Below are 55,913 nucleotides of genomic sequence, written 5' to 3' on the forward strand. Positions count from 1 at the left end.
GATCCGAACGGGCCTGGCGATATTCCGGCGCAGGTGATCGACCAGTTTACGGACCGACCAGCGGGTGAAGGGCTTGCCCAGCGCGGTGGAGGTGAACGACGAAGGGGTACGCGTCGAGGCCCGGTGTACTGCGGTCGGGGCTGCGTGTCCGGACTGTGGCAGTCGTTCGAGCCGAATTCACAGCTCCTACCTGCGTTTTCCTGCCGATGTCTCAAGCGGGGGACAGCGGGTGGTCCTCTGTCTGCGGGTCCGACGGTTCTTCTGTCGGGACGCTTCGTGCGGAAGGCGGACATTCGTCGAGCAGATGCCGGGGCTGACCAGGCGGCGTAGCCGGTGGACCGAGCGACTGCGTTCGACGTTCGCGGCGATCGGTCTGGCCCTCGCCGGCCGGGCCGGTGCCCGGCTGGCACGGGTCTTTGGCGCGTCCGTCAGCCGCAGCACGATCTTGCGTCTGCTCGACACGTTGCCCGACCCGGACGCGCCGGCCCCGCGGGTGGTCGGTGTCGATGATTAGGCGACGCGCAAAGGGCGGGTCTACGGCACGGTGCTGGTCGACTGCGAGACCCGTCGGCCGGTGGACCTGTTGCCTGACCGGGAGGCGTCCAGCCTGGCCGAGTGGCTGGCGAAGCGACCTCGATCTCGCCGTGGCAGAGCGACCGGTTCGCCAACCGCATCCGAGCCAGGCACGCCACCGTCCACGCGCTGCTGGAAGCCGGCCGTAGCCGCCGCTCGATCGGACGACAGCTCCACATGACCCATCGCACCGTCAAAGGCCTTGCCGACGCCGCCAGGCCCGAAGATCTCTTCCGCGGGCAGTGGCAGTACAACCGGACCTCCGCCCTGGACGAGTACAAGCCCTACCTGGACGACCGCTGGAACGACGGCTGCACCAACGCCTGGAAGCTCTGGGAAGAGATCGTCCCGCGCGGCTACCTGGGCAGTTACGGCATTGTCAGCGCCTACATCAGAAGGAAGCGCACCTCGCCTCGCCCGGTGACCGCACAGCCGCCGGCACCCCGGGTGGTGACCAGGTGGATCCTCAACCGCCCGGAATCCCTCACCGAAATCGAACCACTCCGGCTCAGAGCTGTCCTGGCCAACTGTGCCGAACTCGACGCCCTTACCGGCCACGTTCGGTCCTTCGCCCGGATGCTCGCCGAGCGCCAGGGCGAACGGCTCCCACAGTGGCTGCACGCCGTCCGCCAAGACGACTTGCCCAGCCTGCACACCCTGGCCGCAGGCATCGACCGCGACCGGGACGCCGTCATCGCCGGCCTCACACTGCCCTGGAGCTCCGGCGTCGTCGAAGGACACGTCAACCGCATCAAAATGCTCAAGCGGCAGATGTTCGGCCGCGCGGGCTGCTCTCTCCTTCGGAAACGAGTCCTCCTCGCCTGACTGACCCATGCGGATGCCTCTTTGCCTCAGACTGCGGTTCTCAGATCATCCGCAGTCAGCAGTGCCAGCAGTTGGATTCGCTCGGCCGCAAGCGCCTCAGCCCCGCCCTGCTGGCGGTCGATGACGCAGAGTGCCTCGCGGACGTCTGCCCCCAGAGCACGCAAGTCGGTGGTGGACAGCACAACCTGACCACCGCTGGTGACCACGTCTTCCACGACCAGCACTCGCCGCCCGGCGATGTCCGCGCCTTCAGCCAGGCGGCACGTTCCATATGACTTGGCCTGCTTGCGGACAAAGGCGCAGGGAAGGCCGGTATGCCGGCCGAGCGCGGTGACCACCGGGATACCACCCATCTCGAGGCCAGCCAGCACCTCAGTGTCCTTCGGTACGAGCGTGACCATCGCCTGGGCAATGGAATCGAGGAGGACAGGGTCGCTCTCGAAACGGTACTTATCGAAGTACCCAGTGCCCACCACAAGCACGAGATCCTCAAGGCGTTCGCGGACGAGTTCTCCGATCCCACCGGCAACGACGACAAGGACCTGCTGACGCTCAGCAGAACGCTGGAGGTCCAGGTCGGCCAGCCGTCGACTTCTACGACGAGCCCTTGGTCGGCCGCTGGCGCAAGGGTGCCGTAAGGCATGAGCAGCGCGGCTGGCTGGTCCGCGGGCACAGTGTGGACGGGCACGACTTCATTCCGGCCTGGCTCAGCCAGGGCTACTGCTCACTCTCCTGGCGGGAGGTCACGGAGATTGCCTCCGGAGCCACCAGGCAGCAGGTCCGGCAGGCGGTTGCCGAGGCGATGCCCGAGGCCACCGTCCAGCTGCATGGGGCGGCCGCCTATCAGCTTGTGACAGTGAATCCAGTACGAGTGGTACGACTTCCGGGCCGTCCCGCGCGACACCGTGCGGGTGCTGGCCTCCGCCGACGAGTCCTCGTACGAAGGAGGGGGCATGGGCGCGGACCACCCGCTCGTCTGGACCCATGAGCACGGCGGTGCCCGGGTCTTCTACACCGCCCTCGGGCACACCCGCGAGGCGTACCGCGACGCGGCCTTCTGGGCCCATCTCCTCGGCGGACTGAGCCAGGTGATGCCCGGACACGCCGGAGGGCCGCCGACCGGGGCACAGAGCCCGGCCGACAGCCCTCCGGCTGGGGCAGCAAAGGGTCAGACGCCCGGCGGAACCCGGGACGGACGCCCGCGGCCACGGGTCAGGCCGTAGCCGAACACGCCTGCCAGCGCGGCGAGTACGGCGCCGCCCGCCGTCCACAGCCAGCGGTCGGTCCACCAGCCGGAGGCCCAGCCGTCCTCCGGCTCGCTGCCGAGCGAGACCCGGGGCGAGTCCGTGTCGTCGCCCGTGTCGGCGGCCTGTTCGACGGAGGACGCGCCCGGCACGAGAGGTTCGGCGAGTTCGCCGCCCACGTCGTGCGCGCCGCCACTGTCGACGGAGGTGACCTCGGTCTCGGCGTGGACCGGCAGGCCCAGGTCCTCCTCGGCCGCCCGGACGACCGTCAGGCGTACGTAGTAGCTTCCGGGCAGCGGGTCGTCCGCCCACGGCTCGGACCAGGCCCGAACCGTACGCAGCACACACGACAGCTCGACGGATGCCGCGTCCGCCGCGGCCTTCCTGGTCTGGTGGCCGTACATGCAGGCCTGGCGGCGGCGCAGCCCGTCGTACACGTCGACCTGCCAGGTCGACGCACCGTGCCGGGCCGCGCTCTCGGGCAGGGTGATCTTCGCCCGGACAGTGGGTCGTTGACCGGTGTCGGCCGGGAACACCCAGTACAGGTAGTCACCCGTGGAGGCGTCCGCGGTGGCGGTCATGTCCTGCTGGATCGCGGTGGCGGTACGGAACGTGGTGCCCGCCTCGGTCGGCCCGGCCTCGCCGTCCTCGGCGGGGCTCGCGCTCGCCGACGGGTCGTCGGCGAGGGCACCGCCCGCCGAGGTGAACAGGGTGACGCCGGCGAGCAGCGCGACCGCACAGCCGCGCAACACGGTGTTCCTGCGGGTGGTACGCATCAGTTGGTCCTCCATACGGCGACGCGCCAGCGTGAGATCAAGCCGGTCAGCAGGCCCGCGACCAGCCCGGTCAGGACCATGACGCCCAGCAGCCACCAGCCACGGCCGAGTCCGAACGCGGCCGCGTCGGCTGCGCCGTCGGGCGCGGCCACCAGGTCGATGGTCAGTTCGACGGGCATGCCGGGGGTGGTCTTCACGGACGCGGGCGCCGAGAAGGAGTTGCTGAGCTGGAGGCAGACGGTCTCGGCGGCGGGCTTCACGTCGCCGTCCGTGTCGTCCTGTTCGGCCTTCGGATAGCGCAGGCCGGAAGAGATCACGTCCGTACGTCCTGTGCCGGACCCGGCGCCCCGGACGATCTCGCGCCCGTGCGCGGTCACCGCCCGCAGCAGCACGCCGTAGTCGTTGTTGACGGCACGGTCCGCGGCCACGCTCACCGAGGCACGCAGCTCCTCACCGGGCAGCACGTCCACCCGGTACCAGCGGTGCTTCCCGAACTCCTGGCGGTCGGTGTACAGACCGGCCTTCAGCTGGGGTGCCGCGGAGCAGTTGCCCGCGCCCTCGGTCGCCACCGGGGTGACGACGGGCTCGGCGGCCCGGTCCACCAACTGTTTGACGCGCCCGGAGAGTTCGTCGGTGTGCTGAACGGCCGTGTAGGTTCCGCCGGTGGCCTCGGCGATGCAGGTCAGCTGCTGCCTGATCTTGGCATTGGGCACCAGGCCCAGCGTGTCGATGACCAGGTGGATTCCACGGGCCGCGATGTCCCGCGCGACCTCGCACGGGTCGAGCGGGCCGCAGGTGTCCTCGCCGTCGGTGATCAGGACGATGCGCCGGGTGGAGTCACCGCCTTCGAGGTCGTCGGCCGCGCCGAGCAGGGCGGGGCCGATCGGGGTCCAGCCGGTCGGCGCCAGTGTGGCGACCGCGGCCTTGGCCTCGGTGCGGTCCAGGGGCCCGACCGGGTAGAGCTGCTTGGTGTCCTTGCAGCCGGTCTTCCGGTCGTCGCCCGGGTAGTCGGCGCCGAGCGTCCGGATGCCGAGCTGCACCTCCTCGGGAACCGCGTCGAGCACGTCGTTGAACGCCTGCTTGGCGGCGGATATCCGGGACTGGCCGTCGATGTCGCGGGCACGCATGGAACCGCTGACGTCAAGGACCAGTTCGACCTTGGGCGACGCGGGGGAGGAGGGTTCGTCGGCGGCGGCAGGGAGCGCGGTGCCGAGCCCGGCGGCCAGGGTGGCGAGCAGCACGCACACCCCGGCCTTCAGCCGTTTTCTTGTGATCATCGCCGGATCCTATTGAAGATCCGCAGTCATCCCCAAAAGCAGTCCCCGGGACGCCGTTTCACGTCCCGGGCTCAGCCCCCGAGCAGCGGCTCCGACGCTCGATCCAGCACCGAGCCGACCCGCTCCCACGTCTCCGTATCGCGTTCCACGGCCGGGAGTTGCGTGTCCTCGGCCTTCTCGTTCCAGCGGGTCGCCACCGCGACCGGGTCGCCGCCGCCGGCCGCCGACGCGGCGAGGGCCGCGGCGCCGAGTGCGACCAGTTCGCCACTGCCGGGCACGATCAGAGGCCGCCCGGAGAGGCGGCGTACCGTCTCCACCCAGGTGCGGCCCTGGGCGCCGCCGCCGATGAGCCGCAGCGGCCGGCCGGCGACATCGGGGTCGGCCGGGTCCAGACCGCACGACCGCAGCAGTTCGTCGAGCGCGCGCAGCACGGTGAACGCCGCGCCCTCGTAGGCGGCGCCCAGCAGTTGCTGCGGGGTGGTGTCGTGCCGGAGCCCCGTCAGGAGACCGGACGCGGTGGGCAGATCCGGGGTGCGTTCGCCGTCCAGGTAGGGAAGGAGCACGGCCGCGCCGCCCGGCGTCGCGTCATCGCGGTGCAGACCGAGCAGGGTGGCGACCTTGTCGACGGCGAGGGTGCAGTTGAGGGTGCAGGCCAGCGGGAGGTACGTGCCGTCCGCCGCGGCGAACCCGGAGAGGGCCGTGGACGCGGGCCGGGCACGGGACGCGGCGAAGACCGTGCCGGAGGTGCCGAGACTGAGGACGGGGTGGTCCAGGAGGCCGGCGCCGCCGAGGCCGAGACCGACTGCGGCGGCCATGTTGTCACCCGTACCGGCTGCGACGGCGATCCCGGCCGGAAGGCCCAGGGACTCCGCCGCGGCAGCGGTCAGCGAGCCGATCCGGGTCGCGCCGGTGGCGGCGACCGGGGGCAGCAGCGAGGCGTCCAGGCCGAGCAGGTCGAGCAGCTCGGCGTCGTACGCGCCGGTGGCGGTCGAGTACCAGAGGGTGCCGGAGGCGTCGCCCGGGTCCGTCGCCGCCGTGCCCGCGAGCCGCTCGGTCAGGAAGTCGTGCGGCAGCCGTACGGCCGTGGCCGCGGCCGCGTTCGCCGGATCGTTCTCGCGCAGCCACTGCCACTTGGACGCGGTCATCGCCGCAACCGGCACGGAGCCGGTGCGGGCGGTCCAGGCCTCGGGTCCGCCGAGGGCGGTGGTGAGGGCGGCGGCCTGCGGGGCGGAGCGGGTGTCGTTCCACAGCAGGGCCGGGCGGAGCGGGCGGCCGGTCTCGTCGAGCACGACCAGGCCGTGCTGTTGTCCGGCCACGGCGATACCGGTGACGGCGGACGCGGAGAGCCCGGACTCCTTGAGCCCGGCGGCGACGGCGTCGCAGAGTGCCCGCCACCAGACCTCGGGGTCGCTCTCGCGCGCCCCGCCCTCTCCGGTGACCACGTGCGGGGCACGGCCGACGGCGAGCAGCTCGCCCGTCTCGGCGTCGGTGACGGCCGCCTTGGTGGACTGGGTGGAGCTGTCCACGCCGATGACGACGGTACGCGGCGGCATGGGCTACCTCTTCTCGTGCAGGGGTTCCGGTCGTACGCAGGAGGTCGCGCAGATTTTGGTTGTGCGACAAACAAATTACGTGATCGAAGGCGCCGGGAACAGAGGCGGCCCCCGTTTCGCGTTCGAGGGGTTACGCCGACGGGGTGCCCCGTGCATGATTAGTCATGCGACTGAACAAATTGTTCCGGCCGGGAAGGCCGGTGCCGGACCCGACGCGTGCGAAGGCGGACAGACGATGACGGAACGCTTCACGCCCACCCCTGCGGACAAGTTCAGCTTCGGCCTGTGGACCGTGGGCTGGCAGGGCCGCGACCCGTTCGGTGATGCCACCCGGGCCGCGCTCGACCCGGTCGAATCCGTCCAGCGCCTGGCGGAGCTCGGCGCCTACGGCGTGACGTTCCACGACGACGACCTCATCCCGTTCGGCTCCACGGACACGGAGCGCGAGGGCCACGTCAAGAGGTTCCGCCAGGCTCTGGACGCCACCGGACTCATCGTGCCGATGGCCACCACCGACCTCTTCAAGCACCCCGTGTTCAAGGACGGCGCGTTCACCGCGAACGACCGCGACGTGCGGCGGTACGCGCTGCGCAAGGTCATCCGCAACATCGACCTGGCCGTCGAGCTGGGCGCCGAGACGTATGTCGCCTGGGGCGGCCGCGAGGGCGCCGAGTCCGGTGCCGCCAAGGACGTCCGCGTGGCGCTGGACCGCATGAAGGAGGCCTTCGACCTGCTGGGCGACTACGTCACCGAGCAGGGCTACAACCTCCGCTTCGCGATCGAGCCGAAGCCGAACGAGCCCCGCGGCGACATCCTCCTGCCGACCATCGGGCACGCCTTGGCCTTCATCGAGCGCCTGGAGCGCCCCGAGCTGGTCGGCGTCAACCCGGAGACCGGCCACGAGCAGATGGCGGGCCTGAACTTCCCGCACGGCATCGCCCAGGCGATGTGGGCGGGCAAGCTCTTCCACATCGACCTCAACGGCCAGTCCGGCATCAAGTACGACCAGGACCTGCGCTTCGGCGCAGGCGACCTGCGCCAGGCGTTCTGGCTCGTCGACCTGCTGGAGAGCGGCTACGAAGGTCCGCGCCACTTCGACTTCAAGCCGCCGCGCACCGAGGACTACGACGGTGTCTGGGCCTCCGCCGCGGGCTGCATGCGCAACTACCTGATCCTCAAGGAGCGCGCCGCGGCCTTCCGCGCCGACCCGGCCGTGCAGGAGGCCCTGACCGCCTCCCGCCTGGACGAGCTGGCCCAGCCCACTGCGGCCGACGGTGTCGCGGGGCTGCTCGCGGACCGCTCGGCGTACGAGGCCTTCGACGTCACCGCCGCGGCCGAGCGCGGCATGGCGTTCGAGGCCCTCGACCAGCTCGCGATGGACCACCTGCTGGGCGTGCGCTGACGGCGACCGGACACGGGGGCGGCCCCCGCCGGTACGGGGGCGGGATGGCCCGCCCCCGTACCGGCGGTCAGGCTTCCAGCGGGGCGGGCCGTGCGTACGCCACCGGATCCGCCAGCACGTCCTGCACCACCAGCGCCGCCGCGCCCCGCGCCGCGTCACCCGCCACGGACGACGCGCGCAGTCGGCCGCTGCCCCGCGACCAGAGGCCCGACACCACCCGGCCGGTGAGCTCCTCGTCGGCCGGCGGCGAGAGCCACGGCATCAGACCCCGGTAGATCCCGCCGAGCACCACCGCGTCGGGGTCGAACAGATTCACCGCGCCGGACAGGACGCGCCCCAGCATCCGGCCCGCCTCGGCGACGGCGGCGAGCGCCCGGGCCTCGCCGGCCTGCGCATGGCGCTCCAGCTCCATCACCCCGGCGGCCCCACCGACGGCCTCCTCGATCCCTGCCGAGCGAAGCAGCGCGGTCTGGCCGGCGTACTGCTCGAGGCAGCCTCGCGAGCCGCACCGGCACTCCGGACCGGCCGGGTCCAGGACCACGTGCCCGATCTCTCCGGCGAACCCGTGCGCACCGCGCAGGAGTTCGCCGTCGAGCACGAGGGCGCCACCGACACCGATCTCACCCGTCAGGTACAGGAAGGTGCGAAGCGGACCGAGCCCGCCGAACCACAGCTCCGCCAGCGCCGCGAGGTTCGCCTCGTTCTCCGAGCGCACCGGCAGCTCGGGCGCACCCGGGCGCAGCCCGCTCAGGGCCTCGGCGAACAGGTCCTCCGCCGCGACCTGGTTCCAGCCCAGGTTGGGTGCCTGGCGGACCGAACCGCCCGAGACGAGTCCCGGCAGCGCGAGCGTCGCCCCGACCGGGTAGAGGTCCTGCTCCCGCGCCGAGTCCAGGGTGCGCGCGGCGATCGCGGCGGCCCTCGCCAGCACCTCGCCGGGCGGGGCGCCGCGGTTGTCCAGGTGTTCGGTCTGCCGGACCCGTCCGGTCCCCGCGAGGTCCACGACGCACACCGACACGTAGTCGATGTTGATCTCCACACCGAGGCCCGCGGGGCCGGTACGGGCCACCTTCAGCGCGGTGCCGGGGCGTCCCGCCTGCCCGCTGAACGTCTTGCCGGACTCGGTGACGAAGCCGCTGTCCAGCAGCTGCTCGACGAGGGAGGACACCGCGGCCCTGGTGAGCCCCACCCGGGCCGACACCCCGGCCCTGGTCGCCTCGCCGGCTTCGCCGTCGTCCCGTACCGCGCGCAGCACGAGGCTCAGGTTGTGGCGTCGCACCGTGTCCTTGTCCGCCTTGGACCCCAGCGGTGTGAGGTAGCTCTTCATATCGCTGACGAGCCTATGCGATGGCGTACGTGTGTACGGACCTCTGGAGGGCTCGTCCGGTCTGCGGGTGGAGGGCCGCGGTCAGCGTGTGCGCGCGGCCCGCCGTCAGCGCGTGCGCGCGGCCCGCAACCGCCCGGGCCGTCAGCGTGTGCGCGCGGCACCCTGCGGTACGACCCTGAGGTCCGCCTCGATCCGGGCGGCGGTGGCCAGGAGCGGCGGCAGCAGGTCCCGCCGGATCGAATCGACGGAGTTCCGGCTCGCGTGCACGGGGATGTTCACCGCCGCGACGACCGTCCCCTCCCGGTCCCTGACGGGAGCCGCCACCGAACGGAGCCCCTCCTCCAGCTCCTGGTCGACGATGGCGTGGCCCTGCCTGCGGACCCGGCGCAGCTCGTCGAGCAGCAGCTCGGGCCCGAGAACCGTCCGCTCCGTGAACGGTTCGGTCCGGGCCCGCCGCACCCGGGGCCCGATCTCGCTCTCCGGCAGGTGTGCGACGAGCACCCGGCCGACCGACGTCACCAGGGCGGGGAACCGGGTGCCGACCGTGATGGACGCCGTCATGATCCTGGTCGTCGGCACCCTTACCAGGTACACGATGTCGTCCCCGTCCAGCACGCAGAGCGACGACGACTCGCGGACCTCCGAGACGAGCCTCTCCAGATGGGGCTCGGCCACATGGGGCAGGGAGTAGCTGGAGATGTAGGCGTAGCCCAGTTCGAGGACGCGCGGGGTGAGCCGGAAGAGCCGCCCGTCGGTGTGCATGTAGCCGAGGTCGACGAGTGTCAGCAGGAACCGGCGTGCAGTGGCCCGCGTGATGTCGCAGACCCGTGCCACCTCGCTCAGGGTGAGCTCAGGACGGTCCGCGTCGAAGGCGCGGATGACGGCGAGACCGCGCTCGAAGGACTGCACGAAGTACGGCTCACGCGCTTGTCCGTCCACCGGTCGCCCCTCTGTCGCGAGAGTGCGCACAACTGTGCGCCAGGTGCACGGTAGGGGCCGGTCATCGGTGCGTCAATGAACCTGACGCTCCCTCAAGAAGCACTGGAAACAAGGCAGAAGGGTCCGTGCACGGTGGTTGACCCCTCTCGCCGGGCAGCCCTATGTTCCCACCGGGAACCACTGTTCGTTCCCCGCACGCCATGTCGAGCGCCACCACCATTCCGGGGGCACCATGCGTCGTCTGCTTGTCGGGTTCACCGCCGCGCTCCTCGTCTCCACGACCGCGGCCTGTGGATCCTCGGACCCGTCCACTCCGTCGAAGGACGGAAAGGTCGCCGTCAAGGTCGGAGTCATCTCCATCGTCGATGTCGCACCCATCTACCTGGGCGAGGAGAAGGGCTTCTACAGCGAGCGGGGCATCGATCTGACGCTCGTGGGCGCCCAGGGAGGCGCGGCGATCGTGCCCGGCGTGGTCAGCGGCCAGTTCCAGTTCGGCTTCTCCAACGTCACGTCGCTGATGATCGCCGCCGACAAGAACGTCCCCGTCAAGGCCGTCGCCAACGGTGTCGCCTCCACCGGCGAGGACGGCGGGGACTTCGCGGGCATCGTGGTCAGGGGGAACAGCCCGTTGAAGAGCGCGAAGGACCTCGAGGGGAAGAAAGTCGCCGTCAACACCCTCAAGAACATCGGTGACACCTCCGTGCGCGCGTCGGTCAGCAAGGCGGGCGGAGACCCCTCGAAGGTCGAATTCGTGGAGCTTCCCTTCGACCAGATGGCGGCCGCGCTCGACGGCGGACAGGTCGACGCCGCCTGGGTCGTCGAACCCGCGCTCGCCACCGTCAAGGGCAAGGGCGCCCGTGTCATCGCGTCCAACTTCGTCGACCTGGCGCCGGACCTGACGGTCGCCCTCTACTTCACCTCGCAGCAGTACGCCCAGAAGAACCCGGAGCTGGTGGAGAAGTTCCAGGAAGCGACCCGGGAGTCCCTGGCCTACGCCGACAGTCACCCCGACGAGGTCCGCAAGATCCTCACCACGTACACCAAGATCCCCGAGTCGACGCTCCAGACGATGACCCTGCCCAAGTGGCCGGCCGAACCGAACCGGGCATCCCTCGAAACCCTCGGCCGGCTCGGTGAGCGCGACGGCCTCCTCTCCGGCACCCCGGACCTGGACGCGCTCCTGCCATGACGACCGCCACACCATCGAAGACCCCCGCGGCACGCGGCCGCAGCGTCCGGCAGGGGCCGGTCGACGCCGCGCTCGGCCTCGCCGGAGCGGCCGGCTTCCTCGCCCTTGTCGAAGTCGTCCCGCGCAGTGGTCTGGTCTCGCCCGACTACCTGCCGCCCACCAGCCGCATCGCCGGTGCGCTCGCGGACGAACTGGCCGACGCCGCGTTCTGGACGGCGCTCGGCGACACCCTGACCGGCTGGTCCGTCGGCCTGCTGATCGCCACGGTGCTGGGCGTCGCCGCCGGAACCGCCATCAGCAGCGTTCCCCACCTGCGCCGTGCCACCGCGTCCACGGTCGAATTCCTGCGCCCCATACTCTCGGTGGCCCTGATCCCTCTCGCCGTCCTGCTCTACGGCACCGACCTGCGCTCCACCCTGCTCCTGGTCGTCTACGCGGCCTTCTGGCAGATCCTCGTCCAGGTGCTGTACGGGGCACAGGACGTCGACCCGGTCGCCGACGAGACGGCCCGCAGCTACGGCCTCTCCGCCCGGGCCCGCATCCGCCATGTCGTGTGGCCCACCGCCCTGCCGTACGTCATGACCGGCGTCCGGCTCGCCGCCTCCGTCGCGCTCATCCTCGCGGTCACCGCCGAACTCGTCATCGGATCCCCGGGGCTGGGCGCACGGATCGCCGTCGCACAGACCTCGCAGGCAGTCCCCGAGATGTACGCCCTGGTGGTCGTCACCGGTCTGCTCGGCCTGATCGTCAACCTCGGCGCACGCGCCGTGGAGCGCCGGGCGCTCGCCTGGCACCAGTCGGTCCGCGGCGAGGCGGCCCTGTGAGGCGCGCCCTCGCCCAGGTGCTGTTCGCCCTCGGGCTGCCGGCCGCCCTGTTCGCCGTCTGGTGGGTGGCCTCCGACGCGAGCACCCAGGTCTACTCGCCGCCGCTGCGCACCATCGTCACGGCCTTCGGCGACGTCTGGACCGGGGAAAGGATCACCGGCGACGTCCTGCCGAGCATCGTGCGCCTGCTCGCCGGGTTCTCCGTCGCGGCCGTCCTGGGAGTGGCCACCGGGATCGTCATCGGCTCGTACAGGCGGGTGCGGGCCGCGACCGAGCCCGTGCTCGAATTCCTCCGGGCCGTACCCCCGCCGGTCCTCGTCCCGGTCATCATGCTGTTCGCCGGGATCGGGGACACGATGAAGATCCTCGTCATTGCGAGCGGCTGCGTCTGGCCCGTCCTGCTCAACACGGTCGAGGGCGTACGGGCCGTCGACCCCGTCCTGAGGGAGACCGCCCGCGCCTACGGCTTGCGAGGCGGCGTCCGCCTCCGCCACCTGCTGCTGCGCTCCGCAAGTCCCCAGATATTCGCGGGACTTCGCCAGGCGCTCTCGATCGGGATCATCCTGATGGTGATCAGCGAGATGTTCGCCGCCAGCAACGGACTCGGCTTCGCCATCGTGCAGTTCCAGCGCAGCTTCGCCATCCCCGAGATGTGGAGCGGCATCCTCCTGCTCGGTCTTCTGGGCTTCCTGCTCTCCGTGCTCTTCCAACTCGTCGAACGCCGCGCCCTCGCCTGGTACCACGGTCTGCGCGCGTCCCGGAGGCAGCCGTGAACGAACCGGTGACCGACGCCGTGAAGGACCCCGTCGTGGAAGGACCGCAGCACATGCTCGATGTACGGGGCCTGCACAAGGTCTACGACGGTCAGGGCCGCCGCGTGGAAGCCGTACGCGATCTGACGTTCAGCCTCGCACCGGGCGAACTGGCCTGCCTGGTCGGCCCGTCCGGCTGCGGCAAGACGACCCTGCTGAAGTGTGTCGGCGGGCTGCTCACGCCCACGTCCGGTGAGATCCACCTGAACGGCACCCGCGTCACCGGCCCGCCGCCCGGAATGGCCGTGGTCTTCCAGGAGTACGGGCGAAGCCTGTTCCCGTGGATGCGGGTACGGGACAACGTCGGCCTTCCGCTGCGGCAGAAGAGGTCGATGGACCGGGCGCGGCGCCACGAACTCGTCGAGCGCTCCCTCGCCGCCGTCGGTCTCGCGGACGCGGGCGGCGCCTATCCCTGGCAGCTCTCCGGCGGGATGCAGCAGCGCGTGGCGATCGCGCGGGCCATCGCCTACGAGCCGGAAGTCCTCCTGATGGACGAGCCGTTCGCCGCCGTGGACGCCCAGACCCGCGCCGATCTCGAGGACCTGGTGCGTGGGCTCTGGCAGGAGCTCGCGATAACCGTCCTCTTCGTCACGCACGACATCGACGAGGCGGTGTACCTGGGTCAGCGGGTGCTGGTCCTCTCCGGGGCGCCGACGGTGATACGTGAGCAGGTGAAGATCGATCTCCCCGACGAGCGGGACCAGTTGACCACCCGTGTACTGCCCCGTTTCGCGGAGTTGCGCACCCATGTGTACGAGCAGGTCCAGGCGGCGAAGCGAGGGGAGACGTGAGACCGCTCCCGGCGGGCCGGGCGGCGACGTGGGACGCGACGACTTCCGGCGGCGCGTCCCACCCGTGATGCCCGGCGGTCCTACAGGTCCGCCGCGTCGGTCACCGCACCGAGGTCGACGAACTTGAATCCGGTGCTCTCCCGGCCTTCCTCACGGCCCGGCCCGGAAGTCTCGTGCCCGTCCTGGACCACCAGCAGACCGCGCGGGTAGCGGGCGCCCAGCGGCTCGTTCAGCACGGCGGCACCGTCGCACTCCTCACTGCCGTCGAGGTCGGCCGACACGGAGGTGATGCGGAACCCGCCCTCGTACTCGTTGTGCTCGGAGATCTCGCGGTCGTACAGGGCGAAGGTGTTGTCGCCCTGGCTGGACGCCATGAGGTGGCCGTCGCCGTCCGCCTCCCGGAAGAGGGTCAGCCCCTCCACGTCCGCGGCCAGCCGCTTGCCGCCGAAACCGGGGTCGGTGCCGGGCGCGCACTCCTCGGTCGCGGGGTCGTACGTCCCGGGGACGCCGTACTCCCGGACCTTGTCGACCAGGACCGGGCGCCCGTCGAGACCGGCCGGGACGCGCCAGATGCCGACGTCCTCCTGGCCGGCGTAGAGCACACCGTTCGCCGGGTCGACGACCATGCCCTCCACCTGCGGCAGCTCGCCCGGCTCACCGCAGGGGGTCCACGACGTGCCGTCGGGGAGCCGGAAGGACGAGGGAAGGGTGAGGGTGCGCACCGTGCGGTAGCCGACCGTGCCCGCAGCCGTCGGCCGCAGCTCCAGCAGCGCGAGTTCGGTGGCGTTGCGCCGACTGACGACGGCGTAGGAACGGCCGGTGCCGCGGTCCTGCCAGGCGGCCAGACCGTACGTGGTGCGCTGGTCGTTGATCTCGGCCTGGTCCGCCGAGAAGACCGGGGCGGCGGCCGGATCCGTGATGTCGGTCAGCGGCTTTCCGGGGCGCGAGAGGTCGATGCGGTAGATGCGGAGGCGGTCGTTGCCCCGGTCGCTCACCACGGCCACGTCGGCGCGGCCGGCCGGGGTGCGCAGCCCCGTGACGAGGTCGACGTTGTTGAACCGGCCCGGTGTGTCGTCCTCGGTCGCGGGCGACGGTGCCGGAATCGACTGGACCAGGGCGGCGTCGAGCCCGTAGACCCGGAGCCCGCCCTCCTTGGCGGTGGCGACGACCAGGCTGCGCCCCGGGTCGGCCGGGTTGCGCCAGATCGCGGGGTCGTCGGCGTTGGCGTTGCCGCCCGCCTCGTCGTCGTACAGCGCCGTCGTCTCCGACGTCGCCCCGACGGCCGGCAGCGACCGTGCCTGCGCGGGGGACAGCGGGGCGAGGGTGATCAGTGCCGTACCCAGGAGGGCGGTGACGGTCAGACGCGAGGAGCGGTGCACGCGCACGGATGCTTCCTGTCGTGAGAGGGACATGTCCATGACTCGTCAGGAAGTGTCGGGCGACGGGGCGGTGCTCCGGTGACGGATTGATGAGCGGGGCATGGGCGGCAGGTGAATTCGGTCCCGGCCGTACGACGGCCGGGACCCGGTGGTGGTGCGCCACCGTGCCCCGGCCGTCGCCGCCCGCCGGCTCAGGGCTGTGCGCCCCGTGCCTTCAGCATGTCCGCCATGAGTGCGATCTCCGACTCCTGGGCGCGGGCCATGCCGGCCGCCAGGTTCCTGATCTCCTCCGTGCCCGCCGCGTCCGCCGCGGCCTGAGCCATCTCGGCGCCCGCACGGTGGTGGACGGTCATCAGCCGGAGGAACAGCACTTCGGCGTCCCTGTCCCCGGCCGCGCGCAGCCGGTCGAGCTCGGTGTCGGTGGCCATGCCGGGCATCAGGGCGCCGTCGGCCGCAGGTGCGGCGGTGTGCCCCATCCACGACATCGGCGGCCGGTCCGAGCTCTTGGGCCGCCCCCAGGTCTCCAGCCAGCCGAGCATCATGCCGCGCTGGTTGGCCTGCGTGTTGATGATGTCGTACGCGAGCCGCCGTACGTCCTCGTCGTCCGTGCGGTCCCGGACGATGAACGCCATCTCCACCGCCTGCTGATGGTGGATCGACATGTCGCGGGCGAATCCCACATCGGCCGAGCTCTCCGAGGGGGCGGACGCCCCGGAACCCGAGGGGGACTGTCCGGACGGGGACGCCGAGGACGGCCGTACGACCATCAGCAGGACCAGCCCCACGGCCACCAGGAACACCACGGCGCCCGCCGCCACCAGCGACCGGGGCGCGCGCAGGGGTGCGGTCACTTGGCGATCCCGCCGCTGCAGGCGGCACCCGGCTCCGGGGTCTGCGCACCCTGGACGTACTTGGTGAAGAACTGCCCGACGCGTGCGTCGGTGGCGCTCTTCACCGTGACCTGCTTGCCCCAGGCGCTGAGAACCAGCGGATCCTTCTGGTCGGCCACCGGGCTCATCAGGGAGTACGGGGTCTTGGACACGCGCTCGGCGAGCGCCTCGACGTCGGCGCCCTTCGCCTTCTCGTTGTACGTGACCCAGACGGCGCCGTGCTCCAGGGAGTGGACCGCGTTCTCCTTCGGTATCGCCTCGGTGTAGACGTCGGCGTCGCAGTTCATCCAGACCGGGTTGTGGTCACCGCCGACCGGCGGGTTCATCGGGTAGTCGACGGGCTTCTCGACGTGGTTCTGCTTCAGCTTGTCCCAGGACCGCTCACCCGTGACGGGGGAGGTCCTGGCCTGCTCCTCCGCCTTGTCCTGCTCGTCGGCGGCCGACATCAGGTACCCGCCACCCGCCACGAGTGCGGCGACCACGGCCACTGCGGCGCTGATGGTGATGATGCGGCTGCGGCGCTCGCGGGCCCGCTCCTTGCGGCGGGCCTCCTCGAGCTTGGCGCGGCGGGCGGAGGCAGGGCTGTTCTGGTTCTTGGCGGAAGCCATCTCGGGTCCTCGGGTTCATCGGGTTCACGGGGAACGCAGCGCGGGCGCGGGACGCGCGCGATGCGGGGGAGCAAGGCATGGGCGGACCCCTGGGCGCCGTACGCGGGCGACCGGGAGGAGCCCGGGCTCCTAGATCCGCTGAACCTGCAGACGGAGATGATCGACGGCGCCCGCACCGTCGTTGGAGGGCCCCCGGATGACGGCGGCACCGGTGAGAGGGCTGACCGGGGGCAGTGCCGAGGTACAGGGGAGGGCGGCGGGAGCGCCTGGGCCGGGGAGTACGACGGCCGTCGAGTGGTCCGTCACGCCGTGGCAGGAGCTGCCGAGCCCGCGCTCGCCCGGGGCGTCGGCCGTGACGACCGACAGGGACACGGCAGGCACCGGGGTGAAGGCCCGGACGGCGGATCCGGCAGGTACGTCGGCGCGGGGCGCGGCCGTGACGGACGGCGAGCAGCAGAAGAACACGGCCATGAGGACGAGCACCCAGCCCAGCGCGACGGACGGGGTGGCCCCGCCCCGCCGCCGGTCCGTCCGCTCAGTCCGCCTGGTCATCGCCGCCATCGTACGGTGCGTGAAACTTCAATGAGTGTGGCCCACAGCTAGGCAGGATAGTGTGCCCCGGTGACGACGCAATCGAACATACCTGCGGGTTGGCATCCGGACCCCCATGGCGCGCCCCAACTGCTGCGCTACTGGGACGGCTCGCAGTGGACCGAGCACACGCATCCGGCCCAGGCTCCCGCCGCCGGCCAGGCCCCTGCCGCCGTTCAGGCCGCCGCCCAGGCCCCCGTGCAGCCGCAGGCCGCGGCCCCGCAGCAGCAGGTCCCCCAGCAGCAGATGGCCCCGCAGCAGCAGGTCCCCCAGCAGCAGGCGGCCCCCCAGCAGGCGGCCCCCCAGCAGGCGGCACCCCAGCAGGGTGCTCCCGGCGCCGGGTCGCTGTTCAACCAGCAGGTCCTGGTCGTGAACCAGAAGGCCAAGCTGATCGAGGTCACGAACGAGTACCGCGTCTTCGACCAGCAGGGCAACACCGTCGGTTCCGTCGTGCAGGTCGGGCAGAGCGCCTTCCGCAAGGTGCTCAGGTTCGTCTCCAGCATCGACCAGTACCTGACGCACCGACTGGAGATCCGCGACGCCTACGGTCAGCCGCAGCTGCTCCTGACCCGGCCGGCGAAGTTCATCAAGTCCCGGGTCGTCGTGCAGCGTCCGGACGGACAGCCCGTCGGCGAGATCGTCCAGCAGAACGCCATCGGCAAGATCAACTTCGCCATGATGGTCAACGGCCAGAAGGTCGGCGCCATCAAGGCGGAGAACTGGCGCGCCTGGAACTTCGCCATCGTCGACCACAACGACGCCGAGATCGCCCGGATCACCAAGACCTGGGAAGGCCTCGCCAAGACGATGTTCACCACGGCGGACAACTACGTGCTGCAGATCCATTACCAGCTGCCCGAACCGCTGCTGAGCCTCGTCGTGGCGACCGCCCTGACGGTGGACACCGCACTCAAGCAGGACGCCCGCGGCTTCGGCTGAGCAGGCCCGCAACGCCCCGCCCTCGCACACGTCCGGTGCGGGGGCGGGGCGTTCCCGTGCCGCGTCAGGCCCGGACGTCGTCCGGCCCCTCCATGTCCTTCAGCACCCGCTCGGCAACGGCGAACGCCGAATTCGCCGCGGGAACCCCGCAGTAGACCGCGGTCTGCAGGAGGGCCGCACCGATCTCCTCCGGGCCGAGCCCGTTGCGTACCGCCGCGCGGACGTGCATCGCCAGCTCGGCGTGGTGCCCGTGCGCGACGAGGGCGGTGAGGGTGATCAGGCTGCGCTCGCGCCGGGACAGCGTCGGATCGGTCCAGACCTCGCCCCAGGCGTAGCGGGTGATGAAGTCCTGGAACCGGGCGGTGAACGGCGTCGTGGCGGCCTGCGCCCGGTCGACGTGCGCATCGCCGAGCACCTCGCGCCGCACCTTGGTGCCGCTCCCGCGTTCCGTGGGCGCGAAGTGGGCACGCATGGCCTCCCGAACGGCCTGGGGACGCTCGACCGGCGCCAGGTGCGAGGCGTGCGGCAGTTCGAGGAGCGTCGCGCCCGCAACCGCGTCGGCGATCTCCCTGGCATGCGCGGGTGGCGTCGCGGGGTCCTCGCGGCCCGCGATCACCAGCGTCGACGCCCGCACCTGTGAGAGCCGGGAGCGCAGATCGTACGAGGCGAGCGCGTCGCAGCACGCGGCGTACGCCGAGGGGTCGGCGCCCAGCAGGTCGTCGAGCAGGCCCGGCTCGCTGAACCCAGGGGTGAACCAGCGGGCCGCGGCGCCCTCCGCGACCGGGCCGATGCCCTCGGCACGCACGCGAGCAGCCCGCTCACGCCAGGCGCGGGGGTCGCCGAAGCGGGCGGAGGAGCAGACCACGGCGAGCCGGTCGATCCGCTCAGGACGGTGCACGGCGAGCCAGAGCCCCACGGCACCGCCGAGCGAGACCCCGGCGTACGAGAAGCGGTCCAGGGACAGCGAGTCGGCGAGGGCGAGGACCAGTCCGGCCAGATCCGCGACCCCGGCGCCGGGGCCGATGAGCCCGGCGGGCGACCCGCCGTGTCCGGGGAGGTCCCACCGCACGACGTGGTGGCCCGCGGAGAGTTCCGGCGCGACCCCGTCCCAGAGAGCGGTGGACGTGCCGAGGGACGGGCCGAGCAGGAGCGGGGGAGCCGAGGCGGGCCCCTCGATGCGGTGGTGCGGAAGCCGGGCGGGAGTCGTCATCGGCGCTCCAGGGCGCGGTCGGTGAGCGGGCCGGCGGCGCCCGTGTACCGGGCGGGGTCGGTGAGTGCGGTGAGGTCCAGGCCGGCGAACGCGGGCTCGCCGGCCAGCGCGTCCGCGAGGGACCTGCCCTCGTCCCGCGCGCGCCCGGCCGCCCCCGCCAGGATCTCCCCGGCGCGGGCCCGGCCCACCCGGCCTGCGGCGACCGCGGCCAGCCGCTCCGAGACGATCAGCCCGCCGGTCACCCGCAGATGGTCCCGCATCACGGCGGGGAGAACCCTGAGCCCTTCGGCGAGTGCCGCGGCATCCCGTGCGGCCCCGCCGACCAGCCGCAGCAGGTCCCGCAACGGCTCCCACTCGGCGTGCCAGGCGCCGGCCGGCCGTTCGTCCTCCGCGGCGAGCGAACCGTAGAGGGTGGCGGCCATGCCGGGGGCGCGCCGGGCGGCGGCGGCGATCAGGGTGGCGCGGACCGGGTTGGCCTTGTGCGGCATGGCGGACGAGCCCCCTCCCCGCCCTTCCGCGACTTCACCGATCTCGGTACGGGACAGGACGAGGACATCGGCTGCAGCCTTGCCGAGAGCGCCCGCGGTGAAGGCGAGCGCGCCTGCGAGATCGGCGATCGGGGTGCGGAGCGTGTGCCAGGGCAACAGCGGTTCGCCCAGGCCCACTTCCCGTGCGTACGCGGCGACGAGCGGCAGCCCTGCCTCGCTGTCGTCCTCCGGAAGGAAGGCCCCGAAGGCGGCCAGGGTGCCTGCCGCGCCGCCGAGTTGGGCGGGCAGTGAGTCGCGTACCGCCGTCAGCCGGTCCCGCGCGTCGAGCACCAGCGACCGCCACCCCGCCGCCTTGAGGCCGAACGTCGTGGGCACGGCGTGCTGGGTCAGGGTGCGGCCGGGCATGGGCGTGTCGCGGTGTGCGGCGGACAGCTCCTCCAGCGTGGCGGCCGTCCGCCGCAGGTCGTCGATGACGAGCGCCAGCGTCCGGGCCGCGACCAGCATGGCGGCTGTGTCCAGGATGTCCTGACTGGTCGCGCCCCGGTGCACGTACGGCTGGACGTCCTTCTCGACCGCCGCGGTGAGATCGGCGACCAGGGGGATGACCGGATTGCCGCCGGACCGGGCCCGCAGCGCCAGATCCCGTACGTCGAAGCGGCCCGCGTCGGCGGCCGCGGTCACCGCCCGGCCGGCCCCGGCAGGAGCGAGGCCGCAGTCCGACTGGGCCCGGGCGAGCGCCGCCTCGGCATCCAGCATCGCCTGCAGGAAGGCACGGTCACCGGTGGCGGTCTCGGCGGGGGAACCGGCCCGGCCGGGGGCGAGAAGCCCGGCATCGCTCTCGTACATCAGCTGAACTCCAGGAAGACCGTCTCGCCGTCGCCCTGGAGACGGATGTCGAAGCGGTAGGTGCGCGGGTCCGTGTGTGTCGCGATCAGTGTGGCGCGGCGCTCGGGCTCCAGCGACTCCAGCAGCGGGTCAGCGATCCCCGTGCCCCGCTCGAGCAGGTCAGGGAGGTAGACGCGGGTGTGGAGGTGGTGCAGCAGACCACGGGCGAAGAGCGCGACACAGAGGTAGGGGACGCCGCCGGGCGGCAGGGTCCGCACGGCCCAGTGCCCGTCCGCGTCGGTCGGCACACGGCCGAAACCGGTGAAGTCCACGCCGTTGCGCCCGATGACCCGGCCTGTGGCCGCATCACGGCGGAGCGACCCGGGGCGCCCGGTACGCGATCCGTCCGGAGCCGGCTGCCACGTCTCCACGACCGCGTCGGGAACGGGGGCGCCGGTGCCGTCGCGCACGACCCCGTGCACGGTGACCGTGTCCGGGTGGCCGGCCGGGGCGATGTCGCCGCCCCCGGTGAAGGGCAGCGCGTATCCGTAGAAGGGGCCCACGGTCTGGGACGGTGTCGGGGGGCGGTACGTCATGAGGCGCTGCCTTCCTCGGTCCAGGTGGCGCCCGGACCGTCGAGGACGATGTCCCAGCGGTAGCCGAGCGACCACTCGGGGACGGACAGATCGTGGTCGTACGACGCGACGAGCCGGTCACGGGCAGCGGAGTCCGTGACCGAGCGGAGTACCGGGTCGTACGGGAAGAGCGGATCGCCCGGGAAGTACATCTGCGTGATCAGCCGCTGGCTGAACGCCGTGCCGAACAGCGAGAAGTGGATGTGCGCGGGGCGCCAGGCGTTGACGTGATTGCGCCAGGGGTAGGCGCCCGGCTTGATCGTCGTGAACGCGTAACCGCCCTCGGCATCGGTCAGACAGCGTCCGAAGCCGGTGAAGTTGGGGTCGAGCGGCGCAGGGTGCCGGTCGAGCTGGTGCGCGTACCTTCCGGAGGCGTTGGCCTGCCACAGTTCGACGAGCTGCCCGCGCACGGGGCGCCCCGCGCGGTCCAGGACCCGGCCCTGGACGGTGATGCGCTCGCCGAGCGGTTCGCCCAGGTGCTGCGCGGTCAGGTCGCGGTCCACAGCGGTCACGTCGGTGACGCCGAAAGCGGGTCCGGACAGCTCGACCGCCTCGGGGTCGCGGACGGGGACCGGCGGGCGGTGCGGATGGCGGTAGTGGCTGCTGCGGTACGGGGGGTAGTCGCGCGGCGGATGGTGCGCACCCGCCGGGGCGGCTGCCTGGATCCCGGCCACCTCGGCGTCGATCTGTTGCTGGCTCAGCCCGTCGGGCAGCGGGCGGGCGGTGTCACGTGCGGTCATGTCACGGCTCCGTGAGAGTTGAGGCTCGACCGAAGATGCTCAGTGCACTGATTAATGTGCGACAGGAGTGAAGCTACTCATGGCGTGTTGCTGAGGTCAAGAGGCTCAGTACACTGCTTGTCTCAGCAACGAACAGAAGCGCAGAAGAGGACGGTGCCGTGTCCGCGGTCGACCTGAGCAGCCATCCCGGGCACCTGGCCCGGCGACTTCAGCAGGCGCACCACCTGCTGTGGAACACCATGGTCTCGGAGGAGATCACCTCTCCCCAGTTCGCCGTGCTCAACGCCCTGACCGCCGAGCCGGGGCTGGACCAGCGGACGGTGGGGGAGCGCGTCGGGCTCGACCGGTCCACCGTCGCCGAGGTGATCACCCGTCTGCTGCGCCGGGAGCTGCTGGACAAGGTGCGCGACCCGCACGACGGGCGGCGCTTCCTTCTGCGGCTCACCGACGACGGCGTCCGTACGCACCGGAGGCTCGCGGTGCGCACGGCGCGGATGAACCAGGTCTTCCTCGGCCCGCTCTCCGCCGATGAGCAGCAGGTGCTCTTCGACCTGATGCGGAGGGTGTCGGACGCGGCGGAGAGCCTGCGGGCGCCGGAGGCCGTTCGGGCCGCAGGCCGCTGAGGACACCTGCCGGCCGGTGGGAACGCCTGTCGAACGGGTGAGGACACCTGCCGTCCGGCGGGGCGCGCCCCCGTCCGTCACGGCGTGTGGACGCCGAACGCCGCCGCCTGCGGATCGCGGAGCACGGCGATCCACCGCCCGCCCGGCAGGCGCCTCGGCGGCATGAGCTGATCGCCTTGCGCGCTCAGGGCGGTGGCGGCCGTCGTCTCCGCGTCCGGGACCGCGAAGTAGGGCAACCAGTGCGCGGGAGTCCCCTGCCCCTCTTCACTGCCCATCGCCATCATGCCGCCGAAGTCGGCACCGTCCACACCCCAGTGCGTGTACTGCTCGGTCGCGTTGACCGTCCAGCCGAACACGGCCGGGTAGAAGGCGAGCGCGCCGGCCGGATCGGGAGTGCGCAGCTCGGTCCAGCTCAGCGTGCCCGGTTCGCCGAAGCGCGACGTGCCGGCGAAGGCGCGGGCCTGCCAGAGGGAGAACACCGCACCCGAGGGATCGGCGACCACCGCGAATCGGCCCTGGTCGAACACGTCCATCGGCCCCACCAGCAGCGTGCCGCCGGCCGAGCGCACGGCGTCGGCCGTGGCGTCCGCGTCCTCGGTCGCGAAGGACACGGTCCAGGCGGGCGTCTGGTCCGGCCGGTAGGAGGGGGTGAGCGCGGCGACGGCGTCCTCGCCGAGGCGCGCCATCGTGTACCCGCCCGCTTCGGGACGCGGGTCGGTCTCGGAACGCCAGCCGAACAGCGCGGCGTAGAACGTCTGGGCGGCAGTAACGTCCGACGTGCTCAGCTCGACCCAGCAGGGGCGACCGGGGACCGGTTCGACGAGCGTCATGCGATTCCTCCAGGGGGCGAGCGGCAGAGCGCGTTCACGGCTGCTGTGCAGAACGCTATGGCCGCACGGTGGGCGGGGCTACCGGAGGATTATCGTTCACGAGTGTAATACCTGTTAACGTATTCAGGTGAGTGATACAGCAGTGCGCCCCCGCAAGCCGTCCGTCCGCAGGCTGCCGGTGGCCGGCACCCTGCGGCTGAACAGCCCGGCGGAGATCTGGTTCAAGCCCGCGCTGAGCGTGGTCGTCGCCTCGGCGGCGCCGAATCTGCTGCTGTACGCGATGGACCGCCTCGACCTCGTGATGTACACGATGGCCGGTTCGCTCTGCGCGCTGTACGGGCACCACCTGCCCTACGCGCGCAGGGCCCACACCGTCGTTCGCGTGGTCCTCGGCATGGTCGCCGGCCTCGCCGTCGCCCTGATCGCCGCCTCGGCCACCGACTCGACCGTCGTGCTGATCACCGTCGGCGCGCTGCTCGCGGCCGTACAGAAGACCTTCTGCGACGCCTCGCGCATCGGCCCGCCCGGCAACCTGATCTTCACCTTCGTCACCTCGGCGGCGCTCTTCGCTCCGCAGCAACCCGGACAGATCCCCGGGCACCTCGCCGTGGCGCTGGCGGCCGGAGCCTTCTCCTGGCTGGTCACCGTCGGGCCCGCCCTGTGGCGCAGGGAAGGCCCGGAGCGGCGCGCCACCGCCCGCGCACTCGACGCAGCCGCGGCCTACGCGGCCGAGCCCGGCCCGCGCACCCATCATGCAGCGGTCGCCGCCGTCCACGCCGCCTGGCAGTCGCTGCTCGCCGCCGGGGGCTCCACCCCCGCACGACAGGAACTCGAACGCCTCGTGGTCCACGCGGAGCGAACCCTCGGCGGCGGTGGCGACCCCGGCCCCTTCCCCGGGTCCGGCCCCGCATCCGGCCCCGTCCCCGGGGAGCTGAGCGCATGGGCGACGATGACGCGGGCACGGGGACCGGTGCCGAACCCTCCGCCCGCCCCCGGCACCGTCGTGCAGCTCTTCGGGATCGACGCCGAACGGGCGGGGCGGCGGACCGGGCGGGAGAGGCGCGAGGCCCGTCGCGCGCTCCTGCGCGCACTCGCCCCCGGTTCCCCTGTCCTGCCGATCGCTCTCCGTACGCTGATCGGCTGCGCCCTCGCCGGATACGCGTCCTCAGCCCTCGGCGTGGGCCACCCGTACTGGGCCATCGTCACGGCGGCCTCCGTGTACCAGTCCAACGTGACGCTCTCCTGGAGCCGGGCCGTGCAGCGCACCGTGGGTAACCTCGTCGGCGTCCTCGTCTTCGCCGCCGTCATCCCGGTCGCCCGGATCGGCCCGCTCGCCCTCATCCTGTGCGTCCTGGCGTTCAACTTCGCCGCCGAGGCCCTCATCACCCGTAACTACTGGCTCGGTTCCATCGCCGTCACTCCGATGGCCCTGCTCGTCATGGAATTCGCGGACACCCACCCGGCCGGAGGGCTCATCGCCGACCGCGCCCTGGACACGCTCGTGGGAGCGGCGGTCGGACTGCTCGTCGCGATCGCCGTCCCCAACCGCCGTGCCGCGGGCCGCGTCGAACGGGCCCTCACCGCAACCGCGGAGGCGCGCGGCCGCGCCGAGGACCTGATCTCCGACCCGGCCCCCGACGCCCGCGCGCTCGACCTGGCACGCAGGCGGCTGACGTCCTCCCTCATCGAACTGCGCGACGCCGGTGACATCGCGGCGGGGGAGTGGTGGCAGCGCGCCCTGCCCGAGGAGGAGATGCTGGCGGCGGAGCACGCGGGACACCGTACGCTCGCGGCGACAGCCCAACGGCGGGGACCCGGCACCCCGCCCCCGGAGAACGGAGCGGTGTGACCGACGACATCGTGGCCTCGGTGGTACGGCAGTGGCACGCCGTCAATCCGGAGCTCGACACCGGACCGATGGAACTCATCGGCCGAATCAACCGATGTGCCGCCCTCCTCCAGCAGGCGGAGGACGCGCCGTTGCGCGCCGCGGGACTGACCCGCGCCGAATTCGATCTGCTGGGCGCGCTGCGCCGCACCGACCGTGAGCTCACCCCCGGCGACCTGGCCCGCGAGACCTTCTCCTCCGGCGCCGCGGTGACCAAGCGGCTCCGCGCCCTGCAGGAGGGCGGCCTGGTCGACCGCCGCGGCGACGACCGGGACCGCCGGGTCGCACACGTCCGGCTGACCGGCGAGGGCCGCGAGCTGGTCGACCGGCTGCTGCCCGAACAGCTCGCCTACGAGCGCACCGTCCTCTCCGGCCTCGACGAGCGGACCCGTACACGGCTCAGCGGGCAGCTCAGCGAGCTGCTGGTGCAGTTGGAGGGCCGCATCGGCGGATCCCGCCGCTGATCCGGGCGCGGTAACCGCACCGGTGGCCGCCGCCGGACACGCGAGGGCCGGTCAGTTCGCCTCCACGGGCAGTGCGACCGACTGCCGCAGCTGCGCCGCCCGTTCGGCGAGTGCCGCGTCGCCACCGCGGTCGGCGGGCGCGGACGCGCTGAGAGCGAGCCGGTCGCGCCGCCCCGGTACGGCCAGGGGCACCGCGACGGCGTTCAGGCCCAGGACCGACTCGCCCCGGCTGAAGGCCCTGCCGAGCTCACGGACCTCCGCCAGTTCGGCCAGCAGCCCGCTCCGGGAGACGAGGGTGTGCGCGGTGAGCGCGGGCAGCCGCTCCTGCGGGTAGAGGGCGCAGACCTGCTCGACGGTCATCCGGGCCAGCAGAACCTTCCCGGCGGCGGTGGCATGGGCGGGGTGGGCCCGACCCGTCTCCAGCATCACGCGCACCGGGTGCGGGGACTCGCGGCCGTCGGTGACGATCACCTGATCCCCGATCAGGGCGGCGCTCTGCACGGTCTCCCCGGTGCGCCGCACGGCGTCGTCGAGTACGGCTCGGAGCTGTGCGCGCACCTCCGGGCCGAAGCCGGCCGGCCGGCCCGGACGGAGCAGTTCCGGCCCTGCTTCGTACCCCCGGCCCGAGGGGTCGCGGACCGCGAAGCCGCGGCCCTCCAGCGTGCTGAGCACGCGGTGCGCGGTGGACCTGCCGATGCCCAGGCGACGGGCGGCTTCGGAGACGGTGAGGCTGTCCTGCGTGAGGAACAGCTGCATCAGCCGGAGGCCGGTGTCGAGCGATTCGATGGTGTAGCCCCGCGCCGCCGGAACCACCGGGGAGACCTCCCCGTACATCCGTCCGTCGATCACGAATCTGCTCCTTTCGATCCGATTCGATCGCATGTGCCCTTGTCCCGCCCTGCGGTGTTCAAGGATTCGTGTACATCTCGAATATTCGCCCACATGTGCGTTTCGAGTACGTCACTTCGGCCTTCCGTGGTCACTCCACCGTCGGCCGACCTGCAGGGTTGTCCCGCACAGGAGGACGCAAGGGTCTACTTTCGGCTGATTCCTGTATTCCATTACTCCCTGCGCACGCGCGACGGCGTTGAGTGCAAAACCTGGTGAGTGTATTACCGCCGGAGTGCTCGTGCAGGGGGTTGGGCGAATATGCCGAAGCGCTGTTCTGATCTGGCTAGGCTCACGCTCAGTGAAGTCGAGTTGATATGAATTCGAGCACTTGTTCATAACTGTCCGTACAAGTGCGTATACCTGCCGAATCAACCGCCAGAGGGTTTAGATGGTTCGTGTCGAATCACCGCCGACAAACAGAGACATTCCCGTTGTCCGCGCCGCGCTGTTGCCCGTACTGCTGATGGCCTGCGCCACCGCCGCCGGTGCGGTGCCGCTGACCGGGGACGCGCGGACGGCAGTCGTCTGGTGCGGTGCGGTCGCCACGGTCGTGGTCGCCGTGCTCGCCGTCGCACTGAACCGCCGCCGCCGCGCGATGCGCGTCCAGCGCGCGGAGTACGAACAGCGCATCGCCTTCCTGGAACACCGCCTCGCGGCGCACGACCAGGAGACCGTACGGCTGACCAAGGAGCTCCTGCCCGCCGCGATCCGCCGGCTGCGCGCGAGCAACTCGCCGCAGGAGGTGATGCGCGACGTCGTCGACGCGGACGAGACCTACCGCAACCTCCCCAAGGCGCAACGTGCCCTGGTCCTCCAGGTCCTCGACATCATCGACAACGAAGAGGCGATGCGTGACTCCGCGCAGCGCGCCTTCGTCAGTGTCGCCCGCCGCGTCCAGGCGATCGTCCACCGACAGGCCAGCGAGCTGCGGGAGATGGAGGACCACCACGGGCGCAACCCCGAGGTCTTCGACGACCTGCTCCGCATCGACCACGGCACCGCGCTGATCGGGCGCCTCGCCGACTCCATCGCCGTGCTCGGCGGTGCCCGGCCCAGCCGCCAGTGGCCCAAGCCCGTACCGCTGTTCAGCGTGCTGCGCGGCGCGATGTCCCGGATCCTCGAGTACCAGCGCGTCGACCTGCACTCGATCGCCAAGGTCGCCATCGTCGGCACGTCCGTCGAACCGCTCATCCACGCCTGTGCCGAACTCCTCGACAACGCGACCCGCTACTCACCGCCCCAGACCCGGGTGCACGTCACCGCCGTCGAGGTGCAGACCGGCATCGCCATCGAGATCGAGGACGGCGGCGTCAGCCTCAGCGAGGAAGCCCGAGCCAGGGCCGAGAACATGCTCGCCCAGGCCCAGGCCGGCATCAACATGAACGACCTGGGGGAGTCCCCCCGACTGGGCATGGCCGTCGTCGGCCGACTCTCCAGGATGTACCAACTCCAGGTCTCCCTGCGGCAGTCCGCGTACGGCGGTGTCCGCGCCGTTCTCATCGTTCCGCGCGACATGATCACCACCGGGCCCGCTCCCGGAATCGCGCACGGCATCGGCGCCACCTCACGGCCCCAGAGCTCGCTCGACATGTCGCAGCTCCAGCACGTCGTCCCGCCGCCCGGCAAGCGCAGGGCACGCTCCACGGCCACCGGCCCCGTACCGTCGGTCGGCGCACCCCTGGCCGGCTCCTCGTCCGCGCCGGTATCCGCACCGGGAACCTCCTCCGCGTCCTCCTCGCGTCCCGCCGCCGCTGCGTCCGCGATGGGTGACGACGAGATCGTGGTCACCGAGTGGACCGAGGGCGGGCTTCCCCAGCGCCGCAGCCGCGGTCGCGCCCCGCTCGGCTCGCACAACCTCCCGCAGCAGCATGCGGCCCCGGCCGCCGATCCCGCCGCCGGAGCGCACAACGGATCGGGCGGCCACGGCGGCGGACGGCCGGGCGGCCAGGAACCGCCGCCCGGTCTCTGGCTGGAGGCCTTCACCCAGGCCGTCAACGGCGTGCCTCAGGAACCGAAGACCGGCGAAGACTCTGACGATGCGTGGGACAAGGGAGACCTGAAGTGATCCAGCAGCGGGCAAACATGGACTGGATGCTCAAGGAACTGGCCGACGACGTACCGAGCATCCATCAGATCGTGGTGCTCTCCTCGGACGGCCTGCGCATCGCCCGGCACGGCGGTGACCCCGATGTCGCCGACCGCCTCGCGGCGGCCTGCGCCGGACTGCAGAGTCTGGCCGCCGCGGTCGCCACCGAGATCCCCTACAGCGACGGTCTGATGAAGCTGGTCGTCATCGAGGTCACCGGTGGGTTCTTCTACCTGATGGCCGCGGGCACCGGCGCGTACCTCGCGGTGCTGGCAGGCGAGACCGTCGATGCCGGACTGGTCGGAGCCCGCATGCGGGACATGGTCGTCCGGATCGGAGCCCATCTGACGAGCCCGCCCCGACATGACGGGCAGGCCGGATGAGTGCTCCCCGACGAGAACGCCGAAAGGCCGATCCGGCACTGAACGACCCGGAACGGCTGTATGTGATCACCGGTGACACCGACGGTGAAAGGGCGGCGCTCGACCTGGTCACGATGGTCGTCGCGCAGGCCGAACCGTCGCCCATGGTCCAGCCCGAGCAGGCCGCGATCCTGCGGCTCTGCAGGGCGCCGTTGTCCGTCGCCGAGATCTCGGCCTATCTGAGCCTGCCCTTCAGCGTGGTCACCTCGCTCCTGACGGAACTCCTGGCGACCGAACTGATCGAATCGCGCGCGCCCATCGTCCGCGCCGCACTTCCGGACCGGTCCCTCCTCGAAGCGGTGATGCATGGACTTCAGAAGCTCTGACACGATCACGGGCCCCCGCAGCGAGGACGTCCTTCCCACCACGGCCACGGCCGCGGTGAAGGTCGTCATCGTCGGCGGCTTCGGGGTCGGCAAGACGACCATGGTCGGCTCGGTGAGCGAGATCCGGCCCCTGACGACCGAAGAGACCATGACCCAGGCCGGCGTCGGCGTGGACGACAACGTCGGGGTGGAGAGCAAGACCGCGACGACGGTCGCCATGGACTTCGGACGGATCAGCCTCAGCGAGGAACTGATCCTCTACCTGTTCGGCACCCCCGGCCAGGAACGCTTCTGGTTCCTGTGGAACGGACTGTTCGAAGGAGCACTCGGAGCCGTCGTCCTGATCGACACCCGCAGGCTCCAGGTCAGCTTCGACGTGATCGGCCGGCTGGAGGAGCGCGGTGTGCCCTTCGTCGTCGCCGTCAACACCTTCCCCGACGCGCCCCACCACCCGGTCGAGGCGCTGCGCAACGCCCTCGACCTGCCGGACGAGGTGCCGATGATCGACTGCGACGCCCGCCTGCGTGCCTCCAGCCGCGATGTGCTGATGACCCTGATGCGCTATCTGCACAGCCTGGCCGTTCCGCTCGCCTGACGGCGGGACGCGGCTGCCCCAGGCCCCCGACCTGCGCGCACCCCGCCCCGCACCCCCCGCGCCCGACCTTGGAAGCCCGATCCCTGGAGCGACTGTGACAACCCCCTTCCACCACGAACCCGGAGCGGCCACGGGGCCGGTGCCGCCGCCGGAGTGCCCGGCCCACGGGATGGGCCGAGGCCCGGGCGGACTGCGCCGGTTCTACGGGCCCGAGGCGGAGAACGACCCCGCGGGCCTCTACGACAAGCTGCGTGCCGAACACGGCACGGTGGCACCGGTGCTGCTGCACGGAGACGTACCCGCCTGGCTCGTGCTCGGCCACAGCGAGAACCTCCACATGACCAGGACGCCCTCGCAGTTCTCCCGGGACTCGCGGCGCTGGAGGGCACTGCAGGACGGCAGTGTCGCCCCGGACCACCCGCTCGCCCCGATCTTCACCTGGCAGCCGATCTGCGCCTTCGCCGACGGCGAGGCCCACGAACGACTGCGCGGCGCGGTCACGGACAGCATGGCGCGTATCGACACCCGCGGCGTCCGCCGGCACGTCAACCGCTTCAGTAACCGCCTCGTCAACGACTTCTGCCAGAAGGGCTCCGCCGAACTGGTCGGCCAGTTCGCCGACCATCTGCCGATGATGGTGATGTGCGCGATCTTCGGCATGCCCGAGGAGTACAACGACCGGCTGGTGCAGGCCGCCCGTGACATGACCCGGGGCACGGCCACAGCCGTGGAGAGCAACGCCTATGTGCTCTCCGCTCTGACGAGGCTCGTCGAGCGACGGCGCGTGGCACCCGCCCATGACTTCACCGGCTGGCTCGTCGAGCATCCCGCGGGGCTCAGCGACGTGGAGGTCGCGGAACACCTGCGGCTCATCCTCATCGCCGCGTACGAATCGACGGCGAACCTGATCGCCAACGTCGTCCGCATGGTGCTGACCGACCCGCGCTTCCGCGCCCGGCTCAGCGGTGGGCACATGACCGTGCCGGAAGCGGTGGAGCAGACCCTGTGGGACGAGCCGCCGTTCACCGCCGTCTTCGGACGCTGGGCCGTGGGCGACACGGAGCTCGGAGGCCAACAGATCAAGGCGGGTGACGCCCTCCTCGTCGGGATCGCACCGGCCAACACCGATCCGTCGGTACGGCCCGACCTCACCGCCAACATGGAGGGCAACCGCGCCCACCTCTCCTTCAGCGGTGGGCCGCACGAATGCCCCGGCCAGGACATCGGGCGTGCCATCGCGGATGTCGGGGTCGACGCCCTGCTGATGCGGCTGCCGGACCTCGAGCTCGCCGTCGAGGAGAGTGAGCTGGACTGGATCGGCAACATCATGGGCCGCCATCTGGTGGACCTGCCGGTGAAATTCGCGCCGAGCCCGCAGCAGGAGGTCGACGCGGACCCGCAGACATCGATGTCGGCCAGGCCGCGGCCCCGCACCGACTGGGAGGTGTCGTCGGGTGCCGTACCGGGGCCCGCGACGGCCGGCGGGCCGGGACCGCGACCCGGTTACGCCCCCGGCGCCGGTCCGGTCGCCGAGCCGGCCGCCGTGCACCGGGACGGTCCGTCGGCCGCACCGGTCGCCGCCCCCGCGATTCCCGCACAGCGCAGCGGGCCCGCGAGGATCTGGCATGCCGTGACCCGCTGGTGGAACGGCTACTGACGCATCGCACGCCCCGGGCCTCCCGGCCCGGGGCGTCGCGCCCCGGGCCGCAGCCGCCCCCGTACCATCGAGCAGCGTGAAGCTGACAATTCTTGGCGGTGGCGGATTCCGGGTGCCCCTCGTGTACGGGGCGCTGCTCGGCGATCATGCCGAGGGCCGCGTATCCCGGGTGACCCTGTACGACACGGACACCGGCCGGCTCACCGCCGTCGCCAGGGTCCTCGCCGAACAGGCCCGCGGCATCCATGACGCGCCCGCGGTCGTCGCCACCGACGACCTCGACGAGGCCCTGCGCGGTGCGGACTTCGTCTTCTCGGCCATCCGTGTCGGTGGCCTCGCAGGCCGAGCCGCCGACGAACGCGTCGCGCTCGACGAAGGCGTCCTGGGACAGGAGACGGTCGGAGCCGGCGGCATCGCGTACGGGCTGCGGACGGTTCCCGTCGCCGTCGAGCTCGCCGGGCGCATCGCCCGGCTCGCACCGCACGCGTGGGTCATCAACTTCACCAATCCGGCAGGCCTGGTCACCGAGGCCATGTCCCGGCACCTCGGCGACCGGGTCATCGGGATCTGCGACTCGCCGGTGGGACTCGGCCGCCGGATCGCCCGGGTCCTCGGCGCCGACCCGGACAGGGCGTGGATCGACTACGTCGGGCTCAACCACCTCGGTTGGGTCCGCGGGCTGCACATCGAGGGCCGCGACGAGCTGCCGCGGCTCCTCGCCGATCCGGCTCTGCTCGGTTCCTTCGAGGAGGGCAGGCTCTTCGGCACGGACTGGCTGCGCTCCCTCGGTGCCGTTCCCAACGAGTACCTGCACTACTACTACTTCAACCGGGAGGCGGTCCGCGCCTACCAGGAGGCCGAGCAGACCCGCGGCGCGTTCCTCCGCGACCAGCAGGAGGGCTTCTACGCGCGGATGAAGGACCCTGCCGCACCGGCGCTGACCACCTGGGACCGCACGCGCGCCGAACGCGAGGCGACGTACATGGCGGAGAACCGGGACGTGGCCGGGGCCGGCGAACGCGAGGAGAGCGATCTGGAGTCCGGCGGCTACGAACAGGTCGCGCTCGCCCTCATGCGGGCCGTCGCCCGTAACGAACGGACCTCACTGATCCTCAACGTCCGCAACCGGGGGACCCTTTCGGTGCTCGACGCGGACGCCGTCATCGAGGTGCCCTGCCTGGTCGACGCCAACGGCGCGCACCCCGTGGCCGTCGACCCGCTCCCGTACCATGCCGTCGGACTGGTCACGGCGGTCAAGGCCGTGGAACGCGCGGTCCTCGAAGCTGCGGAGACCGGTTCACGCGCCGCGGCCGTGCGGGCCTTCGCACTGCATCCGCTGGTCGACTCCGTATCGGTGGCCCGCCGCCTCGTCGACGGATACACCCAGGTGCACCCGGGGCTCGCGTACCTGGACCGCCCCTGACCGTTCGGCGCGCCCTTTCCGAGGACTCCCGGGTTCAGGGAGCGGGTACGGCCCTCGGCCGGCCGGCCGCTGCCCAGGACGGCGCGACCCCGGTGACCTGGCACACCATGAGGAAAAGCGGAATGGGTGGCGTATAGGGCGTGCGGCTGTCCGGAGCGTGGATCAGCCGGGGGCGGCCGGCCGGAACGTAGGCGCCGGTGGCGTACGAGACCTGCTCCGGCCAGTCCAGATCGAGGTCCGAACCCGACGGCACGATCCACCACCACTGGTCCGCGTCGGCGAACACGCACCCGGCGCGGGGCAGATGTGACATCAACCGGAATCCGTACCGCGCGGGCACGCCCACGGCGTCGCAGCCGAGGCTCGCCGAGAGTGCGGGCGGCAGCGGCAGCCTGATACGGCCGTCGGCGTCCTCGTCGAGCCGGGACCTACGAACTCCGAGGAGCTGGGACAGGGCGTTCTTCAGCATGGCTGCTCCGAGCTGTGCGGCAGTTCCGCCCAGACGATGCGGCCCGACGCGTTCCCCGTGTCGTACGAACCCCAGGCGGCACTCATGGAATCGACCAGGAGCAGTCCTCGCCCGTGCTCGTCGTCGGCCTGGAGGGACAGCCGTGGTCCGCCCGGCTGGTGTCCCTGGTCCTGCACGGATATACGCAACTGACCGTCGGAACAGCGGAGCTCGCACACGACGCGCGCGCTGGCGGTGTGCACCACGGCGTTGGTGACGAGCTCGGAGACGATCAGGACCGCCGCGTCGTAGGCGTCACCGTTCAGCCGCCACTCGGACAGCCGGGCCCGCGTCAGCTGCCGCGCACCCACCACCGATTCGGGGTGCGCCGACAGCGCGAAGCAGTAACGGAGCGCTTCCGTCCCGGGGCAGAGGTCCATGAGCCGGGGGATGAGCGCACTGCCAGGTGCCACGACCAATTCCTCACAGTGGGGGCTGCGTCACGCTTCGCACCGTGGTGAAACGAGGTCGGGCGCTACGACGTGAACTGGTTCACCCCCCAACTCTCCCTCTGACATGAACACTTGGCAAGAGGCACTCTGAAAAATTCAGAGTGCCTGTGTCCATGGAGCCATGCGCATGGCACACTGCTCGCAAACAGCGCATCGGGAGGTCTGAAGTGAGCGAACCGCGGTCCGCCCCGACCGTGGGCCAGGTCGTTCTCGGCAAGCGTCTTCAGGATCTGCGGGAGCGCGTCGGACTGAGCCGCGACCAGGCTGCCAAGGTGCTCCGTGTCGCTCCCGGGACGATACGCAGGATGGAGACGGCCGAGGTCGGGCTGAAGATCCCCTATGTCCAGGTCCTCCTCAAGGCTTACGGGATCTCGGACGAGGAGGCCGACGCCTTCGTCGAACTCACGGAAGAGGCCAACAAGCCGGGCTGGTGGCAGCGCTTCCACGATGTACTGCCCGACTGGTTCAGCATGTACGTCAGCCTGGAGGGCGCCGCGAGCCTCCTGCGCACCTACGAGCCGCACTTCGTTCCCGGTCTGCTCCAGACCGAGGACTACGCGCGCTCCGTGATGCGTACCGGGGCGGTCGGCCAGACCAGGCCCGAGGACATCGAGCGCCATGTGGCGCTGCGGATGGAGCGGCAGTCGCTGCTCACCAGGGAGGACGCGCCGAAACTCTGGGTGGTCATGGACGAGACCGTCCTGCGCCGTCCCGTCGGCAGTCCCGACGTCATGCGGGGTCAGGCCGACCGGCTGCTCGAGGCGACGGCCCTGCCCAACGTGACACTGCAGATCGCGGAGTTCGCCACCGGCCACCACCCGGGCACCTACGGGCCGTTCGTCCTCTTCCGCTTCGCCGTCCCCGAACTGCCCGACATGGTGTACAGCGAGTACCTGACCGGCGCCGTCTACTTCGACGCGCGCCCCGAGGTGGCTTCCTACCTCGAGGTCATGGACCGCATGGCGGCTCAGGCCGCAACTGCACAACGCACGAAGGAAATCCTCAGGGACTTCCGCAAGGAGCTGTGATGAACCACATATACAACGGCATGCCGGCCGCCGATCTCGGCTCCGAGGGCTGGTACAAGCCGTGGAGCGGTGGTAACGGGGGCAACTGCATCGAGGCCATGAAGCTGGCCGACGGCAGAGTGGCGGTCCGCCAGTCCGCGGATCCCGACGGCCCCGCCCTCATCTACTCCAACGGCGAGATCGCCGCCTTCATCCAAGGGGCCAAGGCGGGTCAGGCCGACTTCCTCCTCACCTGACATACCGCCACATATATTGTCGATCGAAACGCTGTTCGCCGTTACCGCCGACCAACGGAGCGCGCCATGACCGGGATCGACCCCTCAGCCGTCGAGATCGACACCAGCAAGCCGCATCCCGCGCGAATGTACGACTGGTTCCTCGGCGGCAAGGACAACTACCCGGTCGACGAACAGATGGCCGAGCAACTACTCGCGCTGGACTCCCGCGGCCGCGACATGGCCCGGGTCAACCGGGCCTTCATGCACCGCGCCACCCGCTGGCTCACCGAGAACGGCGTCCACCAGTTCCTCGACATCGGTTCGGGCATACCCACCGAGCCGAACCTCCACCAGATCGCCCAGCAGGCCGTCCCGGCCGCGCGCGTCGTCTACTGCGACAACGACCCGATCGTGCTCGCGCACGCGGCGGCCCTGTTGCGCTCCACTCCCGAGGGCGCCACCGAATACATCCAGGCCGACGCCCGCCGGCCCGAGTCCATCCTGGAAGCGGCCGGCAAGGTCCTCGACTTCACCGAGCCGATCGCCCTGTCCCTGCTCGCGCTGCTCCACTTCCTGGACGACGAGGACGGTGCCGCCGAGCTCGTCGACCGGCTGGTGGAACAGCTCCCCTCCGGCAGCTACCTGGTGCTGTCGCAGACCACCGGCGACTTCAACCCGGAAGGCGCCGCCCAGGCCCGTGCCATGTACAGGGCCCGCGGCATGACCCTGCGGCCCCGCTCGCGCGCCGAACTCACCGAGTTCTTCCACGGGCTCGAGCTCGTCGAGCCGGGCGTCTCGCTCTCCTCCGACTGGCATCCGGAACTCGGCGAGGTCATCGACGTCCCGGGCGACGAGCCGATCCCCGGCTACGCGGGCGTGGCACGCAAGCCCTGACCTCGGGCCCCGCTGCCCGGTCCGGGAACCCGCACCGGGCAGCGGGTCACAATGGGGGTATGTCACGACGCCCCTCACGCCCGCGGCGAACGGTCGCCCCCGGAACGAGTGCCCCGGAGATCACCCCCGCGTCCCCATGCCCGTGCGGCCTGCAGGCCACCTACGGGGACTGCTGCGGCCGCCTGCACGCAGGCACGACCAAGGCGAGGTCCTGCGAGGAGCTGATGCGCAGCCGGTACGCGGCGTTCGTCGTCCGGGACGCCGCATACCTCCTGCGCACCTGGCACCCCGACACCCGACCGCCCGCCATCGACTTCGACCCGGCGATGCGCTGGGTGGGCCTGGACATCCTGGACACGACCGAAGGCAGCGCCTTCCACTCCACGGGCACGGTCACCTTCCGCGCCCACTACACGTACGACGGCAGTCCCGACTCGCTCCACGAGCAGAGCCGTTTCGTCCGACAAGAAGGGCTGTGGGTCTACTCGGCGGCGGTCTTCGTCGACTGAGAAACCCGATGTACGCGGCCGCGCCGCCGACCGTACGATCCGCGCATGAGCGAGAACGGGACGGACCCGGCCGACGAACGAGCACGCTGCTGGCGTGGCCGGGGTCTCGCTTTCACCCCGCTGGAGATCGAGGACGCCGAGCTGATCCAGCACTGGCGCTCCGACCCGCCGGCCGCGCACGAGACGGGTGCCTGGCCCACTTCGCTGTACGGGCTCCGCGAACGCATCGAACGCAACCTCGACGACGACTCGCGTGACGACTTCCTGCTTCTCCTCCCGGACGGCACCCCGATCGGCCTCATAGCCCTGCACGACCAGCAGCCGGCCGACAGCACCGCCGAGGCCTACCTGATGGTGGCCCCCGAGCACCGGGCCGAAGGCCACGGGGTGGCCGCCCTCGACGCGCTCACCGACCTGGCCTTCGGTGAACTGCCGATGCACCGGGTCGAAGCGTTCACCCACAGCGACAACACCCGGGCCCTGTCCGTGCTCACCGCAGCGGGCTTCGTCCACGAGGGCGTACGCCGCTCGGCCTGCCTGCACCGCGGCCGCCGCCACGACCTGGCGGCCCTCGCTCTGCTCCGTCCCGAGTGGGAGGCCCGCGACCGCCTCCGGTCCTGGGAGCTCTGACCACGTCCTCGCTCGGATCAGACCCCGTCCTTGGATCAGACCGTGGCCACCGCGCGCTGACCCGGTGCCAGCTCCTGCGCCAGATCCTCCGCCAGCAGCCGCTTGGCGATCACATCGACCGCCGCACGCAACTGCCCGTCGTCGGGCCGGGCGCCGTCCTCGGCCAGGCGGTCGTTGAGCCAGCGACCCCAGGCGTCGGAGAGAGTGGCGGCCTCCCGACGGCCTGCCGCCGTGTGGGTGAAGAGGTGGCCGTTCCCGGTCAGGTAGCCCTCCTCGATCATCCGGTCGAAGACAGGCACCAGCACCTCGGGCGGGATCCGGTGCCGGGTCGCGATCAGACGCAGGCCGGCGTGGCCCACCATCCGGGTGAAGAGGTCGACCTGCATCACCGCCCACGCCCCCGCCATGTCGAGTCGTGTGTCGGAGCCGGCGACGATCCGCCGGGCCGTGTCCGGACCTGCCTCGTGCAGGATCCTGGCCACGGCGAACTCGAGCACCTTCGCCGAGTCCCCGGTGCTCGGCTGGGCGAAGCCGTCACCCATGTCGGTCGAGTTCGCCCGCGCACTGTCGCGCAGCTTCACCTGCTTGAGGAAGAGCGATACGACGAATCCGATCAGGGCGACCGGGACCGTCCACAGGAAGACCGTGTGCAGCGTGTCCGCGTACGCCTGTGCCAGCGGGGCCGCCTGTTCGGCGGGCAGTGCGTGCAGGGCCTGAGGGCTCTCGGCGGCCCGCGCCAGTACCGCGGGGTCACCGCCGGCCTGCGCGGCCTCCGCGACCCCCTCCTTCAGGTTCGGCGTGAGCGCGTTGGCGTAGATCGTGCCGAACACCGCCGTACCGAATGAGCTGCCGAGGGTACGGAAGAAGGTGACGCCGGAGGTCGCCGTGCCCAGATCCGCGTAGTCGACGGTGTTCTGCACGGCGATCGTCAGCACCTGCATCGACAGACCGATTCCCGCGCCCAGCACCAGCATGTACAGCGACTCCAGCCACACCCCGCTGTCCGGGCCCATCCGGGAGATCAGGAAGAGACCGACCGCCATGACGAGCGAACCCACGATGGGGAAGATCCGGTAGTGGCCGGTCTTGCTGACCACGTTGCCGCTGAAGATCGAGGCCACCAGCAGCCCGATCACCATGGGCAGGGTCCGCACCCCGGACAGCGTGGCCGAGTCCCCGTCCACGTACTGCAGGTACGTCGGCAGGAAGATCATCGCGCCGAGCATCGCGAAGCCCACGATGAAGCTCAGGATGGAGCAGACCGTGAACACCGGGTTCCGGAACAGCCGCATCGGCAGCATCGGCTCCTTCGCCCGCACCTCCACCAGGCAGAACAGGGTCAGCGCGACGAGACCGCAGAGGAACAGACCGATGATGGCCGGGGAACCCCAGGCGTACTCGTTGCCGCCCCAGCTCGTCGCCAGGATCAGCGCGCTGGCGCCGACCGCGACCAGCGCGATGCCCAGGTAGTCGATGACCGGCCGTCCGGCCGCCCTGACCGCCGGGATGTTGCGGGCGGCGGCGATGACGACCACGATCGCGATCGGCACGTTGACGTAGAACGCCCAGCGCCAGGTCAGGTGGTCGGTGAACAGACCTCCCAGCAAAGGTCCCACCACCGTGGCCACACCGAAGACCGCTCCGATCGCCCCCTGGTACTTGCCCCGGTCGCGCAGCGGGATGACATCGGCGATCAGCGCCATCGACGTGACCATGAGACCGCCCGCGCCGATCCCCTGCAGACCGCGCCAGATGATCAGCAGCAGCATGTTCGACGCCAGGCCGCAGAGGAACGAGCCGGTGATGAAGATGATCGCCGAGATCTGGAAGATCAGTTTCCGGCCGAACATGTCACCGAACTTGCCGACCAGGACCGTCGCCACGGTCTCCGCCAGCAGATAGGCGGTGACGACCCACGACATGTGTGCCGCGCCGCCGAGGTCCGAGACGATGGTGGGCAGCGCCGTCCCCACGATCGTCTGGTCCAGGGCCGCCAGCAGGATCCCGAGCACGATCGTCGCGAAGACGATGTTCCTGCGGCGCGGATCGAGCACGGGCGGAGCGGCGGCACTCTGCACGGCGGGGGCGGTCTCGCTGGCAGTGGTCACGCTTGCACCCTCACACCGGTGCCTGCCCCACGCATGCGGGCGAAGGCCGGACGGGTCAGGCGAGCAGCTCCCGTACGGAGGTCTTCATCCGGGCCACGAACGCCTCCCGGACCGGCTCCGTGACACGGTCGAGCGAGAGGTACGGATTGAGGTCCTCCAGCTCGACGAGCAGCAGCTCGCCCTCCGCCGTCCGGCAGGCGTCGACCCGCTGGATGCCGTGCGTGAGGCTGTTCCACTCCACGAAGCGACGCGCGAAGTCCAGATCCGCCGGGCTCGGGGCGTACGGCTCCAGTACCCAGCGACGATCCGGGTGCGGCGCGTTCAGCGCGTACTGGAAGTCCCGGTCGACGAAGTAGAAGGACACCTCGTAGCGGAAGTCGATCCTCGGCTGGACGAGCAGTGTGCCGTCGGTCCCCGCAGGCAGCTCCGGGTCCCGGGTGAACCGCAGGCCCACCGAGTCCGCACCCAGCTTCGGCTTGACCACGTACTCGGAGGCCTCGGGCAGCAGCCCGAGATCCGCCGCACGGTCCACGGTGGGGATCACGGGAAATCCGGCCCGGCTCAGATCGACGAGGTACTGCTTGCCTCCCATGTCCCCGCGGCCGTCGAGCGTGTTGTAGACCCGGGCTCCCCGCTCCCGCGCCCGCGCACAGAACGCGTCGTACGCCTCCTGGTAGTGCAGCACCGGGCCGCTGTTGCGCACGACCACCCCGTCGAACCCGCCCAGCAGCGCTTCCGCGTCCCGGGGGTGACAGAGCGCGACATCGAACTCCTCGCGCAGCCTGGACGTCAGGAAGATGTCCTCGTCGCAGTAGCGGCGGCCGCGGGCCTCGTAGGCGAGATCGGTGACGAACAGCACGGACGCGCGTGGCCGGCCGGATGAGGTGTGCATGACGTTCCCCCGGGGGGTGTGGATCGGACAGCCGGTCAATAGCCTTGTAGGGCAAGCTCGTTCACAACCCCGGAACGTACTGATGTCTGCCCCACAGGAGTCACACGTGTCCCAAGCGTTGCCACTGCCCGATATTCTCTCTCCCGCCTTCGCCGCCGACCCCTACGGGGCCTACCGCACGATGCGCGAGAGTGCCCCGCTGCTCCGGCACGAGGCCACCGACAGTTACCTCGTCTCCCGGTACGAGGACGTCGAGCGGGTCTTCAAGGACAAGGCCCAGGAGTTCACCACCGAGAACTACGACTGGCAGCTCGAGCCCGTCCACGGCCGGACGATCCTCCAGCTCAGCGGCCGCGAACACGCCGTGCGCAGGGCCCTGGTCGCCCCCGCCTTCCGCGGCGCCGACCTCCAGGAGAAGTTCCTGCCCGTCATCGAGCGCAACGCCCGCGAACTGATCGACGCGTTCCGGGACAGCGGCGAGACCGACCTCGTGGAGTCCTTCGCCACCCGCTTCCCGGTCCTCGTGATCGCCGACATGCTCGGCCTGGACAGGACGGACCACGCACGCTTCCACGGCTGGTACACCACCGTCATCGCGTTCCTCGGCAACCTCGCGGCCGACCCCGATGTCGCGGCGGCCGGCGAGCGGACCCGGCATGAGTTCGCCGCCTACATGATCCCGGTCATCCAGGAACGCAGGAAGGCGCCCGGCGACGATCTGCTCTCCGCACTCTGCGCCGCCGAGGTCGACGGCGTCCGGATGAGCGACGAGGACATCAAGGCCTTCTGCAGCCTGCTCCTCGCGGCGGGCGGGGAGACCACCGACAAAGCCATCGCCTCGATCTTCGCCAATCTGCTGGCCCACCCCGAGCAACTCGCCGCAGTCCGCGCGGACCGGTCACTGGTCGACCGGGCCTTCGCCGAGACCCTGCGCTACACCCCGCCGGTCCACATGATCATGCGGCAGACGGCGCACGAGGTGAAGCTGACCGGCGGCACCGTTCCCGCGGGAGCCACCGTCACCTGCCTGATCGGCTCGGCCAACCGCGACGCCGACCGCTACCGCGAACCGGACCGCTTCGACATCTTCCGTACGGACCTGACCAGTACCACCGCGTTCTCCGCCGCGGCCGACCACCTGGCGTTCGCACTCGGCCGGCACTTCTGCGTGGGCGCGCTGCTGGCCAGGGCGGAGGTGGAGACCGGGGTGAACCAGCTGCTCGACGCGATGCCGGACCTCCGGCTCGCCGACGGCTTCGTACCGGCCGAGCAGGGAGTCTTCACCAGGGGCCCGGGGTCGCTCCCGGTGCGGTTCACCCCCGTCGGTGACTGAGCCGCAGGAGCTCGGTCGATGTGCGTACGGATGTCGTCCGTGCACCCGGTTCAGGGGTGCACGGACGGCAGAGGGTGCGCGACCGGGACCACGGGACGGCCCTCAGCGGATGTGGCGCCCGGAGATGGCCCGTGCGATGACCAGACGCTGGATCTCGCTGGTCCCCTCGAAGATCGTGTAGATCTTGGCGTCGCGGTACATCCGCTCCACGGGGTGCTCCCTGCTGTACCCGGCGCCGCCGAGGATCTGGACGGCCTTCTCCGTTGCGGAAACGGCGAGTTCACCCGCGCGCAGCTTGGACATGGAGCCCTGGCCGGCATCGAAGGTCCGGTCGTTGCGGGCCATCCAGGCCGCCTGCCAGATCAGCAGACGTACGGACTCGATCTCGGTACGGATGTCGGCGAGAGCGAAGGCGATCGACTGGTTCTCGATGATCGGCCGGCCGAACGCCTCCCGCTGTCCCGCGTACTCCAGCGCGTACTCGTACGCGGCCCGCGCGATGCCCAGCGCCTGGGCGCCCACGGTGGGGCGGCTGACCTCGAAGGTCGCCATCGCCGCCTGCCCCTTGGCGTTGCCGCCCTCGCGGGCGCGGGCGAGCCGGGCGTCGAGCTTCTCCTTGCCGCCCAGCAGACAGTGGCCCGGCACGCGCACGTCGTCGAGGAAGACATCCGCGGTGTGCGAGGCGCGCAGGCCGAGCTTCTTGATGGTGCGGCTCGCCTCCAGGCCCGCGGTGCCGGGCGGCACGATGAACGCCGCCTGCCCGCGGGCGCCGAGCGAGGGCTCGACCGTGGCGACGACCACATGGATCTCGGCGATCCCGCCGTTGGTGATCCACGCCTTCTGGCCGGAGAGCACCCACTCGTCCTTGGCCTCGTCGTAACGGGCCTTCGTGGCCATGGCGGAGACGTCCGATCCGGCCTGTGGCTCGGACACGCAGAAGGCCGCGACCTTCGGGTCGTCCTCGTCGCCGAAACACTGCGGGACCCACTCGGCGAGCTGGTCGGGAGTGCCGGAGGCGAAGATCCCGGCCACCGCGAGAGAGGTACCGAAGAGAGCCATGCCGATACCGGCGTCGCCCCAGAACAGCTCCTCGTTGGCGATCTGGAGGGAGAGGCCGCTGGGGTCCCCGTACATGTCCGCCAGCGATTCGAATCCGTACAGACCGATCCGGGCCGCTTCCTGGATGACGGGCCACGGGGTCTCCTCCCGGGCGTCCCATTCGGCCGCCGCCGGGCGCACCACCTGGGCGGCGAAGCCGTGTACCCAGTCGCGCAGATCCTGCTGTTCCTCGGTGAGGGCGAGGGAGAAGTAGCTCATGGGCTCAGGCCTTCGGAATGTCGAAGTAGCGGGTGAGTCCCGAAGCCAGGCCGACATCACCGGCGATCTTCAGTCTGCGCGTCATGAACATCGTCACGGGGTTGGCGTTGCCGGAGACGAGCTTGAGGAACTCCGCATCGCCCAGCACCAGCGTCGTACGGGGCTCGCCGTCGGAACGGCCCTCGCTCACGGTGCACCGGCCGTCGGCTATCGAGGTCTCGTAGACCTCGTCGGTCTCGCCGGTGATCTTCCAGCGGATCAGGGCCTTGAGCTGACCGGCCGCCTCGGGCCGGAACTGCTGCCGCATCCGGCCGAAGACCTCGCGCAGTACCCGGGTGCGCAGTTCTCCGCGCATGACCTCGCCGAGCTGCTTGGCGGACAGGTTCTTGATGATCCGCGCGAACTCCTCGGGGGAGACGGCCGCGAAGTCGAGCCCGGCCAGGTCGTCGGTGAGGTTGCCGCTGGTGTCGTCGGGCACGCCAGTTCCTTACTCCGGAGTAAACTTACTTTGGAGTAAGGTAAGGGTGCCGTCGCCTTCTTCGCAAGCACTACCAGGCGCCGCCCGGCAGGACCGCGAGCCGGGGGTGATGAGCTGCGAGCACCTTGTTGGCCTGCGCCAGTTCGGACAGTGCCTGCTCACGGTCCGCCTGGTCCTCGATCCCCAGGCGCGGTCCACGGAACCTGCGGACCTCGCGGGCCGCGCAGTCGGCGTCGAACTCCGCCTGCAGGATGTGCGGCGGGATGCAGGACCCGATCAGCGCGGCGACCCGGTCCGGGATCGGCACGGGGACGAGCAGGTGCGAGGCGGTCATGGAGTTTCCCTCTCGGATGGTTGGCCAGGAGGCGTGCGCTGCGGCTGCCGGGTGGGCTGCCGACTCCTCCATATGTACGGGACGCAGTTCCGGGTTTCTCGTTGAGAACGTCTCCGTGTCGCAACCGTTTGGGACTGACCGTCTATTTCGCTTTACCTGTAGGTAAGTTGACTCACGGGGAAGGCTGTGATCAGTGTTCCACGCTCCGTCAGGTGATCGTCTCCTTGCCGCGCGAGCGCAACTGCAGTGCGCGCAGTACGGCTTCGGTGGAGAACCTGCTCCGGGGGTCGATCAGCTGCTCGCCGAAGATGGACTCCAGATTGCGCATGCGGTAGCGGACCGTCTGGGGGTGGACGTCCAGGAGCTCGCCCATCTGCGCCGCGGTGCCCCGGGTGTCGAGCCAGATCCGCAGGGTCTCGACCAGCCGCTCGCGCCGCGTGGAGCTGATGGCGGAGACCGGCGCCAGTTCGCGCTGGGCGAGTTGGTCGAGGAGAGCCGGATCGGACAGCAGCCACAGGGTGATGAGGTGGTCCTCGCACGGGACGACCGGGGTGTCGTCGATGATGCCCGAGTCGATGAGCTCCACCACGCGCCGGGCCCACCGGATCGAGTCGGACGCGAAAGCCGTCGGCACGGTCAGCCCGATGACGGCGCGGGCACCGATCAGTGCACGCTCGAGCATCTGCCGTCGCGCGTCGTCCATCGGCCCCGGCACCAGTAAGTGCGGTTGCGGGTCGCCGAGATCGGCCAGTACGTCGCGGGCGAGGTCGGCCGGATCCACGCCGGCGGGCGTGCGTACGGCGATCAGCGTCACCTGTTCGGGCAGTGACCAGCCGGTCTGCTCGCACAGCTCCGAGATGGCGGTCCGCGGCACCGGGCGGCCGGCCAGGATCAGGTGCAGGAGACGACGGCGCATGGCTTCGCTCTGCTGGTCGGACTGGGCCTGCACTTCCAGATAGCCCTCGCGGGACAACGACTCCAGTTCATCGACATAGGCGAACAGCGCATCGGCGAAGCTGAGCATCAGCGTCGGTGAGAAGTTGTAGCTCCGGCCGACCTTCTTCGCCCGCCGCAGAGCGATCCGCGCGCCCAGCCGGTAGGCGCCCTGGAGGGTTTCCATGCTGCGGCCCTCGTACGCCTCGAACCGTCCGAATCTTCGGCACATGTTGTCGCGGAGCGTTGTCGAGGACGTGGGCTCCGCGACCAGGTCGACGAACGAGGACAGGCTCTGTTCCACTCCGACCCGGATGGTCTGCCCGTTGGGTCCGCTCAGCAGCTGTGCGTATTCGGGATAGGCGCGCGTGACTTCCATGCCGATCTCTTTGATCAGGCTCGGTAGTTCGGGTCGCATGATCGCGGCGAATTCCTGTGGGAGCGGCCCCAGAGGATCGCCGGTGTCCAATGGCTGAATGAGTCTTGGCATGACTGTCCCCTTGCTCTCCGGTGCCCGGTGTGGGTGGGGCAATGGGGGAAGCGCTCCCACGGGCCGACAGGTGTATACCAACTTCGGCGACGAAGGTATGCCAAGTCGGTGGGCGTGCCCACCACTTGAACAGGATCGAAGTGCAAGGGGCACACAGTTGCGCCTCATTGTGGGGCTTCCGTGCAGGTGAGGGCCGCATTGCTCACTTCCGGACAATGTTTTCGGACGCTTGCTCTCCCGGGGACAAAAAAGTAACCCTGGGTAACTGGCAGATGCGGCCAGCGGTCGGCAGGTGTTGACATCGCGGGTGGCGCCCGACGGTGGATTGTGTCGCCCCGCACGGTCCGCCGGGTTCGGCGGCCGACGTGAAGATCGTGTCGGCGACCGGATCCCCGGCAACGAATATTGCGCACCAAGTGACAAGTGTTCCGCACCGATTAGTGACCTGCGGACGAGGAAAAAGAATGCCCGGGGGCAATTTCGACGCCGGGATTGTGCTCCAAGTTTCCCGCAAGTAACGTCACGCCCTGTCACAGAACGTGTGTGGCTGAAAGAGCAGCACGGCCCCCACGCAACACGATTCATCGCGGCACTCCCTGCAACTTTGCAGGAATTGGGGTGCCTTCCCCGCAACAGTGCACCCGCACTGCCGAATCGGAGGAACTCACTGTGCGCAACACCCTCAGAAGGATCGCACTCACGGCCGGTGCAGCCGCGGCTGCCATCACCCTCGGAGCCACCACCGCCACCGCCGGCGTCTCCGCTCCGACCTGGACCGTCACCCCCGCCCCCTCACCGGTGGCGGTCACGGCCACCAACTCCGGCACCGTCTCGCTCAGCCTCAACGGCATCCCGATGACGTGTACGGCATCGGCGGCCAGCGCCGTGCTGGCGACCGCGTCCGGTACGTCGAACGTGACGGTCGGCACCATCGCTCCACTGACCTGGAGCGGCTGCACGAGCCCGTTCGGCCCGGTGACGCCGGCCGCCACCACCTCCCCGGCGTGGCAGCTGAAGGCGAACAGCTACAGCGCCGGAACCACCACCGGGTACATCTCCGGGGTCCAGGCTTCGGTGACGGTCCTCACCTGCACCTTCACGGTGACGGGTAATGTCACGGCGTCCTACAACAACACCAGCGGTCAGCTCACCATCGGCAACAACGCCACCTACCAGCTGACGGTCGCCACGGTCACCCCGGGATGCACCGGCATCGCGGCTGTGGGCCAGCACCCGATCTACACCGCCAAGTACAACGCGGTCAAGACGGGTACGACCACCAAACCGGGCATCGTGTACACCCCCTGATCCGGTCGCGGACCCGGCGTCGGGTCATGAGGGATCGCACAGCGGGCCCGCCCGTTGTGCGATCCCTGCGCCGCGCAGCCTGCGTCCGGAAGTCGGCTGTCAGCGACAACACCACCTACGAGCGGATCGGTTGCTCGGGCATCGCGGCTCCGGGTGACAACTGGACGTACGGCACGAGCTGCACGGTTGTCACCGCGGTCCGGGGCGCGGCCGTACCGGCCATCCTGTACTCCCCTTGACCCGGCCGCACGCCGGGACAGGGTGGGCAGGGAGTGTGCTGGGGGCGTCCGGCGCACGAGGCGCGGCCGGTCGTCCGGGAAGGGGACATCGCCAGTGAAAGGAAGTCGTATGGCGGGAACGCGCAGGCGCACCGCGCGCGGTGCGGCAGTGGCCGTCACTGTGCTGCTCGGGGGAATGATCCCCGGCGCACAGGCCGCTTCCGGTGTGCAGGAGATCGACGCGGAGCTTGCCTATACGTGTGACTTCCCGGAGGGCGGGCAGCCGGCGAAGGTTCGGCTGACCGCGCAGGTCCCCGAATCGGCTCAGGCCGGACAGATGATCCAGCCCGAGGAGATGGCGCTGGTCCTCACCCTGCCCGAGGCGGCGTCGGCCGCCCTCGCCGAGTCGGGAGCGGCGGCCGTGAGCGCGGAGGCACGGCTCTCCGTCGACGTCGTCCAGGGGGGCCGGCAGGCCCGGGCGGAGTGGGTCGGGACGGCCGCAGATGCGGCACCGGTTCCGGAGGCGGGGGAGCTGACGCTGAGCACGGCGGGGAGTGTTCCCTATGTCCGGCCCGGGGCGCCGGGCGACCTGTCGTTCAAGGCCTCCGCCCTCTCGGTGGAACTGGCCGTGAAGAAGGCTGACGGTGCTCCGGCGGAGCCGCCGACCCTCTCCGTGCAGTGCGTGGTGGACGCGGATCAGGAGACGACCCTGGCGACGGTCGGCGTGGATGGTGGTGCCGATACGCCCGCACCGGGACCATCGGCGTCCGATGAGTGGCCCGATGACGCGGAGCAGGGACAACCCGTCGCGCCCGAGGTCGGGAAGCGGGCGAAGGAGTCCGCGTCCGCGGCAGTGCCACCGTGCGTCGGGGACCCGTTGAACGCAGAGGGCCGCGACATGGTCGCTTACGTGGCCGGCTACGCGAACGTGACCAAACTCGACGGCGCCACCAAATTCCCTCCGGCCTGCGCCCGGATCCACACGTACGACGGCGAGAACTGGTTCGAGTTCCCCTACGTGCACGCGGTCCTGAATGCGGCGATCGTGCTGGACTACAAGGGTAAGCCTCAGCTGCCGCCCACCACCGGGACGTTCCTGACGTTCGGCTTCATGCCGACGACGGCCACCCTCGAGATGACACAGATCCCTCCCGAGCCCGACTCGCCGCAGGACCGCAACGTGGTGTCCCACGGCATCACGGATCTCCTCAACGGGGGTTTCACCAAGACCACCACCAGCGTCGACATGGACTTCGTCCTCCGCCTGTACGACGTGAAGGTCAACGGCGTCCCGCTGGACGTGGGGAAGAGCTGTCGGACGGAGCGCCCGTTCCGGCTCGCCCTTGCCGGCCTGGGGACCTGGGACCCGGAGAAGGGCAACGAGGGCTACACGGTGATCACCGGAGGGGAACTGACCGGGTCGGTCACCATCCCACCCTTCGAGGGGTGCGGAGTGGGCGAGGATCTGGACAGCCTCTTCACCGCCTCCCTGTCCGGGTCTCCCGGATTCGTCAAGCAGGTACAGGGGGCGCCGTGTGTTCCCTCGACCGGTGGCGCCTGCACGCCCGAGTACCAGCCCCAGGACATTCCCAAGGCGACGCGCTGACCGAGCGGTCGCACTCGATCGTCATGTCGAGCACAGCAACTCCCAGAATCCTTAAACGAATTGAGGTAACGATGAGTCCTGCCCCGAAGACCTGGATCAAGGCCGCCGGTGCCGTCGCGGCGTCCGCCGCGCTGGTCATGCCGCTGACCGCGTCACCGGCCGGTGCCGCCACGGCCGCCGCCCAGCTGGGCGGCGCGTGGGCCCCGTTCGACCGGTGTCCGGTGGACGCCCCCGCCATGCTCGCGACGGACGGCGACACCGAAGTCCCGCTCTGCGTGACGTCCACCTCGCCCAACGGCACCATCAAGCTGGGCAACACCACGGCGACGACCGGGTCCACGAACCTGCAGTTCGGCGTCATCCAGCATCCCGCCGAAGGGACCTACACGGTCGTCCCGCCGCCGGCGGGCTCCATCGTCAGCGGAAAGACCACGATCCCCGGCGGGCTGCTGGGCATCATGTGCCCCAGCAACGTCCCTGTCATATCCGCCGTCTGCGGGCAGATCACCAACGCCACACTGAACAAGGTGACCGCCACGGTGGAGTCGGCCGGTACACCGACCGAGTTCAGCCTGGTCGCGGGGATCTCCACCGGGCCGATCGTCAAGCTGCCCGTCAAGATCCGCCTGGAGAACCCTCTGCTCGGCTCCAACTGCTACATCGGAAGCAGCAGCAACCCCGTGCTCCTGCGCCCCGGAAACCTCAGCGCTCCGACCCTGGCCGCATCAAGGTACAACGGCGACGGAACGTCGAACCCGGACGAGGGCTCGCTCATCAACCTCGACCTGTCGGGGGCGGCGCAGGGGGACAGCCAGTTCTCCGTGCCGAAGGCCAACGGCTGCGGTCTGGCCGGCATCCTCAGCTGGGCCATCGACCTCAAGGTGGGCCTGCCCGCCGGGGCCGGGTCGAACAACCTCGTCCTCAACAACGCCAAGACCTCGACGATCGGCCTCACCGCACCCGGGCTGTCCGTGCCCAACGCGGGCAAGGAGCTCTCCCAGAACTGGCACTCCGCCGTGAAGTGACCCCCGGGCCCGACGCGTCGCGCACCTTTGTCACTTGGTGCGTCCCGTCGTGCCGCCCGCCCGAGCCCGCCGCGACCGCATGCCACCCTGGTCGGGGCGGGCTTCGGCGTGTCCCGAGCGGCATTCCCGAGCCGGCTGCTTCGACTCGAAGTCCCTCACTTTTCGACAGGTTTCGCGCGCGGATTGCTCATCGGCACATAAGAAAACGGCGCCGCGCAATTACCTCGGAGAAAGTTTGTGAAGTGCTATTGCGGACTTAGGTTACTGGCCCGTAGCGTCCCGCTTGAGCAGCTCGGAAACGCATCCGTACCTGCTTGTTCGACGCACATGGAGTCCTGGTCGAGCCCCCTCGACCCGGGATTCCTCCGGGAGTTCCTCCGGCCCCGAACCCTTCCACCGGGGCGGGGTCTCCCACTCCCGGGGTCCCGTGGCTCCGGCCCCCCTGGGCCGCGGGACCCCGGAGAGCTTGCGCAGATTCCGACAAAGCCGCCGGGCGGATTTGTCAATCGGTGACAAGTGATCCACACCGAGATCGACATCCGGCGATTTCCGCTGTTCAACGGCTTGTCCTGGCGGTTTCGACGGACATAGCGTGCGCCTCCTGGTGCATGTGTGACAAGCCGTCGTTGCACGTACGGGAGCCGGAGCGCTGACAGATGACGTCGTTCACCACCACTTCGAGGGAGGGCCGATGGGAATCGAAGTAGTCGTCGAAGGCCTGACGAAATCCTTCGGCAAGCAGAACATCTGGCAGGACGTCAGCCTCACGTTGCCGGCCGGTGAGGTGAGCGTCATGCTCGGCCCTTCAGGCACCGGAAAGACTGTGTTCCTGAAATCCATCATCGGATTGCTCAAGCCGGAAAAGGGCCGGGTCCTCATCAACGGTGTCGACATGGTGAACAGCCCCGAGCGGGAAATCATGGAGACCCGGAAGCTGTTCGGCCTCATGTTCCAGGACGGCGCTCTCTTCGGTTCGATGTCGCTCTTCGACAACATCGCCTTCCCCTTGCGTGAACACACCCGCAAGAATGAGTCCGAGATCCGGCGGATCGTCATGGAGCGGATCGACATCGTCGGCCTGCTCGGCGCGGAGGAGAAGCTGCCGGGCGAAATATCCGGAGGCATGCGCAAGCGTGCCGGCCTCGCCCGGGCCCTCGTCCTGGACCCGCAGATCATCCTCTGCGACGAACCGGACTCCGGACTCGACCCGGTCCGCACCGCGTACCTCTCCCAGCTGCTCATCGACCTCAACGCGCAGATCGACGCCACGATGCTGATCGTCACCCACAACCTCGACATCGCGGCCACAGTCCCGGACAACATGGGCATGCTGTTCTGCCGCAACCTCGTCACCTTCGGGCCGCGCGAGGTGCTGCTCACCAGCGACACGCCCGTTGTCTCCCAGTTCCTCGCCGGACGCAGGGAAGGCCCCATCGGGATGTCGGAGGAGAAGGACGCGGCCACCCTCGCCGCCGAGCAGACGAACGGCCACGTATACGCCGCAGGGCCCCGCACCGTGGTTCCCCAGCTGGAACCCTCACCCGGGATGCCCGTACGGCAGGCGGCCCTGCGCCGCCGGGAGCGGGTCATCTCCATGATGGGCCAGCTGCCGGAGGCCGCCCGCACGGCCATCATGAACAGCTACACGCCGACCTTGGACGGTGGGCGCCGATGACGGCACCGCTGCCCGTACGCCCCCCGGCGGAGCCCGCCCCCGAGAAGGCCCCTCAGGAGGTACCGGGGCAGAGGCAGCCCTCGCGGCTCCTCGCCCCGCTGCGCCAGACCGGCCAGCTGTTCGCGCTCGCTCTGGCGGTCTCCCGGGCCATCTTCCGCAGGCCCTTCCAGGTACGGGAGTTCATCGAACAGTTCTGGTTCGTCGCCAGCGTCACGATTCTGCCCGCCGCCCTGGTCTCCATCCCGTTCGGCGCCGTCATCGCCCTCCAGGTCGGCTCGCTCACCGAGCAGCTCGGCGCACAGTCCTTCACCGGCGGCGCCAGCGTCCTCGCCGTCATCCAGCAGGCCAGCCCGCTCATCGTGGCGCTGCTGATCTCGGGAGCGGCCGGCTCGGCCATCTGCGCCGACCTCGGATCGCGGAAGATCCGCGAGGAGCTCGACGCGATGGAGGTCATGGGCGTCTCGCCCATCCAGCGGCTCGTCGTCCCGCGGGTCCTCGCCACCATGCTCGTCGCCGTCCTGCTCAACGGACTGGTGTCCGTGGTCGGCACGCTCGGCGGCTACTTCTTCAACGTGATCATGCAGGACGGCACACCGGGCGCCTACCTCGCCAGCTTCTCCGCCCTCGCGCAGCTGCCCGACCTGTACATCGGCGAACTCAAGGCGCTGATCTTCGGCTTCATCGCCGGCATCGTCGCCGCCTACCGCGGGCTGAACCCGCGCGGCGGTCCCAAGGGCGTGGGCGACGCGGTCAACCAGTCGGTCGTCATCACCTTCATGCTCCTGTTCTTCGTGAACATGGTCCTCACGGCGATCTACCTCCAGATCGTCCCCCCGAAGGGGGGCTGACCGGTGTCGATACTCAGCCGGCTCGACCGGTCGGGTGACCAGCTCACCTTCTACGTACGGGCCCTCATCTGGATCCCCAGGACCCTGCGCCGCTACCTCAAGGAGGTCCAGCGGCTCCTCGCCGAGGTCGCCTTCGGCAGCGGCGGCCTGGGCGTCATCGGCGGAACCATCGGCGTGATGATCGCGATGACCCTCGCCACCGGTTCGGTCGTCGGCCTCCAGGGCTACGCGGCCCTCGACCAGATCGGCACCTCCGCGTTCACCGGCTTCATCTCCGCGTACTTCAACACCCGTGAGATCGCCCCGCTCGTGGCCGGGCTGGCCCTCTCCGCGACCGTCGGCGCGGGCTTCACCGCCCAGCTCGGCGCGATGCGGATCAACGAGGAGGTCGACGCGCTCGAAGCGATGGGTGTGCGGTCCATGCCCTACCTCGTCACCACCCGCATCATCGCCGGCGTCGTCGCGATCATCCCCCTGTACGCCATCGGGCTGCTCTCCTCCTACCTGGCCTCCCGCTCCATCACGGTCCTGTTCAACGGCCAGTCCGCGGGCACCTACGACCACTACTTCAATCTCTTCCTCTCCCCGGACGACGTGCTCCTGTCGGTGCTCAAGGTGCTGATCTTCAGCGTGCTGGTGATCCTTGCCCACTGCTACTACGGCTTCCACGCCACCGGCGGCCCCGCCGGGGTCGGCGTGGCCGTGGGCCGGTCGGTACGCAACGCCATCGTGCTCATCAGCGTCACCGACTTCTTCCTCTCGCTCGCCATCTGGGGCGCGACGACAACGGTGAAGGTGGCCGGCTGATGCCCTCGTCCACGGCGCAGACGGTGCGCCGCAGAATCGCCGGCGTGGCCTTCGTGCTCGTGCCCGTCGTGCTCGTGTGGGTATCGGTCTCGGTGTACGAGAAGGACTTCAGCGACGACGCCACCGTGACCGTACGCACCGGGAGCGTCGGCAACGAGATGCATGACAACGCCGACGTGAAACTGCGCGGTGTCGTCATCGGACAGGTGCGCGACATCGCGGCCGACGGCGACGGGGCGCGCCTGACCCTTGCCATCCAGCCCGACAGGCTCCGGCAGATACCCGCCGACGTGACCGCCCAGATGCTGCCGACCACCCTCTTCGGCGAGCGGTTCGTCGCTCTCGTGCCGCCGCAGGTTCCTTCCGCGCATACCCTGCAGGCGGGTTCCGTGATCCCGCAGGACCGCTCCAGCAACGCCATCGAGCTGGAGGAAGTCCTCGACAACGTCCTGCCGATGCTGACCGCGGTCAAACCGGAGAAGCTCGCCGCCACGCTCAACGCCGTCTCACAGGCCCTCGAGGGGCGCGGCGACAAACTCGGCGACACGCTGGTCACACTCGACGCCCACCTCAAGGAGTTCAACCCCCAACTGCCCACGCTGAACGCGGACATCAAGGAACTCGTCAAGGTGAGCGCCCTCTACGCGGACGCCGCCCCCGACGTCCTGGACGCGCTCACCGACTTCACCACCACCAGCGGCACCATCGCCGAACAGCAGGCGGAACTCGCCGATCTGTACGGGTCCACCACCGCGTCCGCCCAGGACGTCACGTCGTTCCTGCGGCGGAACAAGGACAACCTCATCCGGCTCTCCGCAGCGGGCCGGCCGACGCTGGAACTCCTCGCCGAGTACTCGGACGCGTTCCCGTGCACCCTGCGCACGATGGCGGGCTTCGTGCCGGCCATGGACAAGGCGCTGGGCAAGGGCACCGATCAGCCCGGCCTCCACGTCACCCTCAAGGCCGTGAAGTCGAAGGGAAGGTACGTGGCAGGCAAGGACACCCCGGTCTACAGCGCGACCGGCGGCCCGCACTGCTACTCGGTTCCGTACGTGGGCAGTACGGTCCCGACCGCCGATGCCCGCGCCACCGAAACGGACACCGGCCCGGCGGCGGGGGACAAGGCCACCGCGTCCGCCACCACCGACACCGCCTTGGGCATGCCCAACTCCCCCCAGGAGAGCCGGCTCGTCAACGAACTCGTCGCCCCCTCACTGAAAGTGCAGCCGCAGTCCCTGCCCGACTGGAGCAGCGTGCTCATCGGTCCGGCCTTCCGCGGTGCGGAGGTGAAGCTCAAGTGAAGCGCCGCTCCCTCGCGGGACCGCTCGCGAAATCCATCGTCTTCGTCGTGGTGACCGTCCTGGCCACCACCGTCCTGGCCCTCTCCATCGCCAACACGGGGGTCGGCGACACGACGACGTACCGGGCGAGGTTCACGGACGCCACCGGACTGGTCGTCGGTGACAGCGTCCGGATCGCCGGAGTCAAGGTCGGACAGGTCGAATCGATCGAGGTGGCCGACAAGCGGCTGGCCGAGGTCGCCTTCGCCGTCCGCAAGGGCCGCAAGCTGCCCGCCTCCGTGACCGCGTCGATCAAATACCTCAACATGGTCGGCCAGCGCTTCGTCGACCTGGACCAGGGGGCGGGCCCCGTCGGCAGGAGCTTCGCCGCGGGGGCGACCATCCCGCTCTCCCGCACGACCCCGGCCCTGGACCTCACCCAGCTCTTCAACGGGTTCCAGCCGCTCTTCGAAGGGCTGTCCCCGCCGGACGTCAACCAGCTCGCGGGCTCCATCGTCCAGGTGCTCCAGGGCGAGGGCGGCACCGTCGACAGCATCCTCTCCCACGTCGGATCGCTGACCGGCACCGTCGCGGCCAAGGACAAGGTGATCGGCGAGGTGATCAAGAACCTCAACACGGTCCTGAAGACCGTCAACGACCGTGAGGCGGGCTTCAACGACCTCGTCGTCACCCTCCAGAAGCTCGTCACCGGCTTCTCCGGCGACCGCAAGCCCCTCGGCGAAGCGGTCACGGCCATGGGCGCGCTCACGACCGTCACCGCCGGTCTCCTCGAGGACGGACGCAAGCCGCTCAAGGAAGACATCAAACAACTGGGCCGTCTCACCGGTCAGTTGGAGAAGGGGCAGCCGCAGATCGAGAGCTTCCTCGCGAAGACCCCCGCCAAGATGGAGGCAATCACCCGCCTCACCTCGTACGGCTCGTGGCTCAACCTCTACCTGTGCGAGGCCAAGGTTTCCGGAGTGAGCACCGAGGACGGCAGCGCCCCGCCCACCGGCATCGCGATCACCCGACCGAGGTGCCTGGCATGAGAATCAAGCCCGTACGGGAACGCAACCCCGTGGCCGTCAGCATCGTCGGACTCCTCGTCCTGTCCCTCCTGGGCCTGGCCGCCTACCGCGCCGACGCGCTGCCCTTCATCGGGGGCGGAACCACCTACAGCGCCGACTTCACCGAGTCGGCCGGACTCGACAGCGGCGACGAGGTGCGGATCGCCGGCGTCAAGGTCGGAGAGGTCACCGGCGTCTCGCTCGACGGCGCCAAGGTGAAGGTCGACTTCAAGGTGAAGGACGCCTGGATCGGGAACTCCTCCACCGTCGGGATCGCCATCAAGACCCTCCTCGGTGACAAGTACCTCGCCGTCGACCCGCTCGGCAACGCCCCGCAGGACCCCGGCTCCCGCATCACCGCGAGCCGCACCACCTCCCCGTACGACGTCACCCAGGCGTTCAACGGACTCGGCGAGACCATCGGGGAGATCGACACCGCCCAGCTCGCCCGGAGCTTCGAGACGATCTCCGAAACCTTCAAGGACTCCCCGCCCGACGTGCGCAGCGCGGCGAACGGGCTCTCGGCACTCTCCAGGACCGTCTCCGAACGCGACGCGCAGCTCGCCACCCTGCTCAAGGGCAGCAAGCAGCTCACCAAGACACTCGCCGACAAGAAGAGCAGCTTCGAAACCCTTCTGGAGGACGGCAACCTGCTCCTCGGCGAGATCCAGGCACGCCGCGACTCCATCCATCTGCTGCTCACAGGAACCCGGAACCTCGGCACCCAGCTCACCGGGCTCGTCACGGACAACGACAAGCAGCTGAAACCCACGCTGGACTCGCTCGGCCGGGTCACCGCCGTCCTGGTGAAGAACCGCAAGAGCCTCGACAAGGTGCTCGCGACGGCCGGCTCCTACAACCGGCTCGTGGGCAACACACTCGGCAACGGCCGCTGGTTCGACAACTACGTGTGCGG

General features: G+C 70.3%; 57 protein-coding genes and 2 pseudogenes (2 of these 59 running past the window's edge). 34 read left to right on the forward strand and 25 right to left on the reverse strand.

What is annotated here, in order from left to right:
• Positions 1-81 (reverse strand): annotated as a pseudogene (locus ABZS61_RS11865) (transposase) (its annotated part extends 3 nt beyond the left edge of the window); the annotation flags it as partial.
• Between the two features lie 10 nt (positions 82-91).
• Between ABZS61_RS11865 and ABZS61_RS11870 the strand changes: the two are divergent.
• The gene (locus tag ABZS61_RS11870) at positions 92-514 is read left to right on the forward strand and encodes a transposase family protein (protein ID WP_356418453.1); all 423 of its coding nucleotides are present in this window, start codon (positions 92-94) and stop codon (positions 512-514) included.
• Positions 515-615: 101 nt separating this feature from the next.
• A complete protein-coding gene (locus ABZS61_RS11875; protein WP_356418154.1) occupies positions 616-1,398 on the forward strand; it encodes a transposase in 783 nt (260 codons plus the stop codon).
• 26 nt (positions 1,399-1,424) lie between these two features.
• On the opposite strand, the gene ABZS61_RS11880 is transcribed toward ABZS61_RS11875, so the two are convergent.
• Complete coding sequence (locus tag ABZS61_RS11880; protein WP_356418156.1) at positions 1,425-1,880, reverse strand: phosphoribosyltransferase family protein; 456 nt, start codon at positions 1,878-1,880, stop codon at positions 1,425-1,427.
• A 387-nt stretch (positions 1,881-2,267) separates the two neighbouring features.
• Between ABZS61_RS11880 and ABZS61_RS11885 the strand changes: the two are divergent.
• A pseudogene (locus tag ABZS61_RS11885) lies at positions 2,268-2,483 on the forward strand (ThuA domain-containing protein); the annotation flags it as partial.
• Positions 2,484-2,566: 83 nt separating this feature from the next.
• On the opposite strand, the gene ABZS61_RS11890 reads toward ABZS61_RS11885, so the two are convergent.
• The 3 genes from ABZS61_RS11890 to xylB all read right to left on the reverse strand — a co-directional run bounded on the left by ABZS61_RS11890 (position 2,567) and on the right by xylB (position 6,248).
• The gene (locus ABZS61_RS11890) at positions 2,567-3,418 is read right to left on the reverse strand and encodes a hypothetical protein (RefSeq protein WP_356418158.1); all 852 of its coding nucleotides are present in this window, start codon (positions 3,416-3,418) and stop codon (positions 2,567-2,569) included.
• A complete protein-coding gene (locus ABZS61_RS11895) occupies positions 3,418-4,695 on the reverse strand; it encodes a VWA domain-containing protein (RefSeq protein ID WP_356418160.1) in 1,278 nt (425 codons plus the stop codon). The genes ABZS61_RS11890 and ABZS61_RS11895 overlap by 1 nt, the downstream gene beginning before the upstream one ends.
• A 71-nt stretch (positions 4,696-4,766) precedes the next feature.
• The gene (xylB, locus tag ABZS61_RS11900) at positions 4,767-6,248 is read right to left on the reverse strand and encodes a xylulokinase (protein ID WP_356418162.1); all 1,482 of its coding nucleotides are present in this window, start codon (positions 6,246-6,248) and stop codon (positions 4,767-4,769) included.
• Between the two features lie 235 nt (positions 6,249-6,483).
• Between xylB and xylA the strand changes: the two genes are divergently transcribed.
• On the forward strand, positions 6,484-7,650 hold the full coding sequence (gene xylA / locus ABZS61_RS11905) for a xylose isomerase (RefSeq protein ID WP_356418164.1): 1,167 nt from the start codon (positions 6,484-6,486) through the stop codon (positions 7,648-7,650).
• Between the two features lie 67 nt (positions 7,651-7,717).
• Here the strand turns inward: xylA and ABZS61_RS11910 are convergent, their stop codons facing one another.
• Positions 7,718-8,974, reverse strand: a complete 1,257-nt coding sequence (locus ABZS61_RS11910) for an ROK family protein (RefSeq protein ID WP_356418166.1) — start codon at positions 8,972-8,974, stop codon at positions 7,718-7,720.
• Positions 8,975-9,115: 141 nt separating this feature from the next.
• Positions 9,116-9,913, reverse strand: coding sequence for an IclR family transcriptional regulator C-terminal domain-containing protein (locus ABZS61_RS11915; RefSeq protein WP_356418168.1), 798 nt, complete (start codon positions 9,911-9,913; stop codon positions 9,116-9,118).
• Between the two features lie 232 nt (positions 9,914-10,145).
• On the opposite strand from ABZS61_RS11915, the gene ABZS61_RS11920 reads away from it, so the two are divergent.
• The 4 genes from ABZS61_RS11920 to ABZS61_RS11935 are packed head-to-tail and all read left to right on the forward strand — an operon-like array spanning position 10,146 to position 13,529.
• Positions 10,146-11,102, forward strand: a complete 957-nt coding sequence (locus tag ABZS61_RS11920; RefSeq protein ID WP_356418170.1) for an ABC transporter substrate-binding protein — start codon at positions 10,146-10,148, stop codon at positions 11,100-11,102.
• A complete protein-coding gene (locus ABZS61_RS11925; protein ID WP_356418172.1) occupies positions 11,099-11,926 on the forward strand; it encodes an ABC transporter permease in 828 nt (275 codons plus the stop codon). The genes ABZS61_RS11920 and ABZS61_RS11925 overlap by 4 nt, the downstream gene beginning before the upstream one ends.
• Complete coding sequence (locus ABZS61_RS11930; RefSeq protein WP_356418174.1) at positions 11,923-12,699, forward strand: ABC transporter permease; 777 nt, start codon at positions 11,923-11,925, stop codon at positions 12,697-12,699. Before ABZS61_RS11925 ends, ABZS61_RS11930 begins: the two co-directional genes overlap by 4 nt.
• Positions 12,700-12,752: 53 nt before the next feature.
• Positions 12,753-13,529: an ABC transporter ATP-binding protein gene (locus ABZS61_RS11935; RefSeq protein ID WP_356418456.1), complete on the forward strand. Its 777-nt coding sequence runs from the start codon at positions 12,753-12,755 to the stop codon at positions 13,527-13,529.
• Between the two features lie 80 nt (positions 13,530-13,609).
• On the opposite strand, the gene ABZS61_RS11940 is transcribed toward ABZS61_RS11935, so the two are convergent.
• The 4 genes from ABZS61_RS11940 to ABZS61_RS11955 all read right to left on the reverse strand — a co-directional run bounded on the left by ABZS61_RS11940 (position 13,610) and on the right by ABZS61_RS11955 (position 16,958).
• Positions 13,610-14,914, reverse strand: coding sequence for a phytase (locus tag ABZS61_RS11940; RefSeq protein WP_356418460.1), 1,305 nt, complete (start codon positions 14,912-14,914; stop codon positions 13,610-13,612).
• A gap of 185 nt (positions 14,915-15,099) precedes the next feature.
• Positions 15,100-15,759, reverse strand: coding sequence for a DUF305 domain-containing protein (locus tag ABZS61_RS11945; RefSeq protein ID WP_356418176.1), 660 nt, complete (start codon positions 15,757-15,759; stop codon positions 15,100-15,102).
• Positions 15,756-16,406: a DUF3105 domain-containing protein gene (locus ABZS61_RS11950; protein WP_356418178.1), complete on the reverse strand. Its 651-nt coding sequence runs from the start codon at positions 16,404-16,406 to the stop codon at positions 15,756-15,758. Before ABZS61_RS11950 ends, ABZS61_RS11945 begins: the two co-directional genes overlap by 4 nt.
• A 129-nt stretch (positions 16,407-16,535) precedes the next feature.
• Positions 16,536-16,958: a hypothetical protein gene (locus ABZS61_RS11955; RefSeq protein ID WP_356418180.1), complete on the reverse strand. Its 423-nt coding sequence runs from the start codon at positions 16,956-16,958 to the stop codon at positions 16,536-16,538.
• Positions 16,959-17,027: 69 nt separating this feature from the next.
• On the opposite strand from ABZS61_RS11955, the gene ABZS61_RS11960 reads away from it, so the two are divergent.
• A complete protein-coding gene (locus ABZS61_RS11960) occupies positions 17,028-17,936 on the forward strand; it encodes a phospholipid scramblase-related protein (RefSeq protein WP_356418182.1) in 909 nt (302 codons plus the stop codon).
• Between the two features lie 64 nt (positions 17,937-18,000).
• Here the strand turns inward: ABZS61_RS11960 and pcaC are convergent, their stop codons facing one another.
• Genes pcaC through pcaH form a run of 4 tightly spaced genes read right to left on the reverse strand, consistent with a single transcriptional unit; the run spans position 18,001 to position 21,834 of the window.
• Positions 18,001-19,146, reverse strand: a complete 1,146-nt coding sequence (pcaC, locus tag ABZS61_RS11965; RefSeq protein ID WP_356418185.1) for a 4-carboxymuconolactone decarboxylase — start codon at positions 19,144-19,146, stop codon at positions 18,001-18,003.
• Positions 19,143-20,480: a 3-carboxy-cis,cis-muconate cycloisomerase gene (pcaB, locus tag ABZS61_RS11970; protein ID WP_356418187.1), complete on the reverse strand. Its 1,338-nt coding sequence runs from the start codon at positions 20,478-20,480 to the stop codon at positions 19,143-19,145. The genes pcaC and pcaB overlap by 4 nt, the downstream gene beginning before the upstream one ends.
• The gene (pcaG, locus tag ABZS61_RS11975) at positions 20,480-21,055 is read right to left on the reverse strand and encodes a protocatechuate 3,4-dioxygenase subunit alpha (RefSeq protein WP_356418189.1); all 576 of its coding nucleotides are present in this window, start codon (positions 21,053-21,055) and stop codon (positions 20,480-20,482) included. The genes pcaB and pcaG overlap by 1 nt, the downstream gene beginning before the upstream one ends.
• Positions 21,052-21,834: a protocatechuate 3,4-dioxygenase subunit beta gene (pcaH, locus tag ABZS61_RS11980; protein ID WP_356418191.1), complete on the reverse strand. Its 783-nt coding sequence runs from the start codon at positions 21,832-21,834 to the stop codon at positions 21,052-21,054. The genes pcaG and pcaH overlap by 4 nt, the downstream gene beginning before the upstream one ends.
• A 158-nt stretch (positions 21,835-21,992) precedes the next feature.
• On the opposite strand from pcaH, the gene ABZS61_RS11985 reads away from it, so the two are divergent.
• Positions 21,993-22,457: a MarR family transcriptional regulator gene (locus tag ABZS61_RS11985; RefSeq protein WP_356418193.1), complete on the forward strand. Its 465-nt coding sequence runs from the start codon at positions 21,993-21,995 to the stop codon at positions 22,455-22,457.
• 77 nt (positions 22,458-22,534) lie between these two features.
• Here ABZS61_RS11985 and ABZS61_RS11990 read toward each other — a convergent pair whose 3' ends face one another.
• Complete coding sequence (locus ABZS61_RS11990; RefSeq protein WP_356418195.1) at positions 22,535-23,287, reverse strand: VOC family protein; 753 nt, start codon at positions 23,285-23,287, stop codon at positions 22,535-22,537.
• Between the two features lie 127 nt (positions 23,288-23,414).
• Between ABZS61_RS11990 and ABZS61_RS11995 the strand changes: the two genes are divergently transcribed.
• Together ABZS61_RS11995 and ABZS61_RS12000 are read left to right on the forward strand one after the other, a co-directional pair.
• Positions 23,415-25,136, forward strand: coding sequence for an FUSC family protein (locus tag ABZS61_RS11995; protein WP_356418197.1), 1,722 nt, complete (start codon positions 23,415-23,417; stop codon positions 25,134-25,136).
• Entirely contained in the window at positions 25,133-25,639 is a 507-nt protein-coding gene (locus ABZS61_RS12000; RefSeq protein WP_356418199.1) for a MarR family transcriptional regulator, read from the forward strand. Before ABZS61_RS11995 ends, ABZS61_RS12000 begins: the two co-directional genes overlap by 4 nt.
• Positions 25,640-25,690: 51 nt before the next feature.
• Here the strand turns inward: ABZS61_RS12000 and ABZS61_RS12005 are convergent, their stop codons facing one another.
• Entirely contained in the window at positions 25,691-26,488 is a 798-nt protein-coding gene (locus tag ABZS61_RS12005; protein WP_356418201.1) for an IclR family transcriptional regulator, read from the reverse strand.
• A 430-nt stretch (positions 26,489-26,918) separates the two neighbouring features.
• On the opposite strand from ABZS61_RS12005, the gene ABZS61_RS12010 reads away from it, so the two are divergent.
• The 6 genes from ABZS61_RS12010 to ABZS61_RS12035 all read left to right on the forward strand — a co-directional run bounded on the left by ABZS61_RS12010 (position 26,919) and on the right by ABZS61_RS12035 (position 33,039).
• On the forward strand, positions 26,919-28,595 hold the full coding sequence (locus ABZS61_RS12010; RefSeq protein ID WP_356418203.1) for an ATP-binding protein: 1,677 nt from the start codon (positions 26,919-26,921) through the stop codon (positions 28,593-28,595).
• Positions 28,592-28,999 carry a roadblock/LC7 domain-containing protein gene (locus ABZS61_RS12015; protein WP_356418205.1) on the forward strand — a complete coding sequence of 136 codons (408 nt, stop codon included), beginning with the start codon at positions 28,592-28,594 and terminating at the stop codon, positions 28,997-28,999. Before ABZS61_RS12010 ends, ABZS61_RS12015 begins: the two co-directional genes overlap by 4 nt.
• Positions 28,996-29,364: a DUF742 domain-containing protein gene (locus ABZS61_RS12020; RefSeq protein ID WP_356418207.1), complete on the forward strand. Its 369-nt coding sequence runs from the start codon at positions 28,996-28,998 to the stop codon at positions 29,362-29,364. The genes ABZS61_RS12015 and ABZS61_RS12020 overlap by 4 nt, the downstream gene beginning before the upstream one ends.
• The gene (locus ABZS61_RS12025; protein WP_356418209.1) at positions 29,345-29,959 is read left to right on the forward strand and encodes an ATP/GTP-binding protein; all 615 of its coding nucleotides are present in this window, start codon (positions 29,345-29,347) and stop codon (positions 29,957-29,959) included. Before ABZS61_RS12020 ends, ABZS61_RS12025 begins: the two co-directional genes overlap by 20 nt.
• A 94-nt stretch (positions 29,960-30,053) precedes the next feature.
• The gene (locus ABZS61_RS12030; RefSeq protein WP_356418211.1) at positions 30,054-31,616 is read left to right on the forward strand and encodes a cytochrome P450; all 1,563 of its coding nucleotides are present in this window, start codon (positions 30,054-30,056) and stop codon (positions 31,614-31,616) included.
• Between the two features lie 76 nt (positions 31,617-31,692).
• Positions 31,693-33,039: a 6-phospho-beta-glucosidase gene (locus ABZS61_RS12035; protein WP_356418213.1), complete on the forward strand. Its 1,347-nt coding sequence runs from the start codon at positions 31,693-31,695 to the stop codon at positions 33,037-33,039.
• A gap of 34 nt (positions 33,040-33,073) precedes the next feature.
• Here ABZS61_RS12035 and ABZS61_RS12040 read toward each other — a convergent pair whose 3' ends face one another.
• Together ABZS61_RS12040 and ABZS61_RS12045 are read right to left on the reverse strand one after the other, a co-directional pair.
• Entirely contained in the window at positions 33,074-33,508 is a 435-nt protein-coding gene (locus ABZS61_RS12040) for a hypothetical protein (RefSeq protein WP_356418215.1), read from the reverse strand.
• Positions 33,502-33,960 (reverse strand): ATP-binding protein, encoded by a 459-nt coding sequence (locus tag ABZS61_RS12045; protein WP_356418217.1) that lies wholly within the window; start codon positions 33,958-33,960, stop codon positions 33,502-33,504. Before ABZS61_RS12045 ends, ABZS61_RS12040 begins: the two co-directional genes overlap by 7 nt.
• Positions 33,961-34,166: 206 nt before the next feature.
• Here ABZS61_RS12045 and ABZS61_RS12050 point away from each other — a divergent pair, with 206 nt between their 5' ends.
• The 5 genes from ABZS61_RS12050 (at position 34,167) to ABZS61_RS12070 (ending at position 37,278) form a co-directional block, all read left to right on the forward strand.
• Positions 34,167-35,027 (forward strand): helix-turn-helix transcriptional regulator, encoded by an 861-nt coding sequence (locus ABZS61_RS12050; RefSeq protein ID WP_356418219.1) that lies wholly within the window; start codon positions 34,167-34,169, stop codon positions 35,025-35,027.
• Entirely contained in the window at positions 35,027-35,263 is a 237-nt protein-coding gene (locus tag ABZS61_RS12055; RefSeq protein ID WP_030573999.1) for a DUF397 domain-containing protein, read from the forward strand. The genes ABZS61_RS12050 and ABZS61_RS12055 overlap by 1 nt, the downstream gene beginning before the upstream one ends.
• A gap of 66 nt (positions 35,264-35,329) precedes the next feature.
• Complete coding sequence (locus ABZS61_RS12060) at positions 35,330-36,139, forward strand: SAM-dependent methyltransferase (RefSeq protein WP_356418222.1); 810 nt, start codon at positions 35,330-35,332, stop codon at positions 36,137-36,139.
• Between the two features lie 59 nt (positions 36,140-36,198).
• Complete coding sequence (locus ABZS61_RS12065) at positions 36,199-36,648, forward strand: YchJ family metal-binding protein (RefSeq protein ID WP_356418224.1); 450 nt, start codon at positions 36,199-36,201, stop codon at positions 36,646-36,648.
• Between the two features lie 45 nt (positions 36,649-36,693).
• Positions 36,694-37,278 carry a GNAT family protein gene (locus ABZS61_RS12070; protein WP_356418226.1) on the forward strand — a complete coding sequence of 195 codons (585 nt, stop codon included), beginning with the start codon at positions 36,694-36,696 and terminating at the stop codon, positions 37,276-37,278.
• Positions 37,279-37,313: 35 nt separating this feature from the next.
• Here the strand turns inward: ABZS61_RS12070 and ABZS61_RS12075 are convergent, their stop codons facing one another.
• Positions 37,314-39,386: an MDR family MFS transporter gene (locus tag ABZS61_RS12075; RefSeq protein WP_356418228.1), complete on the reverse strand. Its 2,073-nt coding sequence runs from the start codon at positions 39,384-39,386 to the stop codon at positions 37,314-37,316.
• Positions 39,387-39,441: 55 nt separating this feature from the next.
• A complete protein-coding gene (locus ABZS61_RS12080; RefSeq protein ID WP_356418230.1) occupies positions 39,442-40,278 on the reverse strand; it encodes a hypothetical protein in 837 nt (278 codons plus the stop codon).
• 106 nt (positions 40,279-40,384) lie between these two features.
• On the opposite strand from ABZS61_RS12080, the gene ABZS61_RS12085 reads away from it, so the two are divergent.
• Positions 40,385-41,611, forward strand: a complete 1,227-nt coding sequence (locus tag ABZS61_RS12085) for a cytochrome P450 (RefSeq protein WP_356418232.1) — start codon at positions 40,385-40,387, stop codon at positions 41,609-41,611.
• 102 nt (positions 41,612-41,713) lie between these two features.
• Here the strand turns inward: ABZS61_RS12085 and ABZS61_RS12090 are convergent, their stop codons facing one another.
• From ABZS61_RS12090 to ABZS61_RS12105, 4 genes are all read right to left on the reverse strand, one after another.
• On the reverse strand, positions 41,714-42,928 hold the full coding sequence (locus ABZS61_RS12090) for an acyl-CoA dehydrogenase family protein (RefSeq protein WP_356418234.1): 1,215 nt from the start codon (positions 42,926-42,928) through the stop codon (positions 41,714-41,716).
• Between the two features lie 4 nt (positions 42,929-42,932).
• On the reverse strand, positions 42,933-43,406 hold the full coding sequence (locus tag ABZS61_RS12095) for an SCP2 sterol-binding domain-containing protein (protein WP_356418236.1): 474 nt from the start codon (positions 43,404-43,406) through the stop codon (positions 42,933-42,935).
• A gap of 70 nt (positions 43,407-43,476) precedes the next feature.
• On the reverse strand, positions 43,477-43,740 hold the full coding sequence (locus tag ABZS61_RS12100) for a hypothetical protein (RefSeq protein ID WP_356418238.1): 264 nt from the start codon (positions 43,738-43,740) through the stop codon (positions 43,477-43,479).
• 208 nt (positions 43,741-43,948) lie between these two features.
• On the reverse strand, positions 43,949-45,163 hold the full coding sequence (locus ABZS61_RS12105) for a helix-turn-helix domain-containing protein (protein ID WP_356418240.1): 1,215 nt from the start codon (positions 45,161-45,163) through the stop codon (positions 43,949-43,951).
• Positions 45,164-45,832: 669 nt separating this feature from the next.
• On the opposite strand from ABZS61_RS12105, the gene ABZS61_RS12110 reads away from it, so the two are divergent.
• From ABZS61_RS12110 to ABZS61_RS12155, 10 genes are all read left to right on the forward strand, one after another.
• A complete protein-coding gene (locus ABZS61_RS12110) occupies positions 45,833-46,471 on the forward strand; it encodes a hypothetical protein (RefSeq protein ID WP_356418242.1) in 639 nt (212 codons plus the stop codon).
• 26 nt (positions 46,472-46,497) lie between these two features.
• Positions 46,498-46,710, forward strand: a complete 213-nt coding sequence (locus ABZS61_RS12115; RefSeq protein WP_356418244.1) for a hypothetical protein — start codon at positions 46,498-46,500, stop codon at positions 46,708-46,710.
• A 109-nt stretch (positions 46,711-46,819) separates the two neighbouring features.
• Positions 46,820-48,295 carry a DUF6801 domain-containing protein gene (locus ABZS61_RS12120; RefSeq protein ID WP_356418246.1) on the forward strand — a complete coding sequence of 492 codons (1,476 nt, stop codon included), beginning with the start codon at positions 46,820-46,822 and terminating at the stop codon, positions 48,293-48,295.
• A 71-nt stretch (positions 48,296-48,366) separates the two neighbouring features.
• Positions 48,367-49,320, forward strand: coding sequence for a hypothetical protein (locus tag ABZS61_RS12125; RefSeq protein ID WP_356418248.1), 954 nt, complete (start codon positions 48,367-48,369; stop codon positions 49,318-49,320).
• A 691-nt stretch (positions 49,321-50,011) separates the two neighbouring features.
• Positions 50,012-50,995 carry an ATP-binding cassette domain-containing protein gene (locus ABZS61_RS12130; protein ID WP_356418250.1) on the forward strand — a complete coding sequence of 328 codons (984 nt, stop codon included), beginning with the start codon at positions 50,012-50,014 and terminating at the stop codon, positions 50,993-50,995.
• Positions 50,992-51,843: an ABC transporter permease gene (locus ABZS61_RS12135; RefSeq protein ID WP_356418252.1), complete on the forward strand. Its 852-nt coding sequence runs from the start codon at positions 50,992-50,994 to the stop codon at positions 51,841-51,843. Before ABZS61_RS12130 ends, ABZS61_RS12135 begins: the two co-directional genes overlap by 4 nt.
• Before the next feature lie 3 nt (positions 51,844-51,846).
• On the forward strand, positions 51,847-52,650 hold the full coding sequence (locus ABZS61_RS12140) for an ABC transporter permease (RefSeq protein WP_356418254.1): 804 nt from the start codon (positions 51,847-51,849) through the stop codon (positions 52,648-52,650).
• Positions 52,650-53,951: an MCE family protein gene (locus tag ABZS61_RS12145; protein WP_356418256.1), complete on the forward strand. Its 1,302-nt coding sequence runs from the start codon at positions 52,650-52,652 to the stop codon at positions 53,949-53,951. The genes ABZS61_RS12140 and ABZS61_RS12145 overlap by 1 nt, the downstream gene beginning before the upstream one ends.
• A complete protein-coding gene (locus ABZS61_RS12150; RefSeq protein WP_356418258.1) occupies positions 53,948-54,979 on the forward strand; it encodes an MCE family protein in 1,032 nt (343 codons plus the stop codon). Before ABZS61_RS12145 ends, ABZS61_RS12150 begins: the two co-directional genes overlap by 4 nt.
• Positions 54,976-55,913, forward strand: partial view of an MCE family protein gene (locus ABZS61_RS12155; RefSeq protein WP_356418260.1) — the 5' portion only. 79 nt of this gene lie beyond the right edge of the window; 938 of the gene's 1,017 nt are visible here — the first part of the coding sequence; it begins with the start codon at positions 54,976-54,978; its stop codon lies off the right edge, out of view. The genes ABZS61_RS12150 and ABZS61_RS12155 overlap by 4 nt, the downstream gene beginning before the upstream one ends.

Source organism: Streptomyces sp. NPDC005566 (assembly GCF_040605575.1).
Classification (GTDB): Bacteria; Actinomycetota; Actinomycetes; order Streptomycetales; family Streptomycetaceae; genus Streptomyces.

Excerpts from the sequence above, each read along its gene's own strand:
- ABZS61_RS12125 (WP_356418248.1), top strand. The coding sequence starts at position 48,367 with ATGAGTCCTGCCCCGAAGACCTGGATCAAGGCCGCCGGTGCCGTCGCG.
- ABZS61_RS11935 (WP_356418456.1), top strand. The coding sequence starts at position 12,753 with ATGCTCGATGTACGGGGCCTGCACAAGGTCTACGACGGTCAGGGCCGC.
- ABZS61_RS11955 (WP_356418180.1), bottom strand. The coding sequence starts at position 16,958 with ATGACCAGGCGGACTGAGCGGACGGACCGGCGGCGGGGCGGGGCCACC.
- ABZS61_RS11890 (WP_356418158.1), bottom strand. The coding sequence starts at position 3,418 with ATGCGTACCACCCGCAGGAACACCGTGTTGCGCGGCTGTGCGGTCGCG.
- ABZS61_RS12065 (WP_356418224.1), top strand. The coding sequence starts at position 36,199 with ATGTCACGACGCCCCTCACGCCCGCGGCGAACGGTCGCCCCCGGAACG.
- ABZS61_RS12055 (WP_030573999.1), top strand. The coding sequence starts at position 35,027 with ATGAACCACATATACAACGGCATGCCGGCCGCCGATCTCGGCTCCGAG.
- ABZS61_RS12010 (WP_356418203.1), top strand. The coding sequence starts at position 26,919 with ATGGTTCGTGTCGAATCACCGCCGACAAACAGAGACATTCCCGTTGTC.
- xylA (WP_356418164.1), top strand. The coding sequence starts at position 6,484 with ATGACGGAACGCTTCACGCCCACCCCTGCGGACAAGTTCAGCTTCGGC.
- ABZS61_RS12070 (WP_356418226.1), top strand. The coding sequence starts at position 36,694 with ATGAGCGAGAACGGGACGGACCCGGCCGACGAACGAGCACGCTGCTGG.
- ABZS61_RS12100 (WP_356418238.1), bottom strand. The coding sequence starts at position 43,740 with ATGACCGCCTCGCACCTGCTCGTCCCCGTGCCGATCCCGGACCGGGTC.
- ABZS61_RS12080 (WP_356418230.1), bottom strand. The coding sequence starts at position 40,278 with ATGCACACCTCATCCGGCCGGCCACGCGCGTCCGTGCTGTTCGTCACC.
- xylB (WP_356418162.1), bottom strand. The coding sequence starts at position 6,248 with ATGCCGCCGCGTACCGTCGTCATCGGCGTGGACAGCTCCACCCAGTCC.
- ABZS61_RS12060 (WP_356418222.1), top strand. The coding sequence starts at position 35,330 with ATGACCGGGATCGACCCCTCAGCCGTCGAGATCGACACCAGCAAGCCG.
- ABZS61_RS12145 (WP_356418256.1), top strand. The coding sequence starts at position 52,650 with ATGCCCTCGTCCACGGCGCAGACGGTGCGCCGCAGAATCGCCGGCGTG.
- ABZS61_RS11990 (WP_356418195.1), bottom strand. The coding sequence starts at position 23,287 with ATGACGCTCGTCGAACCGGTCCCCGGTCGCCCCTGCTGGGTCGAGCTG.
- ABZS61_RS11920 (WP_356418170.1), top strand. The coding sequence starts at position 10,146 with ATGCGTCGTCTGCTTGTCGGGTTCACCGCCGCGCTCCTCGTCTCCACG.
- pcaC (WP_356418185.1), bottom strand. The coding sequence starts at position 19,146 with ATGACGACTCCCGCCCGGCTTCCGCACCACCGCATCGAGGGGCCCGCC.
- ABZS61_RS12020 (WP_356418207.1), top strand. The coding sequence starts at position 28,996 with ATGAGTGCTCCCCGACGAGAACGCCGAAAGGCCGATCCGGCACTGAAC.
- ABZS61_RS12135 (WP_356418252.1), top strand. The coding sequence starts at position 50,992 with ATGACGGCACCGCTGCCCGTACGCCCCCCGGCGGAGCCCGCCCCCGAG.
- ABZS61_RS12105 (WP_356418240.1), bottom strand. The coding sequence starts at position 45,163 with ATGCCAAGACTCATTCAGCCATTGGACACCGGCGATCCTCTGGGGCCG.
- ABZS61_RS11910 (WP_356418166.1), bottom strand. The coding sequence starts at position 8,974 with ATGAAGAGCTACCTCACACCGCTGGGGTCCAAGGCGGACAAGGACACG.
- ABZS61_RS11925 (WP_356418172.1), top strand. The coding sequence starts at position 11,099 with ATGACGACCGCCACACCATCGAAGACCCCCGCGGCACGCGGCCGCAGC.
- ABZS61_RS12130 (WP_356418250.1), top strand. The coding sequence starts at position 50,012 with ATGGGAATCGAAGTAGTCGTCGAAGGCCTGACGAAATCCTTCGGCAAG.
- ABZS61_RS11895 (WP_356418160.1), bottom strand. The coding sequence starts at position 4,695 with ATGATCACAAGAAAACGGCTGAAGGCCGGGGTGTGCGTGCTGCTCGCC.
- ABZS61_RS12120 (WP_356418246.1), top strand. The coding sequence starts at position 46,820 with ATGGCGGGAACGCGCAGGCGCACCGCGCGCGGTGCGGCAGTGGCCGTC.
- ABZS61_RS12040 (WP_356418215.1), bottom strand. The coding sequence starts at position 33,508 with ATGCTGAAGAACGCCCTGTCCCAGCTCCTCGGAGTTCGTAGGTCCCGG.
- ABZS61_RS12090 (WP_356418234.1), bottom strand. The coding sequence starts at position 42,928 with ATGAGCTACTTCTCCCTCGCCCTCACCGAGGAACAGCAGGATCTGCGC.
- pcaG (WP_356418189.1), bottom strand. The coding sequence starts at position 21,055 with ATGACGTACCGCCCCCCGACACCGTCCCAGACCGTGGGCCCCTTCTAC.
- ABZS61_RS12025 (WP_356418209.1), top strand. The coding sequence starts at position 29,345 with ATGGACTTCAGAAGCTCTGACACGATCACGGGCCCCCGCAGCGAGGAC.
- ABZS61_RS11950 (WP_356418178.1), bottom strand. The coding sequence starts at position 16,406 with ATGGCTTCCGCCAAGAACCAGAACAGCCCTGCCTCCGCCCGCCGCGCC.
- ABZS61_RS12115 (WP_356418244.1), top strand. The coding sequence starts at position 46,498 with ATGAGGGATCGCACAGCGGGCCCGCCCGTTGTGCGATCCCTGCGCCGC.
- pcaB (WP_356418187.1), bottom strand. The coding sequence starts at position 20,480 with ATGTACGAGAGCGATGCCGGGCTTCTCGCCCCCGGCCGGGCCGGTTCC.
- pcaH (WP_356418191.1), bottom strand. The coding sequence starts at position 21,834 with ATGACCGCACGTGACACCGCCCGCCCGCTGCCCGACGGGCTGAGCCAG.